Source organism: Enterococcus sp. 7E2_DIV0204, assembly GCF_002140855.1.
GTDB lineage: Bacteria > Bacillota > Bacilli > Lactobacillales > Enterococcaceae > Enterococcus_L > Enterococcus_L lemimoniae.
Genome location: NZ_NGKY01000003.1, coordinates 127034 through 176619, shown reverse-complemented (window position 1 = coordinate 176619; position 49586 = coordinate 127034). Strand labels below are relative to the sequence as shown.

Genomic DNA, 49586 nt, shown 5'->3' with positions numbered 1-49586 from the left:
CAGTATATAAAGATATTCCCCTAGAAGGCGCTGAATTCACGAATAAAAACAACAATGATACGACTGCACCCGACCAAGAGACAGTCCTAACACCAGCAGGAGAATACCTTGATACTATGTTAACCGATGTTGAAGGGAAAGGAAAGAGTACGATTCCTTTCGTCAACGGTGAACAAAACGAATACATTTTTGACGAAATAAACGAACCTGAAAACTACCGCCAATTTGAACCCGTTACATTTAATGTTCCTTATGAAGTATCGACAGTTGATGTAGCAACGTATGACTTAGGTATTTTCAAGAATGAGTTAAAAACTGGTGAAATTGACTTTAACAAGAAATCTGATTTAGATCTCTCTTCCCTTTTAAATATTACAGGCGCTAAAATTCATGTTGAAGGATTAAGCGAAAATACAAAAGACGTGAACTTTACCTTCAATACAAGCGCTGAAACGAACAAACTGAAGCTAAAAGAAGGACAATATCGCTTCTCAGAAGTAGAATATCCTGACGGTTGGACAATTTCACCAAATCAACCACATTCAATGATCGTAGAAGTAAAAGACAAAACAAACAGTACCATTAATTGGGAAAATACAAAAATTCCTATGAAAATTACGACATTATTTGCAACAGTAGACGGTAAAAAAGTAATCGATCCAACCAAAGACAACAAGCTGGAAGATACAGTAAAAGTAACTGACGCCTGGGTTAATACACCTATGACATTCTACACTGAATTTGTAGCGGTTAAATACAATAATGGTGTCATTATCAATCAACGTGTTGTTGGTACGGATGAAACCGATAAGACATTCAAAGAAAAAAATGAAGAATTTAAGGTTCCATTGGATCTGAAAAAAGATACTCTAAAAGAAGGGGAAGCATTAGTCGCTACCCACGTTGCCAAAGATAAAGACGGCAAAGTGATTGCTGAAGAAACAGATCTATACAATAAAGATCAAACCGTAGTTACTGAAACTGCAAAAGTACCAGAGAAACCTAAAACACCAGTAACACCAAGCACACCAACAAAAACAGGAACACTACCAAGCATGGGTGAAACCATTCAATCAACATTCATGATGATTGGATTTGCTATTGCTGCATTAGTTGGTTTTCTGTTTGTCTTCAAGAAAGCAGAAACAGACGAAGTGGCATAATTTACTATATCAACAGCGAAGCGATGAACTTTAATCAGTTTGTCGCTTTTTTATTTTATCAAAGAGAGGAATACACTATGTCAGAAGCAGCAGAAAGGGAGCGTGTAACGATTGACGACCTAGATTTAGCCAATTCTAATGGATACCTGTATGTGCAGGATCGTTTTGTTATAAAAGAATTGGACCGAAAAAGAAAATATATCAGAAAATCAGAAACAATCTTGTATATTATCACAACGTCTATTTTGAAGCGACCGGATACGTATTACAAACGTGGTGGGGCAAAGAATCATATTAAAACATTTGGCATTATTTACCCAAGTGGGCATGTCCAAGTGATCGATTACACCCGAATTATTCGTTCACCACGAGGGTTTATTATCATACGTTAACATTCAAAGGAGGGAAATTGCGATGTGTCAAAAAGGAAATCAAGTCATGGCACGTATAGCAACATTAGAAGAGCAATACAAGAATTGCTTTTATTCTTTGGAACAGGAAAAACGAGAGTGTAGAAGTCTAGAAGAAGAAAATCGCCAATTACGTAAGGAACTGGACACATTAAACAGGAAACTAACCCGTCAAAGAGAATCAATGTATCTCATAGCAATATAAAACAAGGAGGCACTCATGAAAAAAAAGACATTAAGCCTACTCTTAGCCACCGTATTATTCAGCAGCGGCTTACCTTTGACGACCTTTGCGGAAGAAGTGCAACAAACACCGCTAGAATCTAGTGAGCAGGCACAAGAAGTAGAAACAAGTACAAGTGAATCGATCACGCAAGAATCGTCTAGTCAGCCAATCGCACCGCCCACTGAATCGACACAAGAACGTCCGCCAATAGAAAAGACCGAATCAAGCAACGAAACGATTCCTTCAGAAGAACCTACACCTAGTGAAGTGGTAGAAGTACCGACAGCTGAAGTGTTTCAGGAAGCACCACCAGTCAATGAAGTGACCATTCCAGTAGAAACGGCTGCTATTCATTTTGAAAAGAACACGACCACAGAAGAATTTGTCGCCCGTATTGGTGAACAGGCACGTTCTGTAGGGCAAGAAAAAGACTTATTTGCTTCAGTTATGATCGCCCAGGCAATCCTGGAATCAGGATCAGGCGGAAGTGAGTTATCTCAAGAACCATACAACAACTTATTTGGAATCAAAGGTGATTATGAAGGGCAGTTCGTCACGTTTGGCACGCAAGAAGACGACGGATCGGGAAATTTGTATCAAGTACAAGCAGCGTTCCGAAAATATCCGACTGTTAAAGAGTCTTTAGAGGACTATTCTAAGCTTCTTACAGATGGAATCGACGGTTCACCATTGTTTTATCAAGGGACATGGAAAAGCCATTCAGAAAGCTACAAAAACGCTACAGAGGCACTAACAGGAACCTATGCGACCGACATTCAGTACGGTGAAAAATTAAATGAGTTGATCCAAACGTACAACTTAACACAATACGATCACGCAAAAGGTGAAATCGTCCCCGGTGGTGATTTTGAACCATACAATAATGTCAATTATGACACAGGAAATAGTTATGCCTGGGGGAATTGTACTCAATACGTTTACAATCGCATTACTCAGTTAGGCGGCCATGTGGATCTAAACATGGGAAACGGTCAAGATTGGGGATACACAGGAGTTTCCAGAGGGTATGAAGTAAGCAATACACCTAAAGCTGGTACAGCTGTTTCATTTCCAGCTGGAGTATTAGGCGCAGATCCTACGTATGGTCACGTTGGCTTCGTAGAGAAAGTTAATGAAGACGGATCAATCTTGATTTCAGAAATGAATGCACAAGGGCTTAACGTTGTATCTACTCGCACGATTCAAGCCGAATATGTGGGCATGTTGACGTATACCGCGCCTAAGTAAATGAAAGGAGAGAAGTTTAAGTGGAAATTGCAAGAGAATATATACGGAAATTTAAAAATACAATAACTAATAGAAAATTTTGGCGTATTCAGTGGTTAAATCTAATATATGTAGTGAAATACACGATGAAATTTCGATTGATTATTATAGCCTATTCCCTTTCTATGAGTTATCTGTACGTTGAACTTACTAATAATTCTAATGGGTTACTTACGAATGTACAAAGTGAAGCAATCGTTTCAGCATGCGTCTCATTATTTTTTCTGAGTCGTCATGTTTGGCTTTTTATTAGTTTAGGAAAACTAATAATGCCAAACTCTGGAGAGCTTGATAGAGTCAAAAGATGGAACAATGTATTTAAACAGCTACTATTTGTTGTCCTCATGACTGGTAGTAAATACCTGAAAACAGATGTAATTTTTTCAAATACCTCCATTGAAGCGATACCAAAGGATATGATTGCCAGTGGAGCAAGCGGAATATTCTGTTTTCTGACAATGACTTTTTGTATTCGACAATTTTGGAAGCGATTGGACAAACAAATGCTTATATTAGATTTTACAACAAACGAATCCTTAAATAATGATGTATGTAGTCGGAAAGTTGGTTTTAGTAGCGATTGGAATTCATTTTTACGAGTAATCGAAACAGGAGTTACGTATCGGAATAATCAAAATGGGGATCTATTTTTGGTTGCACCTAACAAATATTCTCAAACTAGTGGGTGCGAGGCAGAATTACAGGTTTCAGTTGCCTTGAAGTATTCAATGATTACAGAACAGTTAACTCGTTTGAATGCTCCGATGGTTATTACTCACGGTATGTAAAAAAAGAGTAAAGAAAGAACTTTAATTCTATCACCATTGAGATAAGCACTAAAAAATTATTATTAACTAAAAAAGAAGAGAGAAGGAAATAAAATGACACTTTTGACAGCTTTAACATATATAGGATTTGTATTAATGATTGGTTTGGTCCTCTTTATGGGCTACCAAGTAGGATCACAACTGTATAAAAGAAAGAAAAAAACAGGACGGTTCAAATAGTCGTTCACGATTGGAGGTGTAAAGGATGAGTGTAAAACCTACTCAAAAAGAGCAACAAGCAATGAAAAAGCAAGCGCAACAAGTCTTAAAAATTCAAGGAAAAGACTATGATGAATATCTTTATACGATTCATAAAGATATCTGTGTTGAAAGTCAAGATTTGATCTTAAAATCGTTAGAAAATGAAGCAAAGCGAATTGAACAAGAAAAAATCAATAAGCTGAAGCAAGAAGAACGTAACAAATTAGAACAAGAAAAAGCAAAACAACAAAATGGAGGGAAAACGACATGATGAAGAAAATTGCTGAAGGGGCAACAAATGCAGTTATTACTGTTCAAGCAACATACTATCGTTTAAGAAAGAAAAAATACTATGGTGTAATTGTGGCAAGTAGTTGCTTAGCTATTGGACTATTATTTTTTTGTTCAGGTGGGATCACCGCTTTTGCTGATATTCAGTCGAGCGCAACATTAGCTGAAACTGAAACAAATAAATTTATCAAAATTATCGGAAATTCGGCCTTGTTTATTTGCTTGCTGCTATTTGGTGCAAGTCAATATTTCGGTACAGAATTAGGTCGTTGGGGGAAAAAATTAATGTTCGGTGCTATTTTAGGATCTGCCGTTATCTTAAATGCGACAAGTTTGAGAGATCTAATTTGGGGCAATGTCGGCGGTTAAAGGGGGCGTACTAAATGATAACCGTTGAAGTATTATCGTCAAATCTAGAATTTTTTAATCACTATGAATTAGAAGAACGGTTAACGTACTCGGAGTTCCAAAAGATAAGTGAAAATATGCAGGATCAGGAGTATATCGAGTTTGCTCTTTATAATGCGGAAAATGAACCTTTCTACAAAGGAAAATTTACAAAAGAAGGACAGTTGACCGTTACCGATGATATTTTTTCTGTTTTAAAGAAATATAAGAAGCAGAAAAAAATATCAGGTAGAGACAGAAAGGAAATTGAAGAAAAGATCAAGGCAAGTTTATCTGAATCTGATTTGTCAGAACCCCCAATAAAAAAGCCTAGAAAGCAAATTCAGATTCCGAAAATGCCAAAGTGGACGATCCCTATTAAAAAAATAGGGATTGTTTTTCTTTTTACTTGTCTATTTATTGGTGGCGGATTTGCTGTAAAAAGTGTGTTAAGCGATCAAAAAGATAAGCAGCCTTCTTTACAAGAATATTTAACAAAGAAAAATTTTAAAGAAGCCGCTGAAGCATATCCAGACAAAATTTCAGAGGTTGAAAATGAGCTGTTTTTGATAGTTCAAAAAGAAGGTAGAACGCATTTAAAGGACCTTTCTTCTTTTCAAAAAAAATATCCTACAGAGCAAGGAACGTTTGATTTGGCTATGTTCGATTATCAATATGATGTCGGAATTTCTACTTTTGAGAAAAACAAGCAGCTATTTAAACATGATGAGACACGACAAATTTTGGTTGGTTATGCTTATTTGAAAGAAGGGCAAGTAAAAAAAGCGGAAGAAATTCAACATACGCTCAACAGTCCAGAATTGGAAAAATTTATACGACAATATAAACAATATCAACTAATTATTGACGAAAAAGAAAAAGAGATTGCTACATTACAAAAAAAACCGTCTGAAAATAAACAAAAGATTGAGAAAGCAATTGATGATTTATACGAAGCGAAACAATCGCTATCAGAATTGTAAAGGAGCATTATAAATGAAAAAAACAAAGAACATTAAGACTGCGGTTATAGGGAGTGCTTTAGTGTGCGTGTTAGCTTTAGGTGGATATATTGGCTACTCACAGTTTTATCCGTCAGAAAATGAATCACAAGAAGTAAATAAGGGAGATTTTCCAGCAATCAAAAAGAAAGAAAAAGCTGAACCAGTGATCCCTAAAAAATCAGCAACAAAAAAAACAATGGGACCGACTATTAAGCCGGAAACGTCCTCTAGTTCAGTTGAAACATTTAGAAGTGATTCTGGATCAAATTTTCAAAGTGAAAGAAAAACAGCCTTAAATTTATTGGATAATCAAATTAAGGACGAACAAAAACAAGCCAAAGCTCAACCAATTACTCTTCCAGTAGTAAATGATTTTAAACCAGTGAATCCAACGCCCGTTGATCCAATTAAACCAAAACCAATTACGCCACAGCCAAAACCTACTCCTGATCCAGAACCTGAACCAACACCGCCACCAAATCCACCAGTAGAGATTGTAGACTATAATGCGTTGATAGCATTAGTACAACAAGCGGAATCGATTCATTTAGAAAACTATTTTACAGCTGGTGCAGAAGTAGTTAGAACAGAATTAATAATTGCACAACGTATGATCGATGAACAAGGAAATTCTCAAACAGCTGTAAATAATCAACATGATCGACTTCAAAACGCATTGAATGCATTAGTTTTATTAGGAAATAAAACTGATTTACAGACTTTGTATGACCAAAGTGAAAAAATTAAGACGGATATTTACACCGATGAAAGTGTTGCTGAATTCCAAGCAGCCAAAGCGCAAGTCAATGAAGTACTTACGACTGTAGAGGTAACGCAAGAAACAATCGATCTAGCCAAAATGAAACTACAACAAGCAATTGACTCTCTAAAAGAAAAAGAAGAACCTTATTTAAGTCTAGCGTACTTACAACGATTGGTTACTGAAGCCAAAAGAATTAGTCTTTCTGATTATACTGTGACTACTGGTTTACAATTCCAAAATAAATTAGATCAAGTGACTATATATCTAGTTGGTGGCACCTATACAAAAGTTGAAAATGAACAATATCTGAAAGAACTTCAAGAAGCAATGAATCGATTACAGAAAAAAGCAGATCTAACACAATTAAAAGCCTTAGAAGCAGAAGCAGCTTCTATTGATCGTACATTATATACGGATGAAAGTTTAGCAGCATTAGATAGTATCCTTTCTAAAGTAAGGGAAGCATTATCCAATGATGAGTTGACACAAGAACAAGCTGATATTTTAGTGCAAGAGCTGTCTCAAGCAATCAATAAGTTAACAGAAAAAGAAGTGACTCCTGATGAGTAATCCAGGAGTTCTTTTTTATCTATTTTTTGGTGTAGTAATCCTATTTATAATAGGTGAAATTTGGAAGTTCCGAAAAGAAAGGGAGTTAATGGAAAGGAAAGCAGCTAGATATAATCAAGAACAGCTACTTAAGTTGTTAAAGCAACAAGAATTGATTATTGAACAAGGTTCAAAAGCAGATATGGAAAAATTAATGGATCTTAATCAATTTATGGAACGTATTTGTATTACTCTGGTTCCCCCTGAAGATAGGAAGGAAAAAATCAGAATAAAGGTATTTCAAGAAAAATATGGAACAAGTGCTCTTTTTAAGTCTACAAAGCAGAATTTTTCAAAATCATTGACTCAACAATCAAAAGAATCAGTACAAGAGTTAATTATTGCAATTGCTAACAAGGAGGAAACGAAGACCAACCCAGAACTAGTAAATGCATTGTCTACTCTTGTTAAGTTAAGCAACAACTTGTAGCGAGTTAAAAGATAGGTAAAAAAATTTCTTCAGGGTGCTGACAAATTAACTTATTTTTTATGAACAAAAAATATAGAGTGGGGGAATAGAAGTGGGAAAAGGCTCAACAATAAATGTTCAAAATTCTCAAAAAGAATGGTTAAAAAAGTACGTTGAAATTGGGAAGCTGCAACTACAAAAATCAATTGAAGCTCAAAATCACCTAAAAAGTAATATATTTAGCAGGATCAGTAACCGACAAGAAATTAGAAATAATGACGAATATATCCATTCTTTAAGTGGGGCGTTAGCTGGCGTAGAAACTCAACAAGAATTGTATTTGCACAAACCAATAGAGTTAACAGCGCCTTCTATGATAGAAGAACCATTATTACAAGGTATGGTCCAGGGAATAAATGATAAATACAATGAAAAAATTCAAGAATATATTAAAAAAGTTACTCTTGAGAATTTTGAGAAAACGTATCAGGAATATCGGGGATATGAACTTGATCTATCAAATATGAAAACGGCAACCTATATGAAAAATCAAACATTTCCTTCTCTAACAGAGGTACTTTCCCCAGACCGTTGGGAAGGATTCATTTTGGACACTGAGTACGGTTTTGATCAATGGGAAGGCGAATTTTATGCGTTACCTACAACAAAAGATTACCCGGATAAGTACGTAATGAGCTACTTAGAGAATCAAAATTCTTTTCAAGAAACAGGAGACATTCAATATTCAAACGAAGCAGAATCGATTAGAGCAACGTTTTCTTCTGATACCTTAAAGAAAATAAATGAATTTGTAGAGGAATCTATAGAGGATTATAAGACGAAAGTTAGCCGATTTTTCCCTTTTGAGTATAATGTAAATCCAACTTTTAAAGAAGTTGATCGTTTAAAAGACTATTTAAAATTTCCCAAACAGTCAATTATTCTTCAAGAAAACAAGGAAAAAAAAGATCAATTTGTTGCGCTGTATGATTCGTTACCAAAAGAGGAACAATTGTATTTGAATACGTACAATGAATTTCACCGTGAGCTTCTGAGTAATGAATATTCGGATACTGTAGAAGGTAGATCATACCAGCAGCGTGATTTGTTAAAAGAGCAGGCTAGCAATTTGGATGCTGAACAGGTAGAAAAATTGAAAGAAATGTATCGTGAATATATCTCTACAAGTGTGGATGGAGCTGAGCTTGATCAATTACACATGGATAGTTTCCCAAAAGTTATTGAAGAATGGAAGGGACTCCAAGTTTCAGATCAAGAATCTCTTGTAACTACTCTTAGTCAATTAACTACCCAACAACGAGAATATTTAGAAAATGTGTACCTATATAGTTTTCATCAGGAAGAAATCTCACATTTATCAGAAGTATTGAATGAAAATGAAGGACTAATGAATTACTCTGAAAGTCAGCTGCAAAGCGTTGCTTCTTTTGAAAAAGAAGGTGAGTCAATTTTGAAACAAATTGACCAAATAGGAGAAATATCAGATAAGAGAGCTAAGGAAATTGAAACGTTAAAAGGGAGTTTGACTGCAGCAGAATTGGATGAGGTTGATTTCATTTTCGGAAATGTAGAACATTTTGAATACGAGATGGCAATTCAAGCTGTAGTAGAGATAGAAAATGAAACTCAAGAATTGGCAAAATTTTTAGATGAAGTAGAATCAACTGAAAAAGATTTTTCTAAAGAAAATGAGGTCTTTCAAGATTCAGAAGAATTGCTAACTGAAGAAACTGATCTTAAAAAAATAGCAGAGCAAAAAGCACTTCAGAATCAAGCAAGAGCTGAAACAATTCACTTCGGGAAACATGAACGATTTTTAGACTTTTATAATCAGCTCAATCCAGATGAAAAGAATTTCGTTAAAGCACTTAATGATAAACAACTAGAAACTTACTTTATGCATGAAGATTTCATTTTTTATGAAACGGATGATACAAAATCTAAGCAATATGAAAAAGTAGCAGCGGAATTTCCCAAAGAACGAGTAATAGAATTAGAGACAATCTATCATGCTACTGTAGGATCGTCATTTAACTGGTCAGACAAAGAGACGACCATTCATGATGTGTATTCAATCATTGGGCGTCACCCCGAAACGACATTTACGTATCAGGAACAGATGGAATTAGATCCTAGTAAATTCATAGATTCCGAAAATCCATTAAAAAAAGAATCTAAAAAGGACTTGGCTGAAGAAACTCAAGAGTCAGGTTCTATTTTATTAGAAAAAGAAGAGGTCATTGATTTATACGCAAAATTCTTACAAGGTGAATCTCTGACATACGATGAGCGCTCTAAAATTGTTGCTTATGATCAAAAAAACAACTCTTTTGAACAAATGCAGTATCGATTGGAAGCCATTGATGTTGTCCAGGAATTCAATCCAGAAATCAACCTAAGCATTCAGGAAGAAGCTCTATGCCAAACTAGAGGAGAACAGAAACAAATGCTAAAACTGGTCTCGGCTGAATACTATCAACAGTCAACTTCTGAGAAAAAGGAACAAAAACAAGAAGAAAAAGAGAGAAAAGAACAAAAGAAAGAAAGAGCGCTGGTGCAACAATTGATGATGTAGAGGTGAAGAAATGAACTTTTTTTCAAAAGAGCGTCAAACGAAAGGAAAACGGAACAGGCGAAAAAATTATGAAGAGGCGAAACAATCGCCTCTTCGTCATTTAGCACGAAAAGACCTTTTATGGGGCTTAAATATAGGGTTGTTTCTGCTTGTCACTTTCTTATTGAACGTTGTATTTACTAAAATTTATGTTTCTTCTCAAAACGGTGGTCTGCTAACGGGGATCAGTACGCCAATATCCAAGCTCTCATTTTTGAATTATGGGAGTATTTTTTATTATCCAATAGTCTATGTACTCTTAATTGGCTTATATATTGGTCTTGCAATAAAAGGAACCTATGACTTCTATAACGGGGTTGTATCGTTGGAAGAGGAATATGTTCAGGGAACACTAGAGTGGGAAGAAGAGGAAAACCTACTGAATCAATATTATGCGGTTCCTGTACACCCGTTATGTGAAGGTGAAGACTATTTTGAGGGGAAAGGTGGCTTTCCTATTAGTCGTGTTCCATATGCATTGAGTGAGCGAGTTCGACAACAAGAATCAGTAGAAGTAGACAAACCTATCGAAAGTATCCCTTTGTTCGAAGAATCGTCATTAGCGAAAGAAAAAATCAAGTTAAAAACAAGTGATCTTACTACTGAAAGTTTGGAATCGTTAATGGCCAAAGCAAGAGAGCAACATGGACATGCAGCTGTGCCAAAAGGGAAACACGTAATCAAGCTATACGATGAGCTGACGATTCCTGAAGCCAAACCAAAAGAGTTTTATTACTTAATTGCTCAAGAGCCGTCAAATTCGATTATATTAGCCATTACACGTGGGGGAAAGGACGTATACTTCATTAATCCGTTTCTTGATATTTTATCAAGAGCGGAACGAATAGAGGATCGTCCTTCTTTCGTTATGACTGCCACAAAAGGGGATGAACCACGGATGTGGTATGACACACTGCGCAAACGTGATTATATTGTTCGAATTTGTAATACTGTTCGTCAGTATTATTCTGATCCGTATAATCCACTGTCCGTTGTCTATAACTTTTATAAGAAGTATGTCACCTTAAAGAAAACGAACAAACATGAAAGCAGCCGTTTTTTAGCTGAAGCAGAGAATGCGTTAAAAAGTAGTGCTTTAACATTCTTTCAAGGAAAAGGGAATCAAAAAGACGGTGATTTTTGGATAAAGGCATGTCATAACTTGTTTATGGCAACAGGACTAGCGATCGCAGATCAAGCGGTCCGACAAGATGAACAAGTTAAGTTTAATCCCTATGCGATCTATAACGTAGTAAATGAGATGTTAAATATTCGTATTTCGCAAGATACCCCTGAGTACCTGGACAGACTGACAACTGATCCAATTGAAAAAAATAAATTATTAAAAAAATATGATGGTAAAACAGCACTGGATACGTTCTTTTTAGAATTACCAATGACGCACCCAGCTCGAAAATATTACTATGCTATTTTGGCGAGTGCGCCAGCAGAAGTAACGTTAGGGAACGTTGTTACTCATTTTGATGGGGATATGGAACCATTTCTGAATGAAGCGAATGCGAAAATGTCAGCTACAGACGATGGATTCGATTTTGAAGACATTGGGTTTGGTGATAAGCCTGTGGCATGTTTTATTGTTATGAGCCAGTCAGAAAAAGGAAACAATGCCCTGGGCATGTTGTACTTAGAACAGACTTATCTAGTGAATGAGAAACGCTGCACATTAGAAACACCGTCACGAACGTACCGAGATATTCACTACATTATTCAAGAAGCTGGTAATTTGGGTATGGGTGTGGCAAATCTAGCAAATAAATGGACGTCAGGATTAGGACAAGGCTTATTTTTCCACCTGGTATTGCAAGACTTAGAGCAACTGACCGAATTGTATTCTGAACCAGTGAAAAAGACGATTGTAGGGAATACAGGGAACTTGATGTATATTCGTTCAGGTTCTTTGGAGACGAATAAGTATTTAGCGGAACGTTTAGGAAAACGTTCAAACTATTCTAAAACGAGACATAGACAGAGTCCGTCAAGCACCAAGACGTCAGAGACAGAGAGTTCCGAACGGATCGAATTGATGTATGCGTCAGAACTCGAACGGTTGAAAAAATCAGAAACGGTAGTTTTACGTCTATCTCATGTAGATGATCTGGATGGAGAGCCGATTTATCAGTATCCGATTTATAACAGCATAGGTTCTGATTCTAATATGATGCCGTTTTATGAGTATCGAAACAATAAAGTACTTTCTTGGGAAGAAATACCGGTAAACAATGAGTTTATGAATTTGGAAATGGAAGATTTACTTATTACATTACAAGGGGTGCAGAAAGAAGAAAAAAGAACAACGCCTTCTTTAGTAATGGATCAAACAACAAGAACAAAAGCATACAGCAATCAGGAATCTTTGTTTGACTCATTACCAGAAACCATTTCTTCCCCTGTAGAATTACGTTCCAAGAAAGAGAAAAGAGGTGATTCAGAAGTGTCACAATTAGCTCTATTTACAACGAATGAGATGAAACTAGCTTATGATGAAGCAAAGAAAAAAGAGCTACAAACTAAGCAAGAGTGGTATCAAACTTTATTGTCTGTTTTTCCAACAGGTGCAGAAAGTCAATTAGTAAAGGACTATTTCACCTCTGATGAACGGACGAAATTAAATATTGTTCTAAGGATTACGCACTTAAGAGATAAAGTCGTAATGAAAGAGTTTAAGACAATCATTGAAAATCAAACGATTCATTCCATGCTCTCTTTTTTAGCTTCAAATGAAAAAAATGGACTTTGTCAGAATATGTTCCAAAAAATTGAAGAAATGAGAGGGGGAACTCTTTCATGAATGAAGATGAAATTTTAGCGATCCTACTGAAGTTTGCAGAATATCTTCAAATAGGAGATATGACACAAAATATACTCCGTTCACTAGGGATGATGCTTGTAAAAGGTTTGATCTGGTTTGTGGACACCATTACCGGAAACTTCACTCAAATATTAAGCGTGCTAAATTTCAGAAATAACGATGCTGTAACAGAGTTAATGGCTATGTTGCGACCAATTCAAAACCTACTCTTAGGGCTTGCCATATTGGCTGTAGGGGTTGTTTTGTATTTAGGGAAAAATGCGGAAATGAGAAATATTCCACTCAATGTTTTTCTGATTATCTGTACATTATCTATGTTACCTAATTTAGTTACACAAGGTGTTCGATTAACTGAAGCCATTGGAGGTGATGTTGTTGAAGACCAAGGTGGACTGGGATTTAAAACGTTTAAAACGAACACAGTCGATATCTATGAATTAGGAGCGAAAGGGTGGACAACAGATGAATTGGAAGAGAAAAACTATTTAGAAGATATCAATTTTTTTGATATTAATGAACGAATCACAGATCCTAAGAAAGTAGATCCTGATGGTGTTCTTGCTTATGAAGCAAGAAATAAGATTGGTGGTAAGGGGTATGAAGCAAAAAAAATCAAATCTTCCGATAGTGTATTAGACTTCTTTGTCAAACTAATGGTTGTACCGACCTATTATCGATGGCGAGTCTTTTGGATACCTGTGCTAATCACCTTAATTGCTTTAGCTGGTGCAACAGGGCTTTTTGTTATAAGGGCTGGACGGTTGGGTATAGAGATTGCTTTTAACTATATATGGGCAAATATTACCGCTTTTGCACATATTCGAGATTTACGGAAATTCAAGCAAGCTTGTTTTGAGATATTTATAGGCTTCATTACATTATCGTCATTAATGGTAATGTTTTATTTATATATTGCCTTTAATACTTATGTTAGCAATGGGAGTGAACATATTCTAGTGAAAGCTCTCTTGTATGTTGGTGGGGCATGGGTACTGTTTGACGGCCCCGCAATTATTCAAAAACAAGTAGGTGTAGATGCGGGACTATCTACTGCAGGCGGTGTTCTAGCAGGGATGGGCGCAGGAAAATTACTAGATGCTGGAAAAGGACTTGCTGAAACGGGAGTGAACGCTGCTGCAGGTGCAGGAGGTATATTTGCCGGAGCAATGCAAGAGTTGAAGGATCTACAACCCCCTTCTAGTAACAAAAAGGATGGAGATTTAGATGATATTTTCAAAGATGATGATTCAAATTCAGAAAAACCATCAGATTCAGAATCGTCTGAATCTGATAAAGAATCAGACGGAAAAGAAGGCGGTATTAATGATAAGTTAGAGAATGAATCTGACAATCCCTCAGAAGAATCGACTGAAAGTTCTTCTACACCAGATCAATCAGAGGATGATCCGAAAGGTCTTCCTGATTCTTCAGAAACAGACAACCAGTCTGATTCATTAGAAAATTCTTCAAATGAAAATGGCGTAAATGCCAATATGGAAGAACCAACAAATGATCCAGACGCTGGCTCTACGTCACCTATGAGTGAGTTGGAGTCACAAAGAAAGGATCAAAGTTCAACTACTGAAGATGGGTCTTCTAGTAAGAAACCTAACTCTGCAGAGAAAAAAGATTCTCCCGAAAAACCAGTAAAACCGAAAAATCCTATCGGTTCTTTTTTGAAAAAAGAGATAACAACACCAAAACATATGAAAAATAGTGGTGTAGGAAAAGTCATTGAATCTGGTAGTAAGGGAAATGCGCTTGGAAGAGATCTCGTGAAATATACAAGAGACCGGCAAGAGTACAAAAAATCAAAACGTGATTATGATACGTATAAGAAAAATAAGGGAAGTGATGAATGATGTTTGATATTCAAAAGGAAATAACGACACCTGTGAAGTTTTGGGGTAAATTGTTATTTATTGACGGTATTGGCGGGTTAGTGGCAATTACGTATTCTCTTGATTTATCTCAAAAAGCGTATCAACCCTTTCAAATTCCTTCAGTTATTTTTCTATTAGGAATGTATCTTTTTTGGGTATTTCCAAGTAAGGGAAATAAAGGGAAGCGGCACTATCACCGTCTTTTCTATCTTCTTTTTAGAAATAAACAAACCTATTTATCCGAGCCATTTATTTCTTTTGAGCAAGAGGAAGTCTATGATGAATCGATTGAGACAGAAGAAGAATTAGAACTATATGATGTATCGGAGGTGCCATAAAAAGAATGATTCTTATTGACGATCAAGAGGTAAAAGATGGATCGATTTCTAAAACAGAAAAGCCATTAATGAAAAAAAAGGAACAAGCCAAGAAAAAAGCAAAGATACCGAAAGTGAAAGGAAAGTCTATTTTAGACTTTCTTTCTTTTCGTCGAATTATTTCTGAGGATTGTATCGCTACAACCTATGGTGTGACCGATTATTTTGAAATGGAACAAGTAGCCGTTAAAAACGGCACAAAAGAAGATCGATCTACGGCCATTGAAGAATTTTGGGATTTTTTACGAATTATGGGGTTTGACTGTAAATTTGTTTGTACAAGTAATGCCACAGATATGACGGAAAACATTGAAAATGCGAAACGTCGTTTTGCCTTAACGGAAGCAATCGATACTCCTTATATCAAAGAAGAAAAGGAGTATGCTTTACACCAACTGGACTATATTAATAATAACTACATGACTGACGAAGTCTATTTACAGATTTTTGCGGATGATGAAAAGGAATTGAAAGAGGTTCAAGGAACAGTCCTATCGACAAATGGCACCTTTTTCAGAGTGAAACGTATTAGCATGGCGAGGAAAGTCAAGCTGCTGCACTCACTTCATAATATGGGCGATACGACCATAACAGGAACACCGTATACAGGGAATGATAAGGAAGGTAGACCAAAAGAAGCGCAACGTATCGTTGATAAAAAGGGCTATGATCCTATTTTTATTAGTCAAATTCAACCAATGGGAAATTTGAACACCAAAGACCCTCAAGTTATTCAAACTAATACTGGACATATTAAAACATTACATGTGACAGATTATAAACAAAAAGGGAATCCTCCTTTTTATGGGGATAACGTATTCAAATTTAGAAATACCACCTCAAGTATTGATATAAAAAATATTGATAAAACCGATGAGGAATTCACACGATCTCTGAATCGTTCTTTAGGCGAGTATGAAGATCGAGTCTATTCTAGTAAAGATAAAATTAGCCGAAAAAATGCTCAAAATGCCTACCAAGAGCTTGATAAAACGGTAGACACTATTTTAGAAGATGACGAAGCCGTAGATTTAATCCATGTGCGTATCTATTTGAATGAGCGGACAAAGGAAGCACTGGATGAAAAAGAAAAAGAAGTAAAAAATCGTTTGAAAAAATATGGGTTTCATGCGACTTGTTTTATTGATGAAGCAGAAGTTGAATATCGAGCGCTATTTGTTTCTTATTCAGAAAATCAAAAACAACGAAAACGCAAAGGGCAGGAAATACGTGCGTTATCATTAGCTGGCAGTTATTTTTTTAACTCTGCAAAACTGATTGATGCGAATGCATTGTACTCAGGTTATACGTTGTATGGCAACGGATTAGTCTTAATCAATCAATTTTTTAAAGACCGATCCAGAAAAAGTTATGGCGGGTTTTATGTAGGGAATCAAGGATTCGGAAAGTCTACAGAGATTAAAGCGACAGCGAAAAGTAATCGACTGTTAGGCAATAATACATTTATGTTTATGGTTTCAAATGAATCAGAAACGTTTGTAAAAGCGTCTGGAGGGCTTCATTTTGATGCCAGGGAACCACGAATTAATCCTTTGCAAATTTACCCTACAGACGTTGATATTCCAACGAATACGATTAAAGATAAGCAATCACTTGTCACCAATATTACAAAAATGAAAATCATACTATCTATGGCAGCTGATCTTACTCGAAGTGCAACAAATGCTAGCCAAAAGTATCTCACTCAATTTTACCATGAGTGGATTGACAACAAGCGATTAGCTATTGATGAAATTACGCAGTATGATCCAGAACAATATCCTTTATACAGTGACTTCAGAGAACGAATGAAGAAATTCCTAATAAGTGAAACAGAATCAACAGAAAAGACACTCATCAAAGATATTATCAATGGATTAGATATCATGATTGATTCCTATGGTGATATTTTTAACTCCTATACAGCATTTTCTTTAGCTGAGCAAAAACTAGTAGCATTTAACTTAGAAAGTTTGTTAAATATCCAGGATAGTGAAGTATACAATGCGCAGTACTTTAACTTATACAACATGGTTTACTCACATGCCGTTCGGATTGGGCAACAAGAAAAACACTTGTATTTGACGAATCAGAAAAGCGCACAAGATATCATATACACGGATATTGTCTCAGATGAGTTTCATAACCCGATTCGGTCGGAAAATATTGAGTTGTTAAAACAAATGGATCGAAACAATCGTGAAGGTCGTAAAATCTTTATTGGTCAGCATTATGCAGTACATGATATTAATGACTGTTTCCCTGATACAGATGCGAATGGAAACATGGGCCCGATTTCAAAAGCCGTTATGAATCTGTATAAATTATCTACGTACCGGTATATTTTCAGACAGGATTCTTCTTCATTACCTAACTTGGAACGTGTTTTTGGCAAAGAAGTGAGTAAATCCGATTTACAAGCCATTACAAAATTAGAGGAGGGGGAAGCTCACTTAAATATAAAAGGTACGCTTAATATCCCTTTCAAACGTGAAATTAGTAAGAAAGATAATAAAATATTTGAAGGGAGCATTTAAGATGAAAAAAATCCGGCTGAAAATAGATTGGAAGAAACTTAAAAATCAGTCAAAGCGTGTTGTATTGGGAAATCCGAATGAGAAAAGGGAGACAGGAAAAACAATGTATCTGTTTCTTTTTGTCGTGATGCTGTATATCGTATCAATGCTAGTCACATATGTATTTTAATACGAAAATTAAGGAGGATTATTTAAATATGAAAAAATTAGAGGTTGAAAATTTGCATGGAAGACTTTGTTCTAGTGTATCAATTGAACATTTCGATCCTTTTTATCAAAAAGCTTCATATGACTTTTTAGTGGCGATAATTGACTATATAGAGACTCAACATGAAGAAATAATTACTCAAGATAATGTATTTTCTAAATTAGTAAATTTTTGCACAGAAAGTAACAAGCGTGAAGAGTCAGGATATGAAATTTACAAAGAAAAACTGTCTAATAATCAGTCTAGGTCTTCGTTAGCATTATCTTATCTTTCTGAAAAAGCCTTGAGTGATGCCTACTCATTTCTTGTATCACTCATAATTGCAACAAAAGCTAATTCAGAAGAAAATAGTTAAAAATATAAAAATTTCAGGAGGTGTAATCTTGAAAAAACATGTATTTACAGAGAAACAGCTGACTTTTGCACGGCGAGCGAATATGTTTGAGTACATGCTTTATCGTGGCGAATCATTTGAGCAAGTAAGCGGAAAGACGTGGCAACATGAACAACATGATTCGTTGCGGGCTAATGATCAGACGGGGGTTGTTACATGGTTTTCGCAATATGACGAAAAGAAACAGGACAAATTGAGTTCGTTTGATAATTCTATTGAATTTTCTATGCGATTTTTCCAAGAACCTTATGAACAATCCGTGCAACAGCTGCTACACTTTCAAAGTGGAAAAAGTAAAGAGTATACCTATGAACGATCCCCTAAAAAAAGAGAAAAAGAACCATTTTCGATTGATAATTGGGTGTTTGGTGATACAGGTAAGTTATCACAAGCCAGTCGAGATTATTTACGCTCTCGCTTTATTTCTGATGATATGATCGATTGGTTTGAAAAGAACAATTACTTTAGTTCGGATTCTAAAAATAATATCCTGGTTAAATGGTACGAATTTGTGCCAGACGGACACCAAACACCTGTTGGTGCAGATGTGATGGGGATTTATCGTAAGCCAGTAGAAAAACGAATCAATAAAAAAGATTTATCCGATGAAAAATTAGATAGAGCAACATTTAAAGGAGTTTCCAATGGCAGTAAAACGTCAGGAGGCTTCTTTTTTGCTAGTTATACTACATTCAAAGAATCACCGAAGTTATTTGTTTATGAAGCACCATTAGAGGCACTTTCCTATGTAGAACTGTTTAAAGAACAAATACCAAGTGATACTTTTTTCCATTCAATGGCAGGGCTGAAATGGGAATCTGTAGAAGAACGAATTAGAGAGATCCAACAAGCTTATCCAGAAGATAAAAAAGTAACGGTAATTATGTGTGTGAATAATGATGAAAATGCAAAAGAGTTTTTAAAAAAAGTAAAAGAAATGCATGATTCTGATCCAGAAAATAAACAAACCTATGATTTAAAGGTACATTTACCTAAGATTGAGAATGGCGATTTCAATGAGCAATTGGAACTGAAGCAGACGGGTAAACTAGCTAGTCGAGAATTGAAAAAGAAAGAATATGAGCAAGCGAAAGCTATTCGCACAAGATTAGTTAATGAAACCCATACTCAAAAAGTGGAACAATCACAGCAGGTAACAGTCACATGAGAAACCTGAAAATAAAGCTTATTCTTATTGGTAGTACATTATTTCTTGGTTATATAGTGATTGCTGGTACTATATCGTCTTTAACTGCAACAACGTCAATGGAGCCAGAAGAACGATTTAGTGTATCTGCTTCTGGATTATCTCCTGAAGTGATTGCCTTGCGTCCGGATTTTTTGGATGCAATGAAAGAAGTCGGTATGCCCGAAAAATATATCGATTTATTACTAGCTATCTGTATGCAAGAAAGCGGCGGCCGTGTTGAAGACGTGATGCAGTCCAGTGAAAGTATGGGGCATAGCTTACCGAATCAAATAGACAAAAAAACAAGTATTAAACAGGGCGTAAAAGTCCTTTGGAACAATATAAAAGCGATTGGTGAGAAAAAGGTTGAAGAGAGCGAAGAACGTCTAAAAACAGCTGTACAAGCGTATAACTACGGTGGTGGTTTTATCTCATTCATGAAGCCTCATGATCATAAATATAGTAAGTCATTGGCGCAACAATTCTCTACTATGCAAGCGGCAATTCAAGGATGGGGAAGTTATGGTGATCCAGATTATATCGATCATGTGTGGCGCTATTTGAAAAAAGGAAATGGAAATGGTGCGGCCAACGTAACGGGTGATTTCAAAAAAATTCTTGATTCGATTTTACCGTTTGATGGTCAGCCTTATGTGTTTGGGGGGAAGAATCCAGCAATGGGTTTTGATTGTAGTGGAATCATTTCTTGGGCATATGCGCAACATGGGATTACCTTTCCTTCTTATACTGTGACACAATGGGAACAGTCTGTACCTGTAGAAAAATCAGAAGCAAAAGCCGGTGATTTAATTTTCTTTAGAGGGACATACGGCGCTCCTGATTTCATTTCTCATATTGAATTTTATATTGATGAAACAACGATGTATGGTAGTAATAGTAGTGGTGTGGGTTATCATAATCATACTGATCCATATTGGCAACAACACTTTGCAGGAATCCGTCGGCTAGTGAAATAACGCTGTTTTACCATACTGATAAATTGACAAAAGAGGGGAATCGTTGTATGCTACTAAGTGAATATAGTAGTAACAATTTGCACACCAAACCCCCTCACTCTGATCAGTGAGGGGGTTCTTTTTTGGCTTACGGTCGCTTTCATTTGTTCCGCTTATCAAGCCAAACTTTGAAGATCGCAAGGATTACTCCAACAATAAGCGGAGCAATCAACGTGGAATATAGTAATGACAAAGTTGCACACCTCCTTTCTACGAAAAACGTATCGCTAGAAAGGAAAGCGACCAGTACTAAGTGTACCAGATTCCCCTTTAAAATACAGTAGAAAATCACCTAGTTAAACGATAAATTTTGCGAAGAAACAATCAAAAACATACTAATCCAACTGAATATAGGAGGCAATCTATGAACAAAAAGAGCATTCTTTTGATCGGTTTGTCACTCATGATTGGGACGTGTCTAGGTATTATAGGCATGTCTCTTTTTGTACCTCGGCAACCACTTAAGGAACAAAAAACAATCGTTCAAACGTCAACTGAATCTACTGAGGGTTCAAGAAAGGTCAGAGAACCAGAGGAGCTTCAAAAAGTAGAAGGAAACACAGAGAATCAAAAAGAGTTTGATGCGTTAACGGAACTGAGTACTGAGTTTATTTCGGTATTTTATCGAAATACTTCAGAACAAACCTTTGAAGAAAAGTCAAAAGAACTTCAACCATTCTTATCTGAAATTGGGAAAAAGAATTTGTTAAAAGCATATGATTACCAAGAAGGAACAGATATAGCAACTACCGCACCCGTGACGGCGAAAACATATGTGAATTTTGACTCTGTCACAGGTGAAGCAGTCGTCATGGCTTTTATGATCTATCAAACAAAATATGAAGAGAATCCACCTGTAAATGCTCAAACAATAGTACGGATTGTTTGTACTAAAAATAAAGAGAATCAATGGCAGATTGATGATTCTGAACTACGTTTATTGAATCAACCAATGCCGAATAGTTATTATGCAACGTGAGGGGAATAGCGGATGAAAGTAGGATCAATTTTACCTAAAGGATTAACTGATCGTTTGTCGTCACTTGGTAAAAAGGGTGAAGCAATAGTCTATTATGTAATGCTTTTTTTAACCGTTTCTGGACTTGTTTTTATCGTATCTAGTCGTCAGATATTTGGTGATGACAGTCCAATAATTGATGCAGGAACAGGGAAAAAAAGTGCTCAATCTGTCGGTTCTTCTGAAGTGACAGTGATTGAAAAACAAATGAACCCAAAAACAAGATATGGTGAAGTGCTACTTCGAATAGAACAGCCTGTCACACAAGTGGGCATAAAGTATGAAACGGTCGTCGGAGAGAACGCAACGAAGCAATTAGTGACTTCTAAAATGACCAACATTCATGATCAATATTACTTGATTCAACTCGAAAACATTCCTACAAAATGGAAACAATTAGTCGTTGATTTTGGGTACACGTCAAAAGAAAAACCACAAATTAATATGAATTATTTGACCGATAATGTGGAGGATATTTTAAAAGACCGTCAAGAAAAAACAGAACAAGTGACCTTTATTTTTGATTACAGAAAAATGGCGGAATCAACAGATGTTAAACCGAAATCAACAAATCAATATATTATAAAAGTGACGTCTTTAGAATTAAGCAATGTCGAAAAATTAATGAAGAAAGCGGCGGAAAATCGTTCTTCTTTTGAAAAAGAAATTCGTTTATTGAATGAAAAAATGGAAGAATTAGAACAGAAAAAATCTTATGAAACAAAGGAACAAATTAAGCAATTGGATCAGGAAATTAACAGAGTTAAGTCAGAAATCAATTCATACAACCAAGCGATTGTAGAACTAGATAAGCAAACAGATTCACTTGAAGAAAAGAAACAAAAGCTGATCGAGCGAAATCGAAAATCTACGTATGAAACAGAAGAAAGTAACTAGGGGTCGGATGGGGCGAATCGATGGGGGTCGAGTTACGCCCTATTGGGGGTCATATGGGGCGAAAGTCGGGCGAATTTGGGGCGAAACTAGGGGTCGAATGGGGCGAATTACCAGAATCTTTCCGGAATGGGTTTCCCTTGCACTGCAAGGGCCGGGAGCTTGTCTCCCGACGAAACCCCTTATGCTCTTACAACAAACAGGAACGAATAAGTGAGTGCTAAGAACAAACAGATTGAAATGAGGTGGCTAAAAGGGATGCCAAGAGTAGAAGTGAGCTACGATACACAGGAAATACCGAACAGATTAACATTAATGGCAAAGAAAAAAGGATACAAAAGCAGAGAGGAATATCTGAGAGATGTATTAACAAAAGTAGCCTACGAGGAATACGAATCAGAAGCGTCTGCTTTGTATCGTCAGTCATTGGAAAAAGTCGTTCAAGGGCTACAAGCTGTCTATAATACGCTTCTGTTGAATGCCGAGTTGGGCTTGTTGAAAATGCCAACAGAAAAAATTGAACGGGAGGAATCAAGCGATGGCAAAAACAAAGCGTAACTATTACATGGAAGAAGAAGTCCACGATGCCATTTCACGATTATCAGATGAGAAAAAGAAATCAAATGGAGACATGATTGCCGACTTAGTCGATTTGTATGAGAAGGGAGAACTACTTCGGACGAAAGTAGAAGCCGAGCAACTATCGCTATTACGTTCAATGAAAAAAATGGTATCTGAGCTTCACGTCAGCCAAGAAATCGAATTGAACGTGTTGAATACCATGTGTGAGATCAACGGCTATGAAAACTTTGTCTCGTTAGAAGAACAAAAATCTTTTGCTTTGTCTGAGGCAGAGAAGTTCGTATCTGATCGAAACCATAGAGAGATCATTCGACAATTGGAACAAGCAAAAGCGAATGGAACAAGTGAATGAGTAAGAAGACGGCAGGGCTTATTATGACGGGTGTGTTCGTTATGCCTCACGCTGATACGTACGATGAATATATTGATTACATGGGTAGGTCTGAAGCTGTACGAAATGAAAATTTTGATAAGTTCAATGCGTTCGAAGATGTCGATGGTGTAAACGTGATTGATGGTGCCGGAGAAAGTCAATTTGAACGGTACACTGATTACATGTCTAATCCAGAAAAAACAAAGTCGCTATTCAACCAGCGATACGATCGTATGCCAATCGAAGATGTGCAGTATACAAAAAAATATTTCATGGAAGGACAGGATAATGGCTCACCATTGTGGCAACTCGTCTTTAGCTTTCGTAATGATTGGTTAGCAGAACAAGGATTAATGGATCAATCAAAACATGAAGTCAATGAAGCAAAAATATATGATGCCACCCGTTCAGCGATGAAGCAAATTGTTGATAAAGCGGAACTCAATGCAGAATGGTTGGGCAGTATTCATTTCAATACGAAACATATTCATGTTCATGTTGGGATGGTTGAGAGAAATCCAACTCGTGAATGGATCTACTACAAGGATGAAAAGAATCCTGAAAATACTGGTTGGCAGTTCAAAGGAAAGTTAAAAATCAATCATATTAATTCAGCGAAAAGTAAGTTCGTAAATGAGCTGTTGAACATGCAGCATGAACTCATAAAGGTAGACGATCAGATGAAAAGTTTAACGACTACTGCAAAAGCAAATGTGCCAAAACTGAAGGAACAACTTTTCCGTCAATCGGTCCAAGAGTTACAGCTGAAGCTACCAACGAATAAACGACGTTGGACATATGGTTATGCGAAAGGGCAAAAATTTAAACCTGAGATTGATCGTGTCGTGACACTATACTTGAATACCTATGCGAAAGAGGAACTAGAATCGTTTATTCAACGTGTTCAGCCAATCAGTAATACGTATGAAGAGGCATACGGGAACCCCAAAAATGAGCCAACCTACCTAGAGAATAAATTGTATGGAAAGAACGGATTGTATCATACGTTGGGAAACGTTGTGTTAAATGAGTTAAAAGAAATTTCCAAGAAACAAAGCAATCAAGAATCTAAAGAGCGCTTCACATTAGAGGATCTAAAACAACTAGAACAAGAAGAGCGATGTGTTCGGAGTGAACTGCCAAGTCCAGAGGATCTATTTGGATCAGAGGACATTGATGAATACGAATACTACATGACAAACTTATTGCAAGGCGAACCACCTGAAGTACAAGAAGAATTTAACTCTGACGAACTGTATCAAGCATTAAACCAATATGAAGCACTGGCATTGGATGAACCGCTTATTAAAGGCGTACTAGATAAACTGAAAGCAGACCTTCTTGCTAGAACACCAACCAATGAAGAAATTAGAGAAAAGCTGTTTGCGCTCGATGAAGAGGAAAAACGTTCAATAGAAAAACGAGGTGTTGTCGTTCGTGAAGAGGGACATGCAGAACCCGTTCAGCTGGTTAAGAATGAAACGATCAAAGGCTATCTCGCCGTTCCTAGTTCTTCGGCAGATGTTCTGATTGTTGGACAAGAGAAAAGTAAATCAGAATTACCCAAGCAGAAACAAAAGCAAGAACATAATATTAATTCCTTTTCTCGAAAAAATAGAGAAGGGATACTTGAACAAAATCCTAATGCTACATTTATCTATGGCGAAAATCAGTGGCGCCTGGCAGGCAAAGATATTATTGATTCAGAACGATCACGCCCTATTATTATTCATGCGCCAGTATTTGAGGGAGAAGGGGAGCATAAACGATTGGCTGGCTTTGTTCCTGTACCGATGTATGATGTTTCCCAAACGAAAACTGCAGAAAAAAAAGCATTTGTTTATAGAAATCAAGAGGGTGTTCAGATTGAAGGAAATCGATATGTTAAAGGTAGTCAAGGTGGACATAGTTCTTCAGATCCAAATGCATTCGATCGTCAATTAAAACAAATGATGAATAAACTGGAAAACGCAACTCAGAGATACTTGAATGAAAAAGCATTCAAAGAAATGGAATATCAACAAACTTTATCATAAGGAGGATCAATTTGATGATGCCTAAAGAGTTATCAAAAAAAATTGATGAATTAAAACCAAAATATACGCATTGTGAGAAATGCGGAGAAGACTTGAATGAGTTCGAAATCACTCAAAATTATTGTATTTATTGTTATGAAATTTTAGCCCAAGAATGGGAAGATCGATTACTAGATGACCATACTAGGAAATAAAAGTAGTGATCAATGTGAAATTTAATTCTTGATATATAATTAAATTATGTTAACATGTACGAAAGGGTATGTTTGTTTTATGAAGACAATGAGCGATGTTCTATCTTATTTTGAACATAGCTTTCAACTGTTGAATAATCGGTATTTTCAGGGCTTTTTACCGAAAACAGTTGTGACGGTTCAAAGCACACTAAAAAGTTATGGACACGCCAGTGTTCAAAAAATATGGTCAGGACCTACTGAACATTATTATGAAATCAATATGAGTGCCGATTACCTAGATCGAGATCCAGAAGATATTGTAGCGACACTTCTTCATGAAATGATTCATGTGTATTGTCGTGAACAAGAAATTGCTGAAATCAGTCGAAATGGCACCTATCATAACAAACGTTTTAAACTAGAATGCGAAAAAAGAGATTTATTTGTTGAAAAAATGGACCAATATGGATGGGCAGCCACGTCTGCTACGCCAGCTTTTCAAACATTTATAAAAGAGAATCAATTAGATCAACAGCTTCCGCTAGTTCGAACAACACGAACGAAAAAGAAAACGGCTAGTCAAAAAAAGCAAAGTAGTCGAAAATATGTCTGCCCGTCTTGTGAAACGATTATTCGGGCTACGTCTGAAGTCAATGTGATCTGTGGTAAATGCCACGCACAATTTTTAATAGAAAATTGAAAGTTAACTTCAAAAAGGAGGTCATACAGTGATACCAAATCAAACTGTGAAAGATATTTATAGAGAGGTCGCTACAAAGTTAACGACGAGTGAAGAACATTGGAAAGAATTTCTTTCTCTAACTAGTAAATTAACGAATCAGTCATATGCAGACATGTTACTGATTTATCACCAGAATACAGAAGCAGAAAATGTGCAGACTGTTCAAGAATGGATGAAACAAGGGCGAACACTCAAAGAGGATGCTTCAGGGATCACACTATTTATCAAAAAGGATGATTCCTATCAAGCAACTCAAGTATATGATGTATCAGAAATTCAAGGGCAGCCAACTCTTGCTACTAATGTTTTTGATTCTGATAAGTACAATGTAGAAACTATTCGCCAGATGTATCAGGAAACATTCAATGTAGAATTAACGGATGCAGTACTTGATACAGCTTTGGCTGAATTAATAGATTATGGGGTTTCGTACTATGTGGATCAAGATCCTTCTGGCATAATAGAGAAGAATCTAGTGTTTATAGAAGAATCTATTGCTTATTCGATTGGATCAGCTTTGCCTTCTTTAAATCAACCGACTGATCCTTATTTTTATAAAGCTATAGCCCCTTCGGTCATTGGGATGGAATTAAATGTCATAGGGACTGTTGTATCCAATGTTTCCCAACGCTTAGTGAATCATTTAGTAGAAATAAAAACAGCCATTATCAAAAAGGAGGAAGAAAAACATGAACAAACAGAACATTCAATTCTCGAACGACAAACAGGACGATCGTCCACTAGGGGACTACGGGAAGATGGCCAACCTTTATCTAGAGGAGAATCAATCCTTTCTTCACGTAACACTGATGATGGAAGGCGAACTGATGAATTATCTTCACAGAGCGGAGGACAAAGCGATAGAGGAAGAAATTCATTTGACGAAAGAAGCACTCAAGAAGTATCCGTACCCGAGCGAAGCGAATCCACTGCAAAGAGAGAAACACCTACAAGTGTTGATCAGTCAAGTGAGAGAAGTAGTGAGGGAACACATGATTCAAAATCTGAACAATTAATAATCAAATCACAGGGGGAGAAGAACCAGGAGACTGGATCTTCTCCTCTTTCTGCTTCAGTAGAAACAACAGATCAACTATCACAAAACTATGTGGAAGATATATTTAAACAAGTCTTGAGAAGAGGATCGAATATTGTCGATGGAAAATATAGAATACGAGAATTTTATGATCGTCAAGTAAGTACAAGTGATCGTGCTTCTTTATTAAGAGAAGAGTACGGTGTAGGTGGCTATGGGTCCTCGGATATGCCTACAGTAATGTATGATCGTAAAGGAATTTCCATTTATTATGTCAGTAACGAACCAAAAGTTTTTTCTTGGAAAGTGATCGAAAAAGAAATTGGAAACTTGATCACCAATGATGATTATTTTACGAATGATCAGAAAAAAGAGTATTTTGAGCGATTCTTGAGAGAAAAAATGCTTAGTAGGCAAGATTTAGAAGATGTATTAGTAGAACTGTCTTCAAGCTTACCGATTGCTGAATTAAGAAGCGTTAATCGTGAAAGTACAATAAATAAACTCGTTTTTGAACAGGAAGCCTTCTCAAAAAAAGTGAATGGAAAAGTTCTTTTTTCAAAAAAAGGGCTTAGCATTATCACATTGAATAATCAAAAAGAGTTCTTTTTCAAATGGGAGGATATTAGTAATAGGCTTGAGAAGCTTCCACTAAAAAAAGAGACTAGTTCTAGCTCTGAATCAGAAGAACTCTCTTTATTTGATTTTGTAGAAGAATCCAGCATACCTACTATTCCAATTGAAACGCAAGAACGAGAAAACGTGAATGCTAGAAGAAATTACTACAATTCTAATGAGTCACATAACCAGTATAGCGACAAGAAACGTGAGAAGTTTCAGGACAACATTCAAGCAATTCGTTTAGTCAATGAATTAGAGCGTGACAATCAACAAGCTACACGTGAACAACAGGCAATTCTCGCAAGATATAGTGGTTGGGGCGGCCTTCAAGAAGCATTTGATGAACGAAATACTTCCTGGCATGAAGCATTTACGACTTTAAAGGAGCTACTACCAGAAAATGACTATTTAGATGCTCGTAAGTCTGTTTTAACTGCTTTTTATACACCAAACGAAGTTATTCAAGAAATGTATACAGCACTTGGAATGATTGGTGATTTTTCAACTAAGACTGTTTTAGATGCAGGCATGGGAACAGGTAATTTCTTCATGAATTTACCTGATAACTTACAAAGAATGCATAAAATTGGGATTGAAATTGATCCTATTACTAGCAAGATAGCAAAACAGCTATTTCCTGAAGCGCAGATTCATGCAACAGGCTATGAATCTGTTGAATTGGCAGAGAAAGTGGATCTTGTTGTGGGAAATGTTCCGTTTAATGATATTTCAGTTCGTGATAAGAAATACGATTCTTTTAATTTTCGTATACATGATTACTTTCTAGCCAAGTCTGTAGATTCACTCAAAGAAAATGGTGTCATGATGGTAATCACGTCAAGCTCAACGTTAGATAAGAAAAACAGTAAAGCACGTGAATATCTTGCGAAACGAGCAAATTTGATTGGCGCTGTTCGTTTGCCAAAAACAGCGTTCAAACAAACAGCGGGAACGGAAGTTATTTCAGATATCCTAATTTTTCAAAAAAAATCTCTAAAAGAAATGACTGAAGTAACGGAAATGCCGAGTTGGGTCACTTCTTCAAAACACTCTGATTACGATGGACTATTTATGAATAATTATTTCATAGAACACCCTGAAGCTATTTTAGGAACCATTTCAATCAAAAATTTTCATGGTCAGACGTTGGATGTTTTACCTACAGAAGTACCGTTACGTGTGCAATTAAGTCGTCATTTTAAAGAAAAATTTGAAGTAAAAGAATTTAAACAAACGAAAGCAGATTATACAACAAAAATGATAGCAGCAAGAAAACCAGAAATGGTTTTATCACCTGAAGAAATAACGTTACCAGATAATAGCCGTAGTTATTCTTTCTTGAAAGTTGGACAATCGATTGTTTATCACAGACGGGAAAATGATTTTGATGTTATTCCAAAGGGAAGAAAAAAGAATAAAATTTCGAAGATGATTGCAGTTAAAGAAGCATTAAACGAAGTAATCGCTATTCAACAGAGAAAATACGAAGAATCAGAATTGAATGTAGCGCTACGCAACCTAAATACAACGTATGATTCTTTTGTATCTTCTTTCGGGAATTTTAATGATAAACAAAATATGAGAGACTTACGGATAGATGATCAGTTTCCTTTGTTGATGTCAGTAGAGAAAGAAAAAGATAATACGTATGTGAAGCAGGATATTTTTTTTAAAGCAACAATTCGACCAACTTTAGAGATTACGTCAGTGGATTCTGCTGCTAAAGGGTTACAGCTGTCTTTAGCGAAACAGGGGAAAGTAGATTTCGATTATATTCAGCGGATTTACCCTAACAAAGACAAAGAGGAGATCTTAGCTGAGTTAGGGAACAGCGTATTTTTAAACCCTAGAAAAATTGAGTCATTAGGCTATTTCAATGCTTGGGAATCAGCTGATGACTATTTGACTGGGGAAGTGAAAGAAAAGTTATCAGTCGCTAAAATTGCATATGAGCGAGCAGAAGATCCAGTCCAAAAGGAACGATATAAACAGAATGTAGCTGCGTTAGAACAAGCACAACCTGAACCGTTGCAAGCAGGGGATATTGATTTTCAGATAGGTTCTACTTGGATTCCAACAGAATACTACAATCAGTTTCTCTATGAATTGTTAGAAGTTCCTGAAAATATACAAGGAACAGGTATTAAGAATGTATATATTGAGAAAGTGACTTTTAATTCTTCATGGAAGATACATGGCTATTTTCGGAGTAGCACAGAGGTACTGCTGACACAAACATATGGAACTGGACGTAAGAATGCTTATGAATTAATTGAAAACTCATTAAATCTTCAAAAAGCAAAAGTGACTGACCAGGTTTATGATCCTGATTTAGGAAAATATAAGTATATATTAAATCCGGAAGAAACAATGCTAGCGAGAGAAAAACAAGAAGAGATTGAATCACTTTTTCATGAATGGCTATTTTCTGATACTGAGCGACGAACAACGCTAGTGTCTATTTACAATGAGAAATTCAATACCATTGTTCCTCGATCGTATGATGGAAGAAACCTTATATTTGATGACATGAATTTAAAAATGGAACTACGGGAACATCAAAAAAATGTGATCGCTCGTATTCTATATTCCGGTAAAGCTTTAATGGCACATGAAGTAGGTGCCGGAAAGACAGCAGCCATGTTATCTGCTGGAATGTATCTCAAGCAGAATAACTTAATCCATAAACCATTGTATGTGGTTCCTAACCATTTGACGGAGCAATGGGGGAAAGAAATTTTAACTTTTTATCCGTCCGCAAAAGTATTGGTTACAACGAAAAAAGATTTTGAAAAGACAAATCGAAATGCATTTGTATCAAAAATTGCGACAGGCGATTATGATGCAATTATCATTGGACATAGTCAGTTTGAACGTATTCCTTTGAGTAAAGAACGACAAATAGCGAATCTTAATGCGCAACTTTCGGAAACTTTAAAAGCTGTTATGGAAGCGAAAGCCGCTGATGATAAGTCCTTTACAGTGAAGCAAATTGAAAAATATAGAGAAACATTAAAAAATAAATTAGATAAGCTTAAGAATCAAGAGAAGAAAGACGATTTATTAACGTTTGAACAGTTAGGAGTAGATTTTCTATTTGTAGATGAAGCGCACGCTTATAAAAACTTGTTTGTTTATACCAAGATGACGAATGTTGCTGGAGTAGGGAAATCTAATAGTCAACGTGCGACAGATATGTTGGATAAAGTCCGATATATCCAAGAAAAGCATGAAGGAAAAAATGTTGTCTTTGCGACAGGAACACCAATATCGAACTCTATGAGTGAGATGTATGTGATGCAGCATTTCTTACAGCCGGAAGAATTACTAAGAAGAGGATTGACGAATTTTGATGCCTGGGCGTCGACGTTTGGCCAGGTTGTCTCTTCCCTAGAAATTACGCCTGAAGCAAGTGGCTATCGGATCAGGGATCGATTTAAGAAATTTCATAATCTTCCAGAATTGATGAAGACCTTTAACCTTGTGGCGGATATACAAACTGCAGATATGTTAAATCTACCTGTACCAGAACTGAAGACGGGAAACGTTCAAACAGTTGTAGCAGAGAAAAGTCCTTTTCAGAATAATATGATGGATGATTTTGTTATTCGATCTGAAAAGATTCGCACTGGAAGTGTTGATCCACATATTGATAATATGTTGAAATTGACACATGAAGCCAAACTTATGGCCATTGACAGCCGATTAATTGATGATACTCAGCCACGTGATCCAGAGTCGAAAATTAGTTTATGTTGTGATCGTGTTTATGCAATATGGGAAAGAACAAAAGAAAATCGATCCACTCAAATGATTTTTTCAGATGCTGGAACACCAAAAAAAGATATGTTTAATGTTTATGATGAGATTAAAGATCAGCTGAGGGAAAAAGGAATACCAGAAAATGAAATAGCATTTATTCACGATGCCAAAACAGATGCACAACGTGATGCTCTGTTTGAAAAAATGAAATCTGGCGAAATACGAGTACTGTTAGGAAGTACACAAAAATTAGGTACAGGTACAAATGTGCAGCACAAATTAATTGCAGCACACCATATAGACTGTCCGTGGAAACCTTCTGATTTAACGCAACGTGAAGGTAGAATTTTGCGACAAGGAAATGAAAACAAAGAAGTAGAAATTTTTCGGTATATTACGAAAGGGACGTTTGACAGCTATTTATGGCAAATTCAAGAACAAAAACTAACCTATATTTCTCAAGTAATGACAGGTAAGAGTATTTCTCGTTCATGTGAGGATCTCGATGAAACTGTATTGAGTGCTAGTGAAGTGAAAGCCGTAGCCACTGAGAATCCATTGTTAGCAGAAAAAATGACAATCGATAATGAAGTGACCCGTCTACAATTATTACGTTCACGGTGGGATAGTCAACGCAGTAAGTTAGACAATGATATTCGAATCACCTATCCGAATAAGTTAGCAAAGCTGAACAATGAGTTATCAATGCATACAAAAGATTTAGCTGTTCTTGCCAACAATCCAGAAGAGCCATTTTCAATTACAATCAAAGGAAAAGTCTTTGAAGAACGCAAATCTGCTTTTGAAGAGATTAATGCCATTGTACAGTTAGCTCCTAGTGGCGTTGAAACAGATTGTGGTGAGTATCGTGGATTGAAGGTTAGAGTTCAACGAAATGATTATGTAGAGGATCGTTTGATCCTTTCAGGGAATAAAGACTATGTCACGACCTTTACTCCACAAACGGGCATTGGAAACATTGCACGTCTAGTTCATTTACCAACCCGTGTGGAAGAATTGGTCGATCTAACGACAAAAGAAATAACTGAAACTGAAAAACAGATTCAGCAAGCCAAGCTAGAGGTTGAGAAGCCTTTTTCAAAACAAGAAGAATTAAATGAAAAAGTAGCAAGGCAGCGGCAAGTGACGAAACAAATTGAATTAGATACGTTGAGACAAGCACCAAAAATCATTAAACAAGCGGAAAAAAGCCTATAAAAAGAGTGTGGGACAATAATCAGGAAAAAATCTGATTATTGCCCCACTTTTTTTGATTTTAGGGTACACAAAAAGCACGCCAACCTGTAAGATTAAAGTGACGAAACCCAATCGAAAAAGGAGCGTGCTTTATGTTTAAAAATTATACCATCAACCAAACGATTTTACCACTAGATATGGAACAATATATTCCAGAAACAGATGTCGCTTTTGCGGTTAATGCTCTGATTGAAGCAATCCCACACACACTTTTCAATCAGCTGGAACAACAATTAGGCCGACCGGCCTATCACCCTAAGATGATGTTAAAAATCATTTTATACGCGTATACCCAACGAGTATTTTCTGGTCGAAGAATTGAGTTTCTCTTAGAGGATAGCTATCGTATGCGTTGGTTAGCTAATCATGAACAGGTGAGTTATCGAACCATTAATCGATTCAGAAGTCACAAAACGACTGCCCAGCTCCTAGCTGAAGCTTTTGTTTTGTTTCGGCGTCAACTGATTACCCATCAAATCATCGATAATGAAGCCATTTTTATTGATGGAACCAAAATAGAAGCAGATGCCAACAAGTTCAGCTTTGTTTGGCGTAAAGCAACGACACGTTATGAAAAATTATTAGATGAAAAATCAGAGATATTCTATCAAACGCTTTATCAAGAAGAAGTCCTCCCATGCTTGAAAGAAGAAAACCAATCCGACGGATTGACAAGTGACCAACTGGAAGAAGCTGCGAATCATTTAGAGGCTGAACTTCATGAAGTAGAGGCGCAATTGCCCAATGAAAAGCAAAAAGAAAAACAAAGTCAATTAAAGAGAAAAAGTAGAACCTATAGAAAATATCTGCGAAAAATCCAAGCAGATTACCTACCGAGAAAACAAAAATATGAAGCCTACAACCAACTGTTTCAAGAACGAAACAGCTTTTCTAAAACAGATACAGATGCCACTTTTATGCGAATGAAAGACGACTACATGCGCAATGGTCAGCTAAAGCCAGGCTACAATTTACAAATCGCAACAGAAAATCAGTATGTCTTGGCTTATGATCTATTCCCAAATCCAACAGACACAAAAACCTTAAATCCGTTCTTAGACAGCTTTTTAGAGCAACACAATGAATTACCTGAATATATTGTGGCGGATGCCGGTTATGGTAGTGAAGAAAATTATATGTATATCAGCGACATTTTGCATAAAACGCCCCTGATTACCTATGGGAGTTATCATAAAGAAAAGAAAAAGAACTACAGAGCCAACCCTTTTATCGTTGAAAACTGGCGCTATCTTGAAAAAGAAGATACATACATTTGCCCTGCCCATCGGGCAGTAACCTTCAAACAATATAGCCGAAGAAAAGATAAGACTGGATTTGTACGTGACTTCAAAATTTACGAATGTGAAAATTGTCGAAGCTGCCCCGTTCGTAGTCAATGTACGAAAGCAAAAGGCGATCGGAAGCGACAAATTTTAGTGAATAATACCTGGCGTTACTTCAAAGCAGAATGTAAGAAGAAGCTTTTAGAGGAAAAAACCGGTTCGATTTATCGAAAACGAAAAATCGATGTCGAACCAGTGTTTGGCCATCTAAAGGCTCAATTGGCGTTCCATCGTTTCCACTTAAGAGGGAAACAAGGAGCAAAGATTGACATTGGCTTGGCACTCATGGCATTAAATCTAAGAAAAATAGGGAAATATATGGAGAAAAAGACATCTATAATAGAAAAAATAAGCTCAATTTTGACATTAACCATCAAAATCGAGCTTATTTTCTTTCAGAGAGAGGGCTATTGTCCCACTCTCCTTTCAATACGTTTTTTCTTTTGTGTTTACCGTAGCTAATTGCTTCACTTTTTAAAAAGAGATTAATCTTTCCCCGTCCTTCTCCTTTTGAGAAAAAGGGTGCAAACCAATGTTCACGAACGGATTGCTTTAATCCATGTTCAGATTGATCTGTATACTCTAATACTTCATGTTTCGTTAATAGATTTTCCTTTAGCCAGGTCTGAAACTCTTTTCTGTTCTGTGTCATAAGTGAAAAGAGTAGTTGATCTACTTCTTCTGAGGAGTATTGCTTTTCCGTCATATCCTAGTCTCCTATGATTAAATTTAAGTCATTCTAACATATGCGTATGGATATGTAAAATACAGTACGTTATTACTAAAAAGAAAAAAGAACTCACGATTGTGGGTTCTTATTTTTTGTTTATTTGTCTTTTTGTTTTTGCATACTCTTTTAAATCCTCAATATGATATAAGCGTATTGTTGCACGTTGTCCATGTTTGATTTCAAAGAAGGGGATGATTAAACCAAGTTTTACAGATTGATCAAATCCTCCTTGAGACTGTCCTGTGATTTTAGCACCTTCAGTTTTATCAACTGTGTAGCGTTGCAAGTATTCTTGAACGTTCTGTTTATCCAAGTTTTTCATGGGAATGCCTCTTTTCAATATTCTTAACATAGTATACTTTTTTATGTTAAAATCGTCAAATATACTATAAATAATATACTAAGTATGGTATAATATTGTTAAGGAATCAAAGAGAGGAATGGACGTATGATTACAAAAGAAAGAAAGCGAGAACTCAAAAAGATGTACGTTGCAACACAAAAAACAACAGCAGTCAAAAATGAATTAGCGCTATTTTTTGCCTATTTTAAAGGGTGGATTCGATCTTTTCCAGTAAAAAGCGAAAACGATGTACAACTATTAAAAAGTATTGCTTATGTGATTGAACAACATAATATCGATTTTGATATGACCAAAGAAGTTGAGATTCAATATACAGTAAAACAAATGAAAGATCGTTTAGTTCAGCAGCATTTTGAGCTTGCAAAAGTATTATCCATGATGAGTGATTGTGGATTAGACAATTTACCTTCATGGAATCCTGATACGTGGATTATTGCTCCAGTTGTAAATCTATATACGGATATTGGCTATGTTCTTGATGAAAACGATCTACAAAGTATTCCGCTGTAACAATAAAAAATGGAAAGGGTAGTCTCGGCTACTCTTTCAAAAAGGAGAGAACTTGAATGATTAATAATGTTGTATTAGTTGGACGGCTGACAAAAGACCCTGATTTGCGTTATACACAGGGAGGAGATGCAGTCGCAACTTTTACCCTCGCGTAAATAGGAACTTTACAAATCAGAGTGGAAAACGTGAAGCTGATTTTATTAACTGTGTTATTTGGAAAAAGCCGGCAGAAACAGTAGCTACCTATGCAAGAAAAGGAACGTTGCTCGGAATTACAGGACGAATTCAAACTAGAAATTATCAAAATCAACAAGGGCAACGTGTATATGTAACAGAAGTTGTATGCGACACTTTCCAATTGTTAGAGTCTCGTTCTACTTCAGAACAAAGAGCTACTGAGAATAATCATTATAATCAAACGCAATTTAACAATGCAAATACTCAACCAACTGATTATGAACAACAAAACTTTGATAAAAATGTTGATTCGTTCAGTGGCAACGGAGCGACAATTGATATTTCAGATGATGACTTACCCTTTTGAAGAAACACATAGAGGTAAACCAGATCCAGAAGCAATATTAGAAGTAGCTAAAAATTTAAAAGACAAGAATAAGAGTTTTCAACCATCTATAGATGGCTTGGACCCAAGAGGTTTTAATCCAAAGTAGAAGGAATTAGGAAGGTTCCTTTTTTTAAAATAGAAAGGTTTGATGAATGTGACAGATCAGGAAAAAGTAATTTTTAGTGCATACACTAGTATTTATATCTCCAGTAATATTAGCGCCATGCATGAGTATATTGAATCAAAGATTAAAAGGACTTTATTTTCGCATGAGTTGATTGACCCAGAGGTTCAAAAAGAAATCAGAGAAAAAGTATCTAGTGATTATAACAAGATCGACGTAACTGAACGAAAAAAAGTAGAGCGTGCTCTTTATGAATAGGCTGTTAAGTTATCCAGGGAGCAAATGGGAATTGTCTGATATTATTATCAGGCATTTTCCAAGTCACAAGGCTTATTTAGAACCATATTTTGGATCGGGTGCTGTTTTTTTTAATAAAGAAAAAGATGTTTTAGAAACAATTAACGATACAAATGGACGACTGATCAATATGTATCGTGTGATGAGAAATGATCCGGAGAAACTTCAGTATCTAATTTATCACACTCCGTATTCTCGAGAAGAATTCAATTTATCATTCAACATTTCAGAAAAGCCTTTAGAAGATGCAAGAAGAATGCTTGTCCGATTATGGTTTGCAGTAGGAGGCAAGGTTTGTGGAACGCCTGGATTTAAACGGAACGTTTCGTTTAATGGTCCATACAATACTTATGAGTGGACAGACCTTTACAACCGTATTGGTTACGCAGCAGCTCGCTTGAAGGATGCACAAATAGAAAATAAAGATGCTATTACCTTGATTAGTGAAATGAATGATGCAGATACTCTCTTGTATTGTGATCCGCCGTATATAAAATCAGAGTTTGTTATTAGCCATTATGATCATGAATATAGTGTCCAAGATCATGAAGAACTACTACAGGCGTTACTAAATTATAAGGGACAAGTAATTTTATCAGGATATGAAAGTGATCTCTATGCGGATGCATTAAAAGATTGGTCTGTTGTAACTAGAAGCACTAAAGTGGGAACTGTTATTCCCAAAAAAGGCACCCGCACAGAAGTTCTTTGGATGAATTATGAACCAACGAAACAAATGGCACTTTTTTAGATGAAAAATCTTCGAGCGCAGGTATTAAGAAAATCTAGGGAGGAATGAAAGATGTTTATTTTAAATGAATTGTTTACAAGTGTAGGCTTGTTCATTAAATTGGTGGTTAATTTTGTATTAGCAGCAGTGCTATATCCAATTCAACTAATTAGTTCCTTTTTTATGGATGGTGCAATCAAAGGTGATTACACAGAAGGTGGAAGCACAGTGATAATTCTTATTCTACTAGTTTTGTTTATTGGTGCTGGAATAAGTCTTTTAGGATATGTTGTTAAAGGTGGAATATTGTTAGTTATCCTTACTGCTTGCTCCGCATATATTTTAGGTTTTTTGGTTAGTATACTCATTTTATCGTGGCTTATTAGAAAATCTTTTACGAAACTCAATAAGTTCAAATTAGTTTGTATAAAGGCTTTTCAATCAAAAAGAAATATTCTAAAAAAGTCATGAAAGGACTGACAAGATATGCATGAAGATAAATGTGAGTGTGAAAGCTGTCGTGATAGAGAACGACTACAGAATCAAAACCCTGACAAAGAAATTGGTATGCAGTATGCCTTGTGGGCATTTTCTGAAGGTCATACAATTTTAATAAGTGCAGAAGAAATCAATTATTTAGATGAAGACGCTGATCAAGCTTTTCTAAAAGTGAATAATGATGAATCAAATATCTACACAATTGCATATGGTGTGTTTAGAAGTCAAACCAACTGGCATGACAATTTTTATGACCTAACGTTATCAAAAGGAGCTACCTATTTCTATTTAGATACCCAGTTGAGTGAATTAAGAGAAGCCGTATTAGAAGATTTTGTTGTTATTTCCAAGAATGAGAATCAAGCAAAGGTCTGTCTATTGCTAAAAACGATCAAAGAACTGCATTTTCCGAAAAATAACAGTGAGCTTTCGATCACACTAACGAAGCTGATGCCTGAGTTGGGAAATCAACTGAAAAATTTGATTTTTTCAAGGATAGAATACGGAACTTTTCGCTTAGACCAAGGTAGGATCATTGAGAATGATAACAAACTTAATTGGCAAAAGTGTATTGATGAGAGCCTTCTATTTAAACTTGAGTACAATAGGTTGTTAGTTCTTCCAAAAGAGGAGGAGTAAGCATGCAGATGAATAGAAAATGGATTCCAGGATATGAAGATAAATACTTTGCGACGTGGGACGGTCATATATACAGGCAACTAAAGACCGGTAGAATTAAAGAACTAAAAGGCTATGTAAAAGGAAATACGTACAACATCAAATTGACAATCAATAATGTTTCTAGGGAATATTGCTTTAATCGAATTATATGGGAGACGTTTAAAGGTGAGATTCCAGAGGGGTTCTTAGTAATAAGGAAGATATCTGTGCTTACTGAAAATGGTATGCATAATCTGACACTCCGCTCAAAGAAGCAGCATGGCAAAAAAACGGGTCCGAAGTCACGAAGCCAAGCTGTTGAGCTGCTAAGCGAAGATGGATCTGTCATTGATTCTTGGGCAAGTGCCAGAAAAGCAGCAAAGGACCTTTTTGTTAGCTATCAGACAATAATAGATATCTGCAACAAAAAGGTGAAGAAAAAACCTATCGTTAAAGTCAGATGGGGAAGAAAAGATGAGGTTGTATCTCAATAAACTATAAAAATGATTCTTGGAAAGGGGAAAAATAGTGATTACGTTTCTAAATTTCTTACAGAAAAGTATTGGATGTTTAAATCAAATAATTGCTTGGCCATTTCATGTATTGGATAAGATAAATATGAACTATGTTTCAATTATTGCTGTAATTGTTCTCTTTTGGAAAATGTTAGATTTGCTTTTATTTGGTGAAGAACTTTAAACGACGGTTTTTTTGACAAGAAAGAAGGTGGCAATTAGTGAGCAAGACAAGCCTTACTAAAAACATTGAAAAAGCGCTGTATGATTACTGTTATGATTTGGGACATATAGCTGTAGATGAAGTAACGATGCCAGGTAATGAAGGTATTGTAGATACCTTATCTGTTGAAATGAGGGGCAATCGTTCAAAAGGATATGAAAAAATCTGGAGATTTTATGAAATTAAAGTAAGTAAGCAAGATTTTTATTCTAAAAATAAACTAACATTTTTGGGACATTTCAATTATTTTGTTCTTCCGGTAGAACTATATGAGGTTGTCATAGCTGACATTCCTAAACATATAGGAGTATTAACCTATAGCAAAGGGAATATTACAGCAAAGAAAAAACCAATCAGGCAGAAAGAATTGATAGTTAATGAAGAAGTTCTCTTCAGAAACCTAGTAACTTCGATGAATCGAGAGGTCTTCAAAGCAAAACAAATTGAAAAAGGACTGTCAATTTATAATACAGAGACGTTGATGAAAGAAATACTGAAAAGAACAGCCAAAGGAAAAAGTGATTTTCTAGTCGATTTCATGTTGGAAACTTATGCTGAAGACAAAAATAAATTCTTGAGCCTTTTAATCGATTCTAGTGTAAGCGAAGATTACAAGGAATTAGTGCTTTCAGTATTGTCTCAAGAACTCAAATATTTGAAGGAAGATGTGGTACTAATCAAAAAAGACTGTAGAGAAGAAAAACGGCAGAAAAGAGATGCTTGGTTGAAAATTAAGCAGCTAGAGAATCAACTAAAGGAAATAGCTAATTAATGACCGTTTATGGGATGAAAAGGAAAGAGGAGATAGAACATGATTCAACCTAAGCTGATGAGGAAAATAAGTATAGTCAGACCAGTGTACTTGATGGATTCTCATTTTTTAAAAGATGTTTACAAAGTTGTAAGAAAAACCGATAAAGAGAACTGGTCATATTTTCCAGAGGAAAACGAAAAGGAATTTGCGTTGGATTTTTTGAATTACGGAGACCTAACTCGTTTAGTATATGTTAATAACTATCCAGTTGCTTATGTAAATTGTTATCTATTAAAGCCTAATGCGCATATCCTGTTGAAGGATGATCATTATCATTCAGTTGGTCTTAGTTTATCTGATTTACGGGTCACTTATGACGGAGTAAATAAATCATACCGTAGAAATAGCTTGTATATCAATGTTGTTGCAATTGTTAAAGAGTATCAGGGTAGTATAGATATACTTAAAGCAATTGCGGATGCGCTATATGACATTATTCGATTTGATTTGTTTTATTCTACTACGTCTAATTCATACCCGGAAAATGTATATGCTGTAGCAATAACAAGAAATGGAGCTAGGATGTGTGATTATTTTGATTTTGTTCAAAAAGGGAAATCCACTCGAGTAATTGATGGAATAGAAAATGAACGAAATTTATATAAAGGTAACATGGATTTAGTAGTTAAAAAACTTGAAAAGATACTTTAACTGAAGGAAACCGCAAATTAACGACGGTTTTTGAGAGAGGTGAAAAGGAATGAAACCAATATTAGATATGTGCTGTGGTGGTAGAATGTTTCATTATGATAAAGAAAATCCAAACGTCGAATTTGTTGATAATAGAGTTTATTTTGAACAATTTTCAGATCACGCAGTAGATGTAAATCCAACGACGGTAGCCGATTTTCGTGATCTTCCGTTTGAAGATAATAGCTATCATTTAGTAGTGTTTGATCCGCCACACGTTTCATATGCAGGTGAAGATTCATGGTTAAGGAAAAAGTATGGAGTTTTAAATAAAGATACTTGGCAACAAGACATAGCAAAAGGATTTGACAAAGCAATGAGGGTTCTAAAACCTTTTGGTACACTGGTTTTTAAATGGAATGATGTACAGTATGCACCAGCTGAGATTCTAAAGTGTATTCCATATCGTCCTATATTCCTACAAAAAGTGACAAAGACCGCAAAAGGAACAAGAACACATTGGATGGTCTTTATGAAAATGGAGTCAGAAACTGAAGGGATCACCTAGAAATGATCCTTTTGTTTTTTCTCTTTCGTGTAAAATTTGAGTATAGGTAAAAAAATATCTTCAGCAGCAGCTACGTGATCACTTTCTTTAAGTCAAGAATAAGTGTAAGAAAATAGCTATGCCAAAAACATTGGTTTTTGGCAAAAAAGAATGATCTATTTTATATCAAATTAGTAAGTAGAAAAAAGTGATTTTGCACAGCTGCAGCGAGATCACTTTTTTTAATTTATATATGCGACTGATTAGTATTCATAATAGTTTGTTGAATCAGGTCAGCTTAATTATAAGTTGCTCAAAAACAGATGTTTTAGTCATTAAAAATATAGTCTTAAAGTTAGAAATCACTTTTATAATTATTATTATTGAACTCTGTTTTTGCGTATTGTTTCCGTCAATCAACTGGTTACTTATAAGCATACCTTTTGACAGAAATAGAAAATTATTGTTATTTTAGTAGGTAGATGTAGACTAAAACAATAACTTAGAGGAGGTTAACTTTGAGTAAACTAAAAAAAACAATTATTGCTATTTTTCTTTTATTATTTATGTACCTGTGTTTTTCAGTGATAGTATCTAATCAAAAATATGTATCTATACCATTTTACTTATTAAATCTAGATGAGTATCCATTAGTTGGGAATTGGATCCCTGAGATCACATTCTATCTTGCAGGTAGTATCTTCATCGTTTTAATTGCTCTAATGTTTGTTACAATATTTTATCCAAAGAAATTTAGTCAATTTAAATTCAAAAAAACAGATGGTGCTTTACGAATTAGCAAAAAGGCGGTTGAAGGAGTTGTTGCAGAGACATTGACAGCAGAGAAATTGATGAAAAATCCAAATGTGAAAGCAACAATGAGTCAAAGAAAGATAAAGATAAAAGTTAAAGGTGATTTTCAAATAGTTTCAGATTTATATGGTAAAACTGATCAATGGAGTAAAAATTTAGAAACTCAACTACACGATTTGATTGGACCTGATGTAAAAATTTCAATCAAAATTAAATTCGAAAAAACTCGACCAGAAAATAATAAACGTGTGGCATAGGAGGAAACGCATGAATGAGATATGGGAAACATACCGAGGGCCTATTATTGGTGCACTAGCAGGTTTGTTTATTGCACTGTTGATGTTAACTTTAGGTTTTTTTAAAACAGTTCTAATTATCGTATTTATTCTTATAGGCGGTTTTATGGGATGGTATGCTACTGCGCATGGATGGATAGATATCTTTCTTTCTAACAAAAGAAAGTAAAACTATAAATAATTAACTAAAAGAAGGGATTTGAAGATATGGACAACAAAAATGTACCTAAAAAAGAAGAAGAAAATGTAAATGGTATTAAGGGTGAACTTACTTATGAAGATAAAGTGATTCAAAAAATAATTGGGATTGCGTTAGAATCAGTCGATGGATTATTAACAGTTGAAGGCGGTTTTTTCTCAAACGTTGCTAACAAGCTTGTTAATAGGGAAGACGTCACTACTGGGATCGATGTTGAAGTAGGGAAAAAACAAGTGGCAGTTGATTTAGATGTTGTAACTGAATACGGTAGAGATATCGCAGCATTATATGAAAAAATTAAAGAGGTTATTTCAAAAGAAGTTGAAAAAATGACTTCTCTTAAAGTAGTAGAAGTGAATGTAACTGTAACAGACGTAAAATCAAAAGAACAATATGAAGAAGATTCAACAACTGTTCAAGATCGATTAAGTGATGCAACAGAATCAGTAAGCAATTTCACAAGTGAACAAACAGAAAAAGCCAAAAAAATGGCAAATAACGGTGTAGCGAAAGCAAAAGATGCAACAGAGTCAAGAGTTCAATAAACTAACAAATTAAAGAGCTTGGGACGTAATGATGTGACCCCCGAAAGTTGTACGTGAAAAATACAATTTTTGGGGGTTATTTTTTATGAACTATTATGAAGTAGAATTTAAATTAAAGATAGTAAAAGAGTACCTTGAAGGTACTCTAGGCGGACGTGCATTAGCTAAAAAATACGGACTACCATCAAATGCTTTAGTTTACAGTTGGAAACATTCCTATCAATTATTTGGTAAAGAAGGGCTCAAAACGCATCGCTCACCGACAAAATATACTGGTGAATTTAAGCGAGATGTATTACACTTTATAGAAACGACAGGTGCTTCTTTTGGTGAAGCAGCAAGACAATTCAAACTGCCCTGTCTAATCGAAAAGGGAGACCTAAAAAAAGAATGAAGAAACCATCAAAAAAACAAGAGGAAGCAATGAACTTCACCCGTGAAAAAGAATTAGAACGAGAAGTTGAACTTTTACGAATTGAGGTTGACTATCTAAAAAAGCTACGGACTTTCCAACAGAATATTATGGCGAAGCGAAACGACGAGTCCAAACCAGAATAGCCATAGAATTGATTGGAAAGTATCGTCAAGATCTTGTATTACAAGCGATTGGGTTACCGCGCTCTACTTTTAACTATTGGAGAAAACACCTAGCAAGTTAGAAAAAAATGACTCCAGTAGAAAAAATGATCCAAACCATTTTTTAAAGAGAATGATCGTAATTATGGCTATCGTCGAATCAAATTAGCTTTGGTGAATAACGGTTATCAAGGCAATCATAAGAAAATCCGACGAATTATGAAGAAATACGGATTGGTGTGTACGAGTTTTACTCGCCGTTCAAGAAGTTATCGATCCTATAAAGGTCTGGTGGGAACCCTAGCTAGAAATTAGGGGAAGCGCCGCTTTTTCAGCTCCGTTCCAAAACAAAAAATCTTTACAGATATTTCAGAATTCCACTATATTGAACTAAATTCCGAAGGAATTAAAACAAAAAGAAAAGCCTATCTGAGTCCTTTTCTTGATGGTTTCAATGGAGAAATAATTGCCTATCAATTTCAACAAAAACCAACATTAGATTGTGTATTGGTGCCTTTAGAAACAGTCATTAAAGAAAGTAAAAAGACTGATTTCCGAACAACTATCCATTCTGATCAAGGATGGCATTATCAAAATAAGCATTACGTTAGACAATTGAAACAAGCAAAACTATACCAAAGTATGTCTCGAAAAGGGAATTGTTTGGATAACGCTTTAATGGAAAATTTCTTTGGATTGATGAAACAAGAAATGTATTATAGACGTCATTTTTCTAGTTACGAGGAATTAAAGCAGGCAGTTACAAAGTATATTCATTATTACAATCATTATCGGATAAAGGCAAAATTGGCTGGTATGAGTCCGGTTCAATACCGAATTCACACCAGTCAATTGGCAGGATAATCTACGTACAACTTTTAGGGCGCACATCAATTACTCGATGGTAAAACCATTCGTGTCTTGGAAAAGGGTTCTATTGTTAAAGATTTTTTGACAGTAGCCAGTTTAACAATCGATCAATTATACTCAATGCTAAGAACTCAAGGAGTAGGATCTATAATACAAGTTGAAGTAGGAACAATTGAGAAAAATGGGAGCTTATCAGTTATTTTGAAAGAGTCTACAGAAAAAAACTATTTAATCATTTCAGATAGTAAAGTAAGTGAAGAAGAGATGAATAGATCTAAACTGACAGATAATAAGCTGACTAGATTATTGGCAGATAATGGTACTCCTAATATAGAAGGCATAATGATATTAAAGTTAGATGGGGAACTTAATATAAATTTCATTCAATTGGAATTGGACGAGTAATATTAAAGTACAAAAAATTGGTAGATGCATTAGGTTGTAGCTATCAATTTTTTTATTTTCAAATTTGTTGTAACGACTTTGAAAACAAGAAAATATGGGTTTGTCAACTAAAGTGTGTAACTGACAGATATAAGAACGAAGAAGAACATTAAACCATTCTTAAATAATCTTCGGATAAAAGGGTATAAGAAAGAAATCTTACCAAAAAAAAATTGATGTTCTTTTTTGATGCAACAGTGACTAGGAAATATATAAGCTGCAAGTGTTGATGCGCTCAGAAAACTGTTCATTCGCCATTATTTGATTTAAGACCATTGGCCAATTGGGAATAAAACCAGCTTTTCATTACTTTTCCAATTCTGTCACTCGCAGATAAAGAAGTTTTAAAAGAGCAATCTCATTCGGAAACGCTTTTTTTATTTACTTTCTTAGAGCTGGAATAAATACTTTCAACGGCATTTGTCGTGTACATAATTTTCCGTATTTCGCTACCATAATCATATGCCCCATTCGTACTGTTTGAGCGAACCCCTAGTGTGCCGACAGACATAGTGAGGGGAATTTGAAATAGGGTCTAGAAGGAATCATTACAAAAAGTGCTGATAAGGCTCTCTTTTAATTTAGTAGCTACTTTAAAACGTATACATATGACAAAGTTTATAAAAAATTTATATTTTAGTAATAGTCTATTTATCAGTATTAGGTAATATAGAGTACATAATTGATAAACAAATGAGAAAAATTATCAGTAAAAAAGGTACAAGTTTTTTTTCATCTGGATTGCTAAAATCAATGAAAATTATTGATTTGGGTAAATAAAAATTAGAAATGGGGAATCACGTTATGAACAAAAAAACAAGGAACAAACAGCGTTTTACTTTATCTTTTGTAGCAATGTTGCTTACGTTTATTTTTGTATTAAACGGAAATACTGCATTGGCTGCAGATTATGAACCAAACCAACTTTTAGGTTCAACAAATTGGGAAGGTACTTATGTATACGATGCTCAGGGTAACGATGTAACAAGTCAAAATAGTGGATTTATTGGTAGAGCAAGATATGACGCTACAACAAATCGTTATGAATTTTTTGATAAACAAACAAATGTAAGCCGTGGTGATAGAGGAATCTTCTTCGTCACACAAGATGGTAAAAAAAGGATTTTACTATCAGAGCTTGGCTACCGCGTTGTCGTTGACATGGTAAGATTGGATAACGATATGTTTACGTATCGTAGATCAGGTGTTCAAAAAGATGGGACTCAAGGAAATGTATTTGTTGAACATGTACCATACAGTGGAGAATTGACTTTTACTTCACAACCTCCTGTATTATCAAAAGAAACTGGAGAAATTGTAAAAGATCAACCGGGTAGAACAATTTTAAGTATAACGAAATGGCAAGGAACAAAAGCACTTGATGCAAATGGTAATGACGTTTCTGCATATAACCAAGGCTTTTTAGGATTAGCTCGCTACGAAAGCAAAACAGGTAGATATGAATTTTTCAATACACAAGGTGAATCAAGAAACGATTTTGGTTATTATGATGTAATTAATGGAAATAAAGAAAGAACACATATCTCATTAGGTACAAACAGCTATGGGGCAACATTAGAATTAACAGAACTTAATAATAACCGTTTCACTTATGCCAGAATGGGTAAAAACGCTGAGGGTGAAGATATTCCAGTGACTGTAGAACACGAACCTTACACTGGAGAACACGACTTAGAATTCACATTTAATCCAACGAACGAATTAATTGTACAACCAGCAGTTAAAGTGCCAGATCAAGACGGTCTAACAAATAGTAATGCAGTAGTAGAAGTTGAAAGTATGACAACTTCAGGTACTGTTAAATTTAGTGAAAATGCAAATACTGAAGCGAGTATTATTTTTTCAAAAATTAATACAAAAGATAGACAAACATTAGTTGAAGAAAGCGAACCTGGAAAAGCAGTAATCAATATTATGGATACACGCACTGGAGAAGCTTCGCAAAATGAATGGAATGTTCGTACTAAATTATCTGATGGTCCTTTTGGAAACAAGGGTTTCTTATTAAATCGTTTAGGTGTTGTATTGACCCCTTCTACACAAGAAGAATCTGTAACAACTGCTGAGAAAGTAACAATGAATGATAATGGTGAACATCAAGTCTTTTCGGTCGCTTATAAGGAAGGAAGCAATGAACGAAAAGCAGTAACTTTGAACCCACAATTAACAGTAGCCAATACAAACTTGTTACGATCAGGTGTGTATGGCGCAAATATTACTTGGACATTGACTCCTAAAGTGTAAAACGAAAGCAAAGAAAAAGCACTTAGTAGATTTTTTATAAAAGTTGCTTTTTCTTTTTTCTTTCCTGTTTTTTAAAATTATCTTATTGCAATAAATTTTTAATGAAGGGAGTGTAGAAAATGAGAATAATTCAATGGTTTATTGGCTTGCTGTTTCTCATGGTCTTTTTCCTTTTACTTCCAGTAAAAGGATTAGCTGATAGCTCTGGTTTTTATGTAACACCGGTTATACCAGAAAACCAACTAAAAGACACGAAGGATTATTTCAATTTAAGTGTACCTGCAGCAATGGAGCAAACTTTGGAATTTGTAATTGTAAATGAATCGGATGAATCCAAAGACTTTCACTTAACTCTGTTTGATGGGATGACAACAAATGACGGAACGATTAGTTATGATAATAAGCACAAGTATAGTGACAGTCAGAAATATAAAATATCAAAAATAGCTCAGTTGGAAAAAAATGAAGTGACAGTAGAACCAAACAGTTCTGAAACAATCAAAATACAATTGAAAGACACTATTAGTGATTTTTTTGGTATGATTTTAGGAGCAGTAAATGTCAGTCAACAAGAAGAAACGGATAAAAAAGAAGGTATTAGTAACTCATTTGCTTACAATATTCCTATAATCATCAGAGTAGCAGAAGAAAATAACGAGTACAAATTGACTTATGATGGTTTGACCGTTAACGTTGAGAAAGTCAATAAAGCGTTAGAAATGACGTTTCAAAATCCTAATCCAAATATTGTCAGAAGATTGAATCTAACATTTTCAATTTACCAAAAAGGAGATCAAGCTACTCCTCTTTATAAAAGTGAAATGAAAGAAATCGAATTAGCACCAAACAGCATGTTTACGCCAGAGTTATCTTTGACTGAAGCTAAATTAAAAGCAGGGCAATATGTGTTAAAAATTGATGCAAAATCTGATGCAATAGATGAGTATTGGAAAAGTGAATTTAAACTTTCCTCCGCAGAAGAGCAGTCAATCAATGGTGGAGTAGAAGTTTTTTCTGAAAATAATAGAATGTGGATGATTATTATTGCGGCTGTTCTGGTTTTAGGAGGAGTAGGATATGTTCTTTACAAAAAAAAATCGTAAGTCCTTAATCCTTCATACAATCGTACTTATTTTTGGCATGTTTTTGATCTTTTCTTCAAAAAGTGTCTATAGTGAGTCTATGGTAAGTGATGCTACTGTTGAAGTAGTGCGGGAAGATCCGTCGACTAATAAAAAAATTTCTGCCACCCAATCTACACTCCCAAAAACAAACGAACAAATAAATTTTGTTATTATTGCTATTGGCGTCTTAATAATTTTGTATTCTGCTAAATTAATTTGTTATGAATACGGTTCCATTGCAAAGCTTTAATAAACAAAGAATCCGCTAACTCATTTCATAAATCAATTGGGAATTCCCAATAATAGTTTTATTTCAATTAATACTAAAAAGCCAAAAAGATTTCCATTTCTTCGGCTGTTTTTATGAAGTGCATAAATTGTTCTAGCTCGTTCATCGTAGAACAGGTATTTCTTATTGATTGATGCAACTTATGTTGGGACAAATTATTAGTGGAAAAAAATTTTACGGTGTAAAGTTTTAGTTTTTTTCTAAATTAGGTCTGTCAAAAGATGTAGAACTTTAGAAATAATAGATATGTTGGAAGGACGTTAAATTGAGGAGGATTTTTACTATGTTGGAGTCTACAGTCGAGTAATAAAAGAGAGTGGGACAATAGCCCTCTCTCTGAAAGAAAATAAGCTCGATTTTGATGGTTAATGTCAAAATTGAGCTTATTTTTTCTATTATAGATGTCTTTTTCTCCATATATTTCCCTATTTTTCTTAGATTTAATGCCATGAGTGCCAAGCCAATGTCAATC

General features: G+C 35.4%; 52 protein-coding genes and 7 pseudogenes. 53 read left to right on the top strand and 6 right to left on the bottom strand.

Annotation, left to right across the window (positions count from 1 at the left end; genetic code table 11):
• The 20 genes from A5819_RS17855 to A5819_RS17770 all read left to right on the top strand — a co-directional run.
• On the top strand, window positions 1-1163 hold a 1163-nt coding region (locus tag A5819_RS17855; RefSeq protein WP_139843560.1), incomplete at its 5' end, for an LPXTG cell wall anchor domain-containing protein.
• Window positions 1164-1240: 77 nt separating this feature from the next.
• Window positions 1241-1555 carry a hypothetical protein gene (locus A5819_RS17850; protein WP_086282155.1) on the top strand — a complete coding sequence of 105 codons (315 nt, stop codon included), beginning with the start codon at window positions 1241-1243 and terminating at the stop codon, window positions 1553-1555.
• Window positions 1556-1577: 22 nt separating this feature from the next.
• The gene (locus tag A5819_RS17845; RefSeq protein WP_086282156.1) at window positions 1578-1778 is read left to right on the top strand and encodes a hypothetical protein; all 201 of its coding nucleotides are present in this window, start codon (window positions 1578-1580) and stop codon (window positions 1776-1778) included.
• A 15-nt stretch (window positions 1779-1793) separates the two neighbouring features.
• Window positions 1794-3047, top strand: a complete 1254-nt coding sequence (locus tag A5819_RS17840; protein ID WP_086282158.1) for a glucosaminidase domain-containing protein — start codon at window positions 1794-1796, stop codon at window positions 3045-3047.
• A gap of 125 nt (window positions 3048-3172) precedes the next feature.
• Window positions 3173-3874, top strand: coding sequence for a hypothetical protein (locus A5819_RS17835; RefSeq protein ID WP_139843337.1), 702 nt, complete (start codon window positions 3173-3175; stop codon window positions 3872-3874).
• Window positions 3875-3967: 93 nt separating this feature from the next.
• Complete coding sequence (locus tag A5819_RS19970; protein WP_254907341.1) at window positions 3968-4093, top strand: hypothetical protein; 126 nt, start codon at window positions 3968-3970, stop codon at window positions 4091-4093.
• Between the two features lie 25 nt (window positions 4094-4118).
• Window positions 4119-4385, top strand: a complete 267-nt coding sequence (locus A5819_RS17830) for a hypothetical protein (protein ID WP_086282161.1) — start codon at window positions 4119-4121, stop codon at window positions 4383-4385.
• Complete coding sequence (locus tag A5819_RS17825) at window positions 4382-4774, top strand: hypothetical protein (RefSeq protein ID WP_254907340.1); 393 nt, start codon at window positions 4382-4384, stop codon at window positions 4772-4774. Before A5819_RS17830 ends, A5819_RS17825 begins: the two co-directional genes overlap by 4 nt.
• 14 nt (window positions 4775-4788) lie before the next feature.
• Window positions 4789-5775 carry a hypothetical protein gene (locus A5819_RS17820; protein ID WP_086282162.1) on the top strand — a complete coding sequence of 329 codons (987 nt, stop codon included), beginning with the start codon at window positions 4789-4791 and terminating at the stop codon, window positions 5773-5775.
• Window positions 5776-5788: 13 nt separating this feature from the next.
• A complete protein-coding gene (locus tag A5819_RS17815) occupies window positions 5789-7129 on the top strand; it encodes an FIVAR domain-containing protein (protein WP_086282163.1) in 1341 nt (446 codons plus the stop codon).
• Complete coding sequence (locus A5819_RS17810; protein WP_086282166.1) at window positions 7122-7598, top strand: hypothetical protein; 477 nt, start codon at window positions 7122-7124, stop codon at window positions 7596-7598. Before A5819_RS17815 ends, A5819_RS17810 begins: the two co-directional genes overlap by 8 nt.
• 91 nt (window positions 7599-7689) lie before the next feature.
• Window positions 7690-10173 carry a hypothetical protein gene (locus A5819_RS17805; protein WP_086282168.1) on the top strand — a complete coding sequence of 828 codons (2484 nt, stop codon included), beginning with the start codon at window positions 7690-7692 and terminating at the stop codon, window positions 10171-10173.
• Window positions 10174-10183: 10 nt separating this feature from the next.
• Window positions 10184-13021 carry a type IV secretory system conjugative DNA transfer family protein gene (locus A5819_RS17800; RefSeq protein WP_086282171.1) on the top strand — a complete coding sequence of 946 codons (2838 nt, stop codon included), beginning with the start codon at window positions 10184-10186 and terminating at the stop codon, window positions 13019-13021.
• Window positions 13018-14904, top strand: coding sequence for a pLS20_p028 family conjugation system transmembrane protein (locus A5819_RS17795; protein ID WP_086282173.1), 1887 nt, complete (start codon window positions 13018-13020; stop codon window positions 14902-14904). Before A5819_RS17800 ends, A5819_RS17795 begins: the two co-directional genes overlap by 4 nt.
• A complete protein-coding gene (locus A5819_RS17790; protein ID WP_254907339.1) occupies window positions 14901-15263 on the top strand; it encodes a DUF5592 family protein in 363 nt (120 codons plus the stop codon). Before A5819_RS17795 ends, A5819_RS17790 begins: the two co-directional genes overlap by 4 nt.
• Window positions 15264-15268: 5 nt before the next feature.
• Window positions 15269-17839 (top strand): conjugal transfer protein TraE, encoded by a 2571-nt coding sequence (locus tag A5819_RS17785; RefSeq protein ID WP_254907338.1) that lies wholly within the window; start codon window positions 15269-15271, stop codon window positions 17837-17839.
• Between the two features lies 1 nt (window position 17840).
• Window positions 17841-18008, top strand: coding sequence for a hypothetical protein (locus A5819_RS19420; protein WP_176271507.1), 168 nt, complete (start codon window positions 17841-17843; stop codon window positions 18006-18008).
• 28 nt (window positions 18009-18036) lie between these two features.
• Entirely contained in the window at window positions 18037-18402 is a 366-nt protein-coding gene (locus A5819_RS17780; RefSeq protein WP_086282175.1) for a hypothetical protein, read from the top strand.
• Between the two features lie 28 nt (window positions 18403-18430).
• A complete protein-coding gene (locus A5819_RS17775) occupies window positions 18431-19609 on the top strand; it encodes a toprim domain-containing protein (protein WP_086282178.1) in 1179 nt (392 codons plus the stop codon).
• Window positions 19606-20607 carry a bifunctional lytic transglycosylase/C40 family peptidase gene (locus tag A5819_RS17770; RefSeq protein WP_086282179.1) on the top strand — a complete coding sequence of 334 codons (1002 nt, stop codon included), beginning with the start codon at window positions 19606-19608 and terminating at the stop codon, window positions 20605-20607. Before A5819_RS17775 ends, A5819_RS17770 begins: the two co-directional genes overlap by 4 nt.
• Window positions 20608-20746: 139 nt before the next feature.
• Here the strand turns inward: A5819_RS17770 and A5819_RS19965 are convergent, their stop codons facing one another.
• Window positions 20747-20938, bottom strand: coding sequence for a type I toxin-antitoxin system Fst family toxin (locus A5819_RS19965; protein WP_254907337.1), 192 nt, complete (start codon window positions 20936-20938; stop codon window positions 20747-20749).
• Window positions 20939-21010: 72 nt separating this feature from the next.
• On the opposite strand from A5819_RS19965, the gene A5819_RS17765 reads away from it, so the two are divergent.
• From A5819_RS17765 to A5819_RS17715, 10 genes are all read left to right on the top strand, one after another.
• Window positions 21011-21625 (top strand): hypothetical protein, encoded by a 615-nt coding sequence (locus tag A5819_RS17765; protein ID WP_086282181.1) that lies wholly within the window; start codon window positions 21011-21013, stop codon window positions 21623-21625.
• Between the two features lie 12 nt (window positions 21626-21637).
• A complete protein-coding gene (locus A5819_RS17760) occupies window positions 21638-22561 on the top strand; it encodes a hypothetical protein (protein WP_086282183.1) in 924 nt (307 codons plus the stop codon).
• Window positions 22562-22816: 255 nt separating this feature from the next.
• Window positions 22817-23116 (top strand): hypothetical protein, encoded by a 300-nt coding sequence (locus tag A5819_RS17750; protein WP_086282187.1) that lies wholly within the window; start codon window positions 22817-22819, stop codon window positions 23114-23116.
• Complete coding sequence (locus tag A5819_RS17745; protein ID WP_086282189.1) at window positions 23097-23492, top strand: hypothetical protein; 396 nt, start codon at window positions 23097-23099, stop codon at window positions 23490-23492. The genes A5819_RS17750 and A5819_RS17745 overlap by 20 nt, the downstream gene beginning before the upstream one ends.
• A complete protein-coding gene (gene mobP2 / locus A5819_RS17740) occupies window positions 23489-25549 on the top strand; it encodes a MobP2 family relaxase (RefSeq protein WP_086282191.1) in 2061 nt (686 codons plus the stop codon). The genes A5819_RS17745 and mobP2 overlap by 4 nt, the downstream gene beginning before the upstream one ends.
• 14 nt (window positions 25550-25563) lie before the next feature.
• Window positions 25564-25743 carry a hypothetical protein gene (locus A5819_RS17735; protein WP_086282193.1) on the top strand — a complete coding sequence of 60 codons (180 nt, stop codon included), beginning with the start codon at window positions 25564-25566 and terminating at the stop codon, window positions 25741-25743.
• Window positions 25744-25822: 79 nt separating this feature from the next.
• Complete coding sequence (locus A5819_RS17730; protein WP_176271506.1) at window positions 25823-26425, top strand: SprT-like domain-containing protein; 603 nt, start codon at window positions 25823-25825, stop codon at window positions 26423-26425.
• Window positions 26426-27156: 731 nt separating this feature from the next.
• Window positions 27157-27483: a TnpV protein gene (locus A5819_RS20175; RefSeq protein ID WP_086282196.1), complete on the top strand. Its 327-nt coding sequence runs from the start codon at window positions 27157-27159 to the stop codon at window positions 27481-27483.
• Window positions 27484-27731: 248 nt separating this feature from the next.
• Entirely contained in the window at window positions 27732-33104 is a 5373-nt protein-coding gene (locus tag A5819_RS17720) for an SNF2-related protein (RefSeq protein ID WP_086282208.1), read from the top strand.
• A gap of 131 nt (window positions 33105-33235) precedes the next feature.
• The gene (locus tag A5819_RS17715) at window positions 33236-34948 is read left to right on the top strand and encodes an IS1182 family transposase (RefSeq protein WP_086353081.1); all 1713 of its coding nucleotides are present in this window, start codon (window positions 33236-33238) and stop codon (window positions 34946-34948) included.
• On the opposite strand, the gene A5819_RS19545 is transcribed toward A5819_RS17715, so the two are convergent.
• On the bottom strand, window positions 34872-35192 hold the full coding sequence (locus A5819_RS19545) for a hypothetical protein (protein WP_254907335.1): 321 nt from the start codon (window positions 35190-35192) through the stop codon (window positions 34872-34874). The two genes, A5819_RS17715 and A5819_RS19545, sit on opposite strands and share 77 nt — an antisense overlap.
• A gap of 109 nt (window positions 35193-35301) precedes the next feature.
• A complete protein-coding gene (locus A5819_RS17705) occupies window positions 35302-35538 on the bottom strand; it encodes a hypothetical protein (protein WP_086282198.1) in 237 nt (78 codons plus the stop codon).
• Window positions 35539-35664: 126 nt separating this feature from the next.
• Between A5819_RS17705 and A5819_RS17700 the strand changes: the two genes are divergently transcribed.
• From A5819_RS17700 to A5819_RS17620, 20 genes and pseudogenes are all read left to right on the top strand, one after another.
• Window positions 35665-36090: a hypothetical protein gene (locus tag A5819_RS17700; protein WP_086282041.1), complete on the top strand. Its 426-nt coding sequence runs from the start codon at window positions 35665-35667 to the stop codon at window positions 36088-36090.
• A 56-nt stretch (window positions 36091-36146) separates the two neighbouring features.
• Window positions 36147-36634 (top strand): annotated as a pseudogene (gene ssb / locus A5819_RS17695) (single-stranded DNA-binding protein).
• Window positions 36603-36761, top strand: a complete 159-nt coding sequence (locus A5819_RS19415; RefSeq protein WP_176271505.1) for a hypothetical protein — start codon at window positions 36603-36605, stop codon at window positions 36759-36761. Before ssb ends, A5819_RS19415 begins: the two are co-directional and overlap by 32 nt.
• A gap of 42 nt (window positions 36762-36803) precedes the next feature.
• Window positions 36804-37037, top strand: coding sequence for a hypothetical protein (locus tag A5819_RS17690; RefSeq protein WP_086282043.1), 234 nt, complete (start codon window positions 36804-36806; stop codon window positions 37035-37037).
• Complete coding sequence (locus A5819_RS17685) at window positions 37030-37827, top strand: DNA adenine methylase (RefSeq protein WP_086282045.1); 798 nt, start codon at window positions 37030-37032, stop codon at window positions 37825-37827. Before A5819_RS17690 ends, A5819_RS17685 begins: the two co-directional genes overlap by 8 nt.
• A gap of 51 nt (window positions 37828-37878) precedes the next feature.
• The gene (locus A5819_RS17680) at window positions 37879-38277 is read left to right on the top strand and encodes a hypothetical protein (RefSeq protein ID WP_086282047.1); all 399 of its coding nucleotides are present in this window, start codon (window positions 37879-37881) and stop codon (window positions 38275-38277) included.
• 15 nt (window positions 38278-38292) lie between these two features.
• Entirely contained in the window at window positions 38293-38943 is a 651-nt protein-coding gene (locus A5819_RS17675; RefSeq protein ID WP_086282048.1) for a hypothetical protein, read from the top strand.
• Between the two features lie 2 nt (window positions 38944-38945).
• Window positions 38946-39458, top strand: coding sequence for a hypothetical protein (locus A5819_RS17670; RefSeq protein ID WP_086282050.1), 513 nt, complete (start codon window positions 38946-38948; stop codon window positions 39456-39458).
• Between the two features lie 34 nt (window positions 39459-39492).
• Complete coding sequence (locus A5819_RS19410) at window positions 39493-39663, top strand: hypothetical protein (protein ID WP_176271504.1); 171 nt, start codon at window positions 39493-39495, stop codon at window positions 39661-39663.
• A gap of 37 nt (window positions 39664-39700) precedes the next feature.
• Complete coding sequence (locus A5819_RS17665) at window positions 39701-40474, top strand: hypothetical protein (RefSeq protein ID WP_176271503.1); 774 nt, start codon at window positions 39701-39703, stop codon at window positions 40472-40474.
• A 39-nt stretch (window positions 40475-40513) separates the two neighbouring features.
• Window positions 40514-41167 (top strand): hypothetical protein, encoded by a 654-nt coding sequence (locus tag A5819_RS17660; protein WP_086282052.1) that lies wholly within the window; start codon window positions 40514-40516, stop codon window positions 41165-41167.
• Between the two features lie 49 nt (window positions 41168-41216).
• On the top strand, window positions 41217-41714 hold the full coding sequence (locus A5819_RS17655; RefSeq protein WP_086282054.1) for a class I SAM-dependent methyltransferase: 498 nt from the start codon (window positions 41217-41219) through the stop codon (window positions 41712-41714).
• Window positions 41715-42211: 497 nt separating this feature from the next.
• Window positions 42212-42763 (top strand): alkaline shock response membrane anchor protein AmaP, encoded by a 552-nt coding sequence (gene amaP, locus A5819_RS17650; RefSeq protein ID WP_086353080.1) that lies wholly within the window; start codon window positions 42212-42214, stop codon window positions 42761-42763.
• Between the two features lie 10 nt (window positions 42764-42773).
• On the top strand, window positions 42774-42971 hold the full coding sequence (locus A5819_RS17645) for a DUF2273 domain-containing protein (RefSeq protein ID WP_086282058.1): 198 nt from the start codon (window positions 42774-42776) through the stop codon (window positions 42969-42971).
• A 38-nt stretch (window positions 42972-43009) separates the two neighbouring features.
• The gene (locus A5819_RS17640) at window positions 43010-43546 is read left to right on the top strand and encodes an Asp23/Gls24 family envelope stress response protein (RefSeq protein ID WP_086282060.1); all 537 of its coding nucleotides are present in this window, start codon (window positions 43010-43012) and stop codon (window positions 43544-43546) included.
• An 85-nt stretch (window positions 43547-43631) separates the two neighbouring features.
• Window positions 43632-43940, top strand: a complete 309-nt coding sequence (locus tag A5819_RS17635) for a helix-turn-helix domain-containing protein (RefSeq protein WP_086282062.1) — start codon at window positions 43632-43634, stop codon at window positions 43938-43940.
• The gene (locus tag A5819_RS19405) at window positions 43937-44104 is read left to right on the top strand and encodes a hypothetical protein (protein ID WP_176271502.1); all 168 of its coding nucleotides are present in this window, start codon (window positions 43937-43939) and stop codon (window positions 44102-44104) included. The genes A5819_RS17635 and A5819_RS19405 overlap by 4 nt, the downstream gene beginning before the upstream one ends.
• 153 nt (window positions 44105-44257) lie before the next feature.
• Window positions 44258-44437: pseudogene (locus tag A5819_RS20170) on the top strand (IS3 family transposase); the annotation flags it as partial.
• A gap of 15 nt (window positions 44438-44452) precedes the next feature.
• Window positions 44453-44986 (top strand): annotated as a pseudogene (locus tag A5819_RS17625) (IS3 family transposase); the annotation flags it as partial.
• Window positions 44987-45022: 36 nt separating this feature from the next.
• Window positions 45023-45397 (top strand): annotated as a pseudogene (locus A5819_RS17620) (YetF domain-containing protein); the annotation flags it as partial.
• A gap of 240 nt (window positions 45398-45637) precedes the next feature.
• On the opposite strand, the pseudogene A5819_RS20165 reads toward A5819_RS17620, so the two are convergent.
• A pseudogene (locus A5819_RS20165) lies at window positions 45638-45899 on the bottom strand (transposase); the annotation flags it as partial.
• 341 nt (window positions 45900-46240) lie between these two features.
• On the opposite strand from A5819_RS20165, the gene A5819_RS17610 reads away from it, so the two are divergent.
• The 3 genes from A5819_RS17610 (at window position 46241) to A5819_RS17600 (ending at window position 49075) form a co-directional block, all read left to right on the top strand.
• Window positions 46241-47701 carry a DUF4822 domain-containing protein gene (locus A5819_RS17610; protein WP_217808608.1) on the top strand — a complete coding sequence of 487 codons (1461 nt, stop codon included), beginning with the start codon at window positions 46241-46243 and terminating at the stop codon, window positions 47699-47701.
• A gap of 119 nt (window positions 47702-47820) precedes the next feature.
• Window positions 47821-48804, top strand: coding sequence for a DUF916 and DUF3324 domain-containing protein (locus A5819_RS17605; RefSeq protein WP_086282070.1), 984 nt, complete (start codon window positions 47821-47823; stop codon window positions 48802-48804).
• On the top strand, window positions 48779-49075 hold the full coding sequence (locus A5819_RS17600) for a hypothetical protein (RefSeq protein WP_086282074.1): 297 nt from the start codon (window positions 48779-48781) through the stop codon (window positions 49073-49075). The genes A5819_RS17605 and A5819_RS17600 overlap by 26 nt, the downstream gene beginning before the upstream one ends.
• A 32-nt stretch (window positions 49076-49107) precedes the next feature.
• On the opposite strand, the pseudogene A5819_RS19960 reads toward A5819_RS17600, so the two are convergent.
• A pseudogene (locus A5819_RS19960) lies at window positions 49108-49206 on the bottom strand (IS6 family transposase); the annotation flags it as partial.
• A gap of 139 nt (window positions 49207-49345) precedes the next feature.
• Window positions 49346-49586: pseudogene (locus tag A5819_RS19955) on the bottom strand (hypothetical protein); the annotation flags it as partial.

Coding starts and splice junctions, on each gene's coding strand:
- mobP2 (WP_086282191.1), top strand. CDS start 23,489: ATGAGTAAGAAGACGGCAGGGCTTATTATGACGGGTGTGTTCGTTATG.
- A5819_RS17605 (WP_086282070.1), top strand. CDS start 47,821: ATGAGAATAATTCAATGGTTTATTGGCTTGCTGTTTCTCATGGTCTTT.
- A5819_RS20175 (WP_086282196.1), top strand. CDS start 27,157: ATGAACAAACAGAACATTCAATTCTCGAACGACAAACAGGACGATCGT.
- A5819_RS17680 (WP_086282047.1), top strand. CDS start 37,879: ATGTTTATTTTAAATGAATTGTTTACAAGTGTAGGCTTGTTCATTAAA.
- A5819_RS17840 (WP_086282158.1), top strand. CDS start 1,794: ATGAAAAAAAAGACATTAAGCCTACTCTTAGCCACCGTATTATTCAGC.
- A5819_RS17765 (WP_086282181.1), top strand. CDS start 21,011: ATGAACAAAAAGAGCATTCTTTTGATCGGTTTGTCACTCATGATTGGG.
- A5819_RS17745 (WP_086282189.1), top strand. CDS start 23,097: ATGGCAAAAACAAAGCGTAACTATTACATGGAAGAAGAAGTCCACGAT.
- A5819_RS17655 (WP_086282054.1), top strand. CDS start 41,217: ATGAAACCAATATTAGATATGTGCTGTGGTGGTAGAATGTTTCATTAT.
- A5819_RS17730 (WP_176271506.1), top strand. CDS start 25,823: ATGAAGACAATGAGCGATGTTCTATCTTATTTTGAACATAGCTTTCAA.
- A5819_RS17660 (WP_086282052.1), top strand. CDS start 40,514: ATGATTCAACCTAAGCTGATGAGGAAAATAAGTATAGTCAGACCAGTG.
- A5819_RS19545 (WP_254907335.1), bottom strand. CDS start 35,192: ATGACGGAAAAGCAATACTCCTCAGAAGAAGTAGATCAACTACTCTTT.
- A5819_RS17600 (WP_086282074.1), top strand. CDS start 48,779: ATGTTCTTTACAAAAAAAAATCGTAAGTCCTTAATCCTTCATACAATC.
- A5819_RS17785 (WP_254907338.1), top strand. CDS start 15,269: ATGATTCTTATTGACGATCAAGAGGTAAAAGATGGATCGATTTCTAAA.
- A5819_RS17640 (WP_086282060.1), top strand. CDS start 43,010: ATGGACAACAAAAATGTACCTAAAAAAGAAGAAGAAAATGTAAATGGT.
- A5819_RS17705 (WP_086282198.1), bottom strand. CDS start 35,538: ATGAAAAACTTGGATAAACAGAACGTTCAAGAATACTTGCAACGCTAC.
- A5819_RS19420 (WP_176271507.1), top strand. CDS start 17,841: ATGAAAAAAATCCGGCTGAAAATAGATTGGAAGAAACTTAAAAATCAG.
- A5819_RS17735 (WP_086282193.1), top strand. CDS start 25,564: ATGATGCCTAAAGAGTTATCAAAAAAAATTGATGAATTAAAACCAAAA.
- A5819_RS17720 (WP_086282208.1), top strand. CDS start 27,732: ATGCCTACAGTAATGTATGATCGTAAAGGAATTTCCATTTATTATGTC.
- A5819_RS17610 (WP_217808608.1), top strand. CDS start 46,241: ATGAACAAAAAAACAAGGAACAAACAGCGTTTTACTTTATCTTTTGTA.
- A5819_RS17780 (WP_086282175.1), top strand. CDS start 18,037: ATGAAAAAATTAGAGGTTGAAAATTTGCATGGAAGACTTTGTTCTAGT.
- A5819_RS17700 (WP_086282041.1), top strand. CDS start 35,665: ATGATTACAAAAGAAAGAAAGCGAGAACTCAAAAAGATGTACGTTGCA.
- A5819_RS17645 (WP_086282058.1), top strand. CDS start 42,774: ATGAATGAGATATGGGAAACATACCGAGGGCCTATTATTGGTGCACTA.
- A5819_RS17670 (WP_086282050.1), top strand. CDS start 38,946: ATGCAGATGAATAGAAAATGGATTCCAGGATATGAAGATAAATACTTT.
- A5819_RS17850 (WP_086282155.1), top strand. CDS start 1,241: ATGTCAGAAGCAGCAGAAAGGGAGCGTGTAACGATTGACGACCTAGAT.
- A5819_RS17685 (WP_086282045.1), top strand. CDS start 37,030: ATGAATAGGCTGTTAAGTTATCCAGGGAGCAAATGGGAATTGTCTGAT.
- A5819_RS17715 (WP_086353081.1), top strand. CDS start 33,236: ATGTTTAAAAATTATACCATCAACCAAACGATTTTACCACTAGATATG.
- A5819_RS17835 (WP_139843337.1), top strand. CDS start 3,173: ATGAAATTTCGATTGATTATTATAGCCTATTCCCTTTCTATGAGTTAT.
- A5819_RS17810 (WP_086282166.1), top strand. CDS start 7,122: ATGAGTAATCCAGGAGTTCTTTTTTATCTATTTTTTGGTGTAGTAATC.
- A5819_RS17830 (WP_086282161.1), top strand. CDS start 4,119: ATGAGTGTAAAACCTACTCAAAAAGAGCAACAAGCAATGAAAAAGCAA.
- A5819_RS17760 (WP_086282183.1), top strand. CDS start 21,638: ATGAAAGTAGGATCAATTTTACCTAAAGGATTAACTGATCGTTTGTCG.
- A5819_RS17790 (WP_254907339.1), top strand. CDS start 14,901: ATGATGTTTGATATTCAAAAGGAAATAACGACACCTGTGAAGTTTTGG.
- A5819_RS17795 (WP_086282173.1), top strand. CDS start 13,018: ATGAATGAAGATGAAATTTTAGCGATCCTACTGAAGTTTGCAGAATAT.
- A5819_RS17770 (WP_086282179.1), top strand. CDS start 19,606: ATGAGAAACCTGAAAATAAAGCTTATTCTTATTGGTAGTACATTATTT.
- A5819_RS17690 (WP_086282043.1), top strand. CDS start 36,804: ATGAATGTGACAGATCAGGAAAAAGTAATTTTTAGTGCATACACTAGT.
- A5819_RS17815 (WP_086282163.1), top strand. CDS start 5,789: ATGAAAAAAACAAAGAACATTAAGACTGCGGTTATAGGGAGTGCTTTA.
- A5819_RS19405 (WP_176271502.1), top strand. CDS start 43,937: ATGAAGAAACCATCAAAAAAACAAGAGGAAGCAATGAACTTCACCCGT.
- A5819_RS17635 (WP_086282062.1), top strand. CDS start 43,632: ATGAACTATTATGAAGTAGAATTTAAATTAAAGATAGTAAAAGAGTAC.
- A5819_RS17820 (WP_086282162.1), top strand. CDS start 4,789: ATGATAACCGTTGAAGTATTATCGTCAAATCTAGAATTTTTTAATCAC.
- A5819_RS17800 (WP_086282171.1), top strand. CDS start 10,184: ATGAACTTTTTTTCAAAAGAGCGTCAAACGAAAGGAAAACGGAACAGG.
- A5819_RS17675 (WP_086282048.1), top strand. CDS start 38,293: ATGCATGAAGATAAATGTGAGTGTGAAAGCTGTCGTGATAGAGAACGA.
- A5819_RS19970 (WP_254907341.1), top strand. CDS start 3,968: ATGACACTTTTGACAGCTTTAACATATATAGGATTTGTATTAATGATT.
- A5819_RS17845 (WP_086282156.1), top strand. CDS start 1,578: ATGTGTCAAAAAGGAAATCAAGTCATGGCACGTATAGCAACATTAGAA.
- A5819_RS17750 (WP_086282187.1), top strand. CDS start 22,817: ATGCCAAGAGTAGAAGTGAGCTACGATACACAGGAAATACCGAACAGA.
- A5819_RS17825 (WP_254907340.1), top strand. CDS start 4,382: ATGATGAAGAAAATTGCTGAAGGGGCAACAAATGCAGTTATTACTGTT.